Source organism: Microbacterium yannicii PS01, assembly GCF_000304335.1.
Classification (GTDB): domain Bacteria; phylum Actinomycetota; class Actinomycetes; order Actinomycetales; family Microbacteriaceae; genus Microbacterium; species Microbacterium yannicii_A.
In genome coordinates this window covers 1-56,220 of the sequence record NZ_CAJF01000029.1, presented here as the reverse complement: position 1 = coordinate 56,220, position 56,220 = coordinate 1, and the positions used below count along the sequence as shown (strand labels likewise).

Here is a 56,220-nt window from a genome sequence, read left to right as displayed (position 1 = left end):
AGCTGCCCCTCGGCAACGAGCCGCTGACGATCGGCCGATCGAGCGAGTCCGGACTCGTGGTCCGCGACGACTACACCTCGAGCCACCACGCGCGACTCGTGCTGTGGGGCGAGCAGTGGATGATCCAGGACCTCGACTCGACCAACGGCACGTGGCACGACGGCGCGCGGGTGACCGCTCCGGTCCCGGTCAAGGTGGGTGCTCCGATCAAGGTCGGGGCGACCACCTTCGAGCTGCGGAAGTAGCGGGCGGACCCTTCTCACATGGTCTTCCAGGGCTCGAGCGCCGCCATTTCGCACACCGGCAAGGTGCGCTCCAACAATCAGGACTCCGGTTTCGCCGGGTCGAACCTCTTCGTCGTCGCCGACGGCATGGGCGGGCACGCCGGCGGCGATGTCGCGTCCAGCATGGCGATCATGCGGCTCGAACGACTCGACGAGCCCTACGAGTCGCCCGGCGAGGCGGAGAAGGCGCTCCGCGACGCGATCTCCGACACCGCGGTCGAGCTCATCGACACCGTGCACGTGCGCCCGGAGCTGGCGGGCATGGGCACGACCGTGAGCGCGCTCATCATGGTCGACGACTACGCGGTCATCGCGCACATCGGCGACTCGCGCATCTACCTGTACCGAGACGGCGCGCTCACCCAGATCACCACCGACCACACGTTCGTGCAGCGGCTCGTCGACTCGGGCCGCATCACCCCGGAGGAGGCGCGGTACCACCCGCGCCGCTCGGTGCTCATGCGCGTGCTCGGCGACATGGATCCCGATCCCGAGCTCGACACCTTCATCATGCCCACGCAGCCCGGCGACCGCTGGCTGCTGTGCTCGGACGGCCTCTCGGGCGTGGTCGACGACGCCCACACGGCCAAAGCGCTCTCGCTCGGGCTCGCGCCCGGCCGCACCGCCGACAGCCTGCTGAAGCAGGCGCTCGACGGCGGCGCCCCCGACAACGTCACCATCGTGCTCGTCGACGTCGGAGGACAGCATCCGCTCTTCTCGGGCACCCCGACGATCGTCGGCTCGGCGTCGAATCCGGTCGGCGTCGACGTGCCCGCCGCCCGCCCCGGACGCACGAGCTGGCTGCACCCGAACCGGCAGGCGGCGAACGAGCCCACCCACTTCGAGCCGGCCGCGGAGTTCCTCGAGGAGCTCATCGAAGAGGACCGCCGCCGCGCGCGTCGCCGTTCCCTCGGCTGGATCGCCGGCGTCGTCCTCGTGCTGGCGCTGCTGGCAGGCGGACTGTGGATCGGCTACCAGTGGACGCAGACGCGCTACTTCGTCGGCGCGGACGAGGACACCGTCGTCATCTACCGGGGCGTCCAGCAGAACATCGGGCCGATCTCACTCTCGACGCCGTACGAAGACACCGACATCCCGCTCGAGACGCTCTCGGACTTCGCCCGCGCCACGGTCACGCAGACCATCTCGGCGAGCTCCCTCTCAGATGCGCGGCGTATCGTCACGAGCATCAGCGACACGGCGGAGGGAGGCGGATGAGCGGCGCACCGACCGGGCAGGCGACCGCCCCCGTCTCCACCGACACCGCCGTGGTGCGGGCGCTCCGGCGCATCCGGGTGCCGCAGACGCAGCGCAACCGCGAACTGGGACTGCTGATCTTCGCATTCCTGATCAACGGCTCGGCCGTCGCCCTCGTGCAGCTGGGCGCGATCGGCGCGATCGACTGGACGTTCCTGGTCTACTGCGGCGGTCTGACCGCCCTGGTCATCGCGCTGCACATCGTGCTGCGGCTGCGCGTGCGCGCCGCCGATCCGTTCGTGGTGCCGATCGCGACCCTCCTGACCGGCGTCGGACTGGCGATGATCTACCGCCTCGATCTCGCGGCGGATCGCCACGGCTGGAACGCGTTCTCGACGCGGCAGCTGGCCTGGGCGGCGATCGCCCTCATCGCCGCGATCGCGGTGGTGCTGTTCCTCAAGAACTACCGCGTGCTGTTCCGCTACACGTACATCTTCGGGTTCGTCGGCATCGCGCTGCTGGTCCTGCCGATCATCCCGGGTCTCAGCGGCGGCGGTAACGCCGACGTCTGGGTCGACGTGGGCTTCTTCACCTTCCAGCCGGGCGAGCTGGCGAAGATATCGCTCGCGATCTTCTTCGCCGGGTACCTGGTTCGCACCCGCGAGAGCCTGACCTCGACCGGCACCCGCTTCCTCGGCATCACGTGGCCGCGAGGACGCGAGCTCGGCCCGCTGCTGGTGATCTGGCTGGTCTCCCTCGGCATCATCGTGCTGCAGCGCGACCTGGGCACCGGTGTGCTGATCTTCGGGATGTTCGTCGCGATGCTCTACGTCGCCACCGGAAAGACGAGCTGGGTGCTGATCGGCGTGGTGCTCGCCGTCTCGGGCGCCTTCCTCGCATCGCGCGTGCTCCCCTACGTCGGCGCCCGGTTCACCAACTGGCTCGACGCGTTCAACCCGGCGCGCATGGACAACGAGAGCTTCCAGCTCGTCAACGGCCTCTTCGGCATGGCCCACGGCGGGCTGATCGGCACCGGCCTCGGGCAGGGCCGGCCCTACCTCACCCCGGTCTCGGAGAGCGACTACATCCTCCCCGCCCTCGGTGAGGAGCTCGGTCTCGTGGGCGTGTTCGCGATCCTCGCCCTGTATATGGTCTTCACCAGCCGTGGCATCCGCATCGGCCTCGCCGGGCAGGACGACTTCGGCAAGCTGCTCGCGACCGGCCTGTCGTTCACGATCGCCCTGCAGGTGTTCATCATGGTCGGCGGCGTGACGCGCATCATCCCGCTCACCGGCCTCACCACCCCGTTCCTCGCCGCCGGCGGCTCGTCGCTCGTCGCCAACTGGATCATCGTCGCGCTGCTGCTGCGCATCTCGGATGCCGTGCGCAGCCGTCCTCGGGTGGTGATCGGCTGACATGGCCCTTCGACAGGCTCAGGGACCGGCGCTGGAGGCTCAGGGACCGGCGCGCAGCGGACTCCTCACGCGAGGAGGTACGGCGTGACCAAAGAACTCAGGCGTCTCAGCATCCTGATGCTGATCATGTTCCTCGCGCTGTTCGCGTCGACGAGCTGGATCCAGATCCTGCAGGCCGACGCGCTCGGCGCCAACCCGGCCAACAAGCGCACCCTGTACGACTCGTACGAGGTGCAGCGCGGGTCGATCATCGCGAGCGGGTCGGCCATCGCCACGTCCGTGCCGTCCAACGACGTCTACAGCTGGCAGCGGGTGTACACGGATGCCGCGATGTGGGCTCCCGTGACCGGTTACATCAATCCCGCTCTCGGGTCGACCTCGCCCGGCATCGAGCGGGCGATGAACGGCGCGCTCAGCGGCACGGCGGGCTCGCAGTTCCTCTCTCGCGTCGAGCGGATCTTCACGGGACAGCCGCCGCGCGGGTCGAACGTCGTGCTGTCGCTCGACGCCGAGGTGCAGCGGGCGGCCTTCGAGGCCCTCGGCGGGCTGCAGGGCGGCGTGCTCGCGATCGAGCCGTCGACCGGCCGCGTGCTGGCGATGGTGACGAGCCCGAGCTACGACACCAACACGCTGGCGTCGCATGTCAGCAGCGAGGTGAACGCCGCCTTCGACGCGCTGGAAGCCGATCCGGGCAAGCCGCTGTCGAACCGAGCGATCGCGGGCGACCTCAATCCGCCGGGCTCGACCTTCAAGCTGGTGGTCGCCTCGGCCGCTCTCGCGTCGGGCGAGTTCACGCCGCAGTCGACGCTTCCCAACCCGGCGGCGTACCAGCTGCCGCAGTCGAGCAGCCTGGTCTACAACGCCAGCGGCGGCACGTGCGGACCGGGTGAGACGGTGACGATCGCCGATGCCCTGCGGCTCAGCTGCAACATCCCCTTCGCCGAGCTGGCGGTCGAGCTGGGTGACCAGGCGATCCGCGACGAGGCTGCGAAGTACGGCTTCGACCGGTCCTTCGACCTGCCGCTGACCTCGACCGCGTCGAGCTACCCGCGCACCATCATGGACGACGCGCAGACGGCGCTCAGCGGCTTCGGGCAGGGCCAGGTCACGGCGACACCGCTGCAGATGGCGATGGTGTCTGCCGGGATCGCGAACGAAGGAGTCGTGATGAACCCGCGCATGGTGGACCGCGTGATCGGACCCGATCTGTCGGTGCAGCAGGCGTTCGAAGACACCGAGTTCGGCCGTGCGCTGGACGAGGACGTCGCGAACGAGCTGGTGTCGATGATGGTCGCCAATGTCAGTGACGGCGCGGCGTCGGGTGCAAGAATAGACGGGGTCGACGTGGCCGGGAAGACCGGTACCGCGGAGAACGGCGCCGGTGATCCGTACACACTGTGGTTCACCGGGTTCGCGCCCGCGGAGAGCCCGCAGGTCGCCGTGGCCGTCGTCGTCGAAGACGGTGGCGGTCAAGGACAGTCGGGCAGCGGCAACACCATCGCCGCACCCATCGCGAAGAAGGTCATGGAGGCGGTGCTGGGCAGATGAGACCGACGCAAGGTGTGACCTTCGGCGGCCGTTACGAACTCGATTCGCGCATAGCGATCGGCGGCATGGGCGAAGTGTGGGAGGCGACCGACCACGTCATCGGACGCACGGTCGCCATCAAGATCCTCAAAGACGAATACATGGGCGACCCGGGATTCCTCGAGCGCTTCCGCGCCGAGGCCCGCCACGCCGCGCTCGTCAATCACGAGGGCATCGCCAGCGTGTTCGACTACGGCGAGGAGAACGGCAGCGCCTTCCTCGTGATGGAGCTCGTCCCGGGCGAGGCCCTGTCGACGATCCTCGAGCGCGACGGCTCGCTGTCGACCGACAAGACGCTCGACATCGTCGCGCAGACCTCGCTCGCACTCCAGGCCGCGCATGCGGCGGGGCTCGTGCACCGCGACATCAAGCCCGGAAACCTGCTGATCACGCCCGACGGCCGCGTCAAGATCACCGACTTCGGCATCGCCCGCATCGCCGACCAGGTGCCGTTGACGGCGACCGGCCAGGTGATGGGCACGGTTCAGTACCTCTCGCCCGAGCAGGCGTCGGGGCACCCGGCATCGCCCGCCACCGACATCTACTCGCTCGGCATCGTGGCGTACGAGTCGCTGGCCGGCAAGCGCCCCTTCACCGGCGAGTCGCAGGTCGCGATCGCGATGGCGCAGATCAACGAGCAGCCACCCCCGCTGCCTGCGACCGTCGCCACCCCGGTGCAGAACCTCGTCATGGCGATGATCGCCAAGAAGCCCGAGGATCGCCCGGCGTCCGCCGCCGCCGTCGCGCGTGCCGCCACGGCGCTGCGGCGTGGTGACGTCGCAGGCGCCGCTGCGGCAGTGCCGGCGATCGCGGGAGCCGTCGTCGGAGCGGATGCCGCCACCCAGCTGCTCACGGCCGGTGGTGACACCCAGGCCGCGACCCGCATCCTTCCCGCCCCGGATGAGCCCGGAGCGGAGGAGGAGCCGGTCGAGACGAAGAAGCGCAGCCCGTGGACGTGGCCGCTCATCGCGCTCATCGCCCTGCTGCTGCTCGTGCTCGCCGGAACGATCTGGGCTGTCGTCTCGAGCCAGAACAACACCCCCGATCCCGGACCCTCGACGCCGTCGAGCAGTGCCAGCCGCACGCCGTCGAACACGCCGACGCCGGAGCCCACCGAGGAGCGGGTAGACGTGGGCTCGCTCGGACTCGTGGGCCTGAACTGCGACGACGCGGGCGCGATCCTGACCGAGAACGATCTGGTGGCCGACTGCCAGACGGGCAACGCCGCGCCGACCGAAGCCGAGCAGGGCATCGTGTACGCGGTGAACCCCACGGGTCGCGTCGAGCCCGGGACCACCATCTCGCTCACCGCCTACGGCTCGCAGGTCGCCATGCCGGCGCCGGGCAACCCGACGCTGGACGCGGCGACGGTCGCACCGGGTGGCTCCGTGGGAGTCAGCTGGCCCGGCTACACCTGCCCTCCCGGGGAGGGATCCCCGAGCGCGTACAACTTCACGACGTCGGTGGGCACGTTCCCGAACGGCCAGTCGACCTCGGCCTTCGGCGGCTCGGACCGGAACTCGCAGATCACGGTGCCCGCGAACGTCACCAGTGGCACCGTCATCGTCACGTACACCGTCACCTGCACGGGCGGCCCTTCGGGTGACCGCACGTCCGGCGCGTCGGGCGAGGCGACGGCGACGATCCAGCCCGCAGCGACGCCGACGCCGCAGGCCGACGCCGACGACGACGAGGGTTGAGCGGTCGAGCGGGCCGCACTGACATGCGGCCCGCTCGCGCTCGGATAGTCTGGCTGAAGTTCCACGCAGGGGGTGACCGTGACAGCTGAGCCGCGCGTGCTCTCAGGGCGCTACCGCGTCGACGAGCCCATCGGCCGCGGCGGCATGGCCAGCGTCTATCGCGGCTACGACCTCACCCTCGGCCGCGAGGTCGCGATCAAGATCCTCGATCGCGAGCTGGCCGACGACAACGCGTTCCGCACCCGGTTCCGGCTCGAGGCGCAGGCCGCCTCGCGCATGGCGCACCCGACGATCGTGCGGGTCTACGACGCGGGCGAAGATTCCCTCACGGGCCCCGACGGCGTCGTTCGCCCGGTGCCCTTCATCGTGATGGAGCTCGTCAAGGGGCGGCTGCTGAAGGACATCATCGCCGAGGGTCCGGTCCCGGTGACGGATGCCGTCCGCTACGTCGACGGCATCCTCGAGGCGCTCGAGTACTCGCACCGCGCCGGCGTGGTGCACCGCGACATCAAGCCCGGCAACGTCATGGTGACCGACGCCGGGCAGGTGAAGGTCATGGACTTCGGCATCGCGCGCGCCGTCTCCGACAGCTCGTCGACGGTAGCCGAGACGACGCACATCCTCGGGACCGCCGCGTACTTCTCGCCGGAGCAGGCCAAGGGCGAGCCCGTCGATGCGCGGGCCGACCTGTACTCGGCGGGCGTGGTTCTCTACGAGCTGCTCACCGGGCGCCAGCCCTTCCGCGGCGAGTCGCCGGTGGCGGTGGCCTACCAGCACGTCAGCGAGGCTCCGATCCCGCCGTCCGAGGTCAACGAGACGGTGCCGCGCGGCCTCGACACCGTGGCCCTGCGCGCCCTGGCCAAAGACCCGTTCCAGCGCTACCAGGACGCCGCCGGCTTCCGGCAGGCCCTCGACGCCACCGTCGACGGCCGGCAGCCGACCAAGCGTCAGGTCGGGGCCCTCACCAGCGAGCTCTACGGACCGAACCCGCGCCAGGCGGCCGAGACCGCCCGGTCGCTGCGCCAGCTCAGCACCGACACCACCATGAAGCGCACGCAGGCCGGCCCGCCCGTCGCGTGGATCTGGGCGGGCGTCGCACTGCTCGCCGTGCTCCTCATCTCGCTGCTGTTCTGGGTGCTCTCGATCCAGCCGCGCGACGACCTGCCCGCGGGTGTCCGGCTGGTGCCCGACGTGAGCGGCATGACCTACGACCGCGCGAACGAGACCCTCGCCGAAACCGATCTGCTCGCCAGCCGCGCGGAGGAGGAGAGCACCGAGGTCGCCGAGGGCAATGTCATCCGGACCGATCCCGAGGCCGGAACCTCGGTCGCTCCCGACCAGGTCGTCACCGTCTACGTGTCGACAGGTCAGGAGATGTCGACCGTGCCCACCCTGACAGGGCTGGGGCAGGATGCGGCGACGGCCGCCCTTGCCGAGGCCGGACTCGCGCTCGGCACCATCACGCAGCGCAACGATCCCGGTCTCGCTGCGGGCACGGTGATCTCGACCGATCAGACCGAGGGAGCCGAGGTGCCGTCGGGAACGACCGTCAACCTCGTCGTCGCCTCGGGGCGCGTGACGATCTCGGACGTGCGCGGCTACACCGTCGAGGCGGCGACCCGCGATCTCGAGGAGGTCGGGCTGACGGTCCTCACGCAGGAGGACCCGAACTGTCCGGCGGCCTCCCCGCCGACTGTGTCGTCGCAGTCGCTCGCCCCCGGCGACGTGCCCGTCAACTCCGAGATCACACTCGCCTTCTGCTCCGGCGCCTGACCCCCCGGTCCCTGAGCCTGTCGAAGGGCCGACCCCGCGGTCCCTGAGCCTGTCGAAGGGCCGACCCCGCGGTCCCTGAGCCTGTCGAAGGGCCGACCCGGTCGACCGACCGCGCTCAGCGCCTCGGGCTCAGCATCGCGCCGCGGGCCGCGGCATCCGTGATTCCGAGGGATTCCAGCCAGTTGCCCAGCAGGCGGTGACCGCCTTCGGTGAGCACGCTCTCGGGGTGGAACTGCACTCCCTGGATCGGCGCGGACCGATGGGCGACTCCCATGATCACGCCGCTCGCGGTGCGGCTGGTGACGACGAGCTCAAGGGGCAGCGTGCTGGGAACGATCGCCAGCGAGTGGTACCGGGTCGCGGTGAAGGGATCGGGCAGGCCGCCGTAGAGCGCGCCGCCGTCGTGATGGACGAGAGAGGTCATGCCGTGCATCAGCTCGGGGGCGTGGTCGACCGTCGCGCCGAAAGCCTCGCCGATCGCCTGATGCCCGAGGCAGACTCCCAGCAGCGGGACGCCGGACCGCGCGGCCGCACGTACGACCTCGATGGAGGCCCCGGCATGGGCCGGCGTACCGGGCCCGGGTGATACCAGCACCCCCGGGCGCCCATCGATCTCGGCAGCCGCGTCGGTGATGGCGTCGGCTTCGACCATCTCGGTCTCGGCGCCCAGCTCATGCAGGTACCCGACCAGCGTGTGCACGAAGCTGTCGTGATTGTCGACGACGAGGATCGGCGCCGCTCTATTCAACGGTCACTTCCTGCGGGTTGACGAACTGACTCACCCACGGGAACGCGTAGAACACGAGCCCGTACAGCACCGCGGCGACGAGCACGAGCAGGATCACCACGCGCACCCACCAGGGGCCGGGAAGGATGCGCCACAGGGCCGCGTACATCAGACCACCGCCTCGAGGGATGCCGGGGGTCCGGCGTCGATCGGAGTGAACGACTCGAAGACCCCGTACGCCACGATGCGCTCGGCCAGCGAGAACATCGGGCTGCAGCTGGTCATGGTGATGTACGGAGTGCCGGCCGGAACGTCCATCGCCGCCGGTACCGGCAGGAGCACTTCGGTCTGCGTCGGGGTGACGTAGTCGAGTGTGCGGAACCGATAGGTGTACCAGCCGGCCGGTGTCTCGACGACGATGGCGTCGCCCACACGCAGCTCGGCGATGCGGTTGAACGGGGCTCCGTAGGTTGTGCGATGCGCCGCGACGGCGAAGTTGCCGGACTGGCCGGGCATGCTGGTGCCGGGGTAGTGACCGATATAGGTCCTGTCGAGCGTTCGCGCGCGCGAGGTGCCTCCGGCCATCTGGAACGCGTAGTCGCTGCCCAGGCGGGGGATGCGCATGATCCCGAAGACCTCGGCGTCTGCCGGCTCAGGGAGAAGGACGGGCTCGACCCCTGCCTCCGCGGGTTCGGGCTCGCCGGTGGGCTCCGGTGCGGGCGGCTCGTACTCCTGCGCCCACTGCTGCGACAGCTGCTCGCTCTCGGCCTTCGCCTCGGCGCCGTAGATGAGGTCGCCCACCCACAGCTGCCACACGACGTAGAGGAGGACGATCACACCGGCGGTGATGAGCAGCTCGCCCAGCACGCCGATGACCGACGTGCGTCGGCGCGGGCGCGCTCGAGTCCGGGAGCGGAAAGCCGCACCCCCGGCGGTCCCCACGGCTTCATCCACAGGGGGAGTCTAGTCAGGGCATGCTGTGGCGCGGCTGGCAGTTAGACTCTTCCCATGGCACGACCCGGCAAAGACGACGACTCGCTCGTCGAGCGCGCAGAAGGCGAGGCCGCACCCAACCCGGTGTGGTTCAAGCCGATCATGATCGGCCTCATGCTGATCGGTCTCGTGTGGATTCTCGTCTTCTACCTGAGCGGCATGCAATTCCCGATTCCCGACATCGGGGCCTGGAATCTCGTCATCGGGTTCGGCATCGCATTCCTCGGGTTCCTCATGACGACACGCTGGCGATAGCGAGCACCCTTCGACGAAAGCCCCGGTCCACAGGACCGGGGCTTTTTCGTGCCAGGGGAGTTGTTAACAACTCTGTTAACAGGTGTGAATTACACGGCTGTCATTCTCCCCAGGCTGTGGATGGGCCTGTGGATAACTCACCCGAGAATCAGTGACGGAAGGACCACCGGCACGAAGAGCAACGCGATCAGCACGGCGCCCACAGCGCTTAGAAGCACGATCTGCAGCGTCCGCTGACGAGCCGCGCGCGTGCGCGTGAAGATGAACGCAACTACCAGGCCGACGACGAGGCCGCCGACGTGCGCCTGCCACGAGACGTTGAAGCCCGGGATGAAGCCGATCACCAGGTTGATCCCGAGCACGATCGCGATCCCGGCGATGTTCGCCCCGAGATGCCGGCCGATCACGAACAGGGCGCCGAAGAGTCCGAAGATCGCACCGGAGGCTCCGACGACAGGGGTGGAGAACGACAGCAGCGTGACCGCCACCGATCCGCCCAGGGTGCTGAGCAGATAGAGCGTCACGAAGCGCCAGCGTCCGAGCAGCGGCTCGAGGCTGCGCCCGATCATCCAGAGCGCCAGCATGTTCAGACCCAGGTGCCAGAAGCTCGAGTGGACCAGTGCGCCGGTGAACAGGCGCCAGGGCTGGAAGGTGCCGCTGAGCTGCGGATACAGCGCCGGCGCCCAGAAGATCAGTGACTGCTCGACCGCCGCGCCCACACCGGGGATGAGTCCGATCAGGAAGACGAAGGCGGTCAGACCGATGATCACGTACGTGACGATCGGCCGGCTGTCGCTCACCGTCACGGCGCGCGGTCCTCGTGACCACCGACGTTCCGCCTTCTTCTGCGCCGGAGACTGCGACTGCTGCTGCTCGCGCAGGCACTCCGGGCAGATGACGCCGACCGCTCCCTGTGTCTGGCACTCGGGGCAGATCGTGCGCAGGCACCGCTGGCACAGCACGAAGCTCTGCCGGTCGGGATGCCGGTAGCAGAAGTTCTCTCGGTTGCGGCGGAACTCGTCGGTGGTCACGCGCAGAAGCTCAGACGGCGACGATGTCGATCGACTCGATGACGACCGGCTCGACCGGGCGGTCGCCGGCTGCCGTCGGCACCTCGCTGATCGTGTCGACGACGGCACGCGAGGCATCGTCGGCGACCTCGCCGAAGATGGTGTGCTTGCCTTGCAGCCACTCGGGTCCGCGGCCACCCTGGCCGGGAACGGTGATGAAGAACTGCGAGCCGTTGGTGCCCTCGGCCTGACCAGTGATGGCGTTACGGCGAAGGCCCGCGTTGGCCATGGCCAGCTTGTACGGCTCGGTGAAGGTCAGCTCGGGGCTGATCTCGTCGTTGAAGGTGTAGCCCGGGCCGCCGACACCCTGACCGAGCGGGTCGCCGCCCTGGATCATGAAGCCGGAGATGATGCGGTGGAAGATGACGCCGTTGTAGAGCGCGCCTTCGCCCGGCTTTCCGGTGGCGGGGTCGGTCCAGGAGGCCGTGCCGTCCGAGAGCCCGACGAAGTTCTGCACGGTGCGCGGGGCATGATCGCCGAACAGGTTGACGACGATGTCGCCGTGGTTGGTGTGGATCGTTGCGACTGCGGTATGAAGCGGCATTGTCACATTGTCTCAGAGTTCCGTGCAACCCCTCCCTCCGGATCGGTGGTCTGGCAAGATGGGGAGACCGACATCCCCACGACAGGGAGGGCATCGTGAGCCTCAGCCGCAAGCGCAAGAAGGAACTCCACAAGCTCCAGAAGCAGGCGAACAGCCTGTGGGAGACGCAGCAGGTGCTGGTGGGTGAAGCCGCGAACGTCGCGCGCGAAGCCGGTCGCCAGCTCGGACACTACGGACGAGAGCAGGTCGGCCCCCAAGTGCAGGCCGGCTATGACAAGTACGCCGCGCCCTACGTCTCGCGGGGGGTCGAGGCCGGACGCCGCGTTGTCGGCGACACCGTGATCCCGGCCGCCGGGGCGGTGGTCGGTTCCGCGCTGTCCGTCTGGGATGCCGCCAACGACACCCGCACCCGTCTTGCCAAGGGCCAGGGTCTCGCCCTGCCCGACAGCAAGAAGTACGCGAAGAAGGCCGACAAGTACTCGCGCGACGCGAGCCGCTTCCTCTCGGCGAAGCTCGACCGCGTCGCCCCGCAGAAGAAGGGCATGGGCGTCGGTGGGGTCATCGCCATCATCCTCGGCGTCGCTGCTGCGGCCGGCGTGCTCTACGCCGCGTGGCAGACGCTGCGCGCCGACGATGAGCTCTGGGTCGCCGACGACCCGCTGCGCGCGCCCGACGCGTGATGACACCTCCGGACCCTTCGCAGGATCCGAAGACGCCGCCGCCTGAGCCCGGATCGCGGGTCCCTGACCCCGAATCGCGGGTCCCTGACCCCGAATCGCGGGTCCCTGACCCCGAATCGCGGGTCCCTGAGCTTGTCGAAGGGACCGCACGGGTGCGGGCGGCGGCTTCTGCACGTGGTCTCACGATCGAGATCAAGGAGCGGCCGGCCGCGAAAAGCCTGCCGGAGGCGGCCGAGGTGCTCGGCATTCGTCCCGCTGACATCGTGAAGACGCTGGTGGTCAAGCGCTCCTCGGCCGGCGCAGGGGCCGCGGGGGAGTACCTGTTCGCACTGATCCCCGGGGACCGGGCGATCTCGTGGAGCAAGCTGCGAGCGGTGGTGGGCGTCAACAAGCTCCAGCTTCCCGACGCCGATCGGGCCCTCGCGGCGACCGGGTACGAACGGGGAACCATCACGCCCCTGGGCAGCGCGCATGACTGGCCGGTCTACGCCGACGCCGAGATCGTGGGACGCCGCATCGCGATGGGCGCCGGCGCTCACGGGTACAGCCTGTTCGTCGAGTCCGACGACCTCATCGCCGCCTATGGCGCGACGGTCGCCGACATCTCGCAGCCGCTCGGCTAGCGGCATCCGCCCGCGTCAGCCCAGGCCGGCCATCTCGAGCGCGATGTCGACGAGCTTCACACGCTGCAGAGCGGCCACCTCTGCGAGCGGGAACCACTCGGCCCGGTCGGTCGTGCCGTCGACCTCGTTGCGCAGGCGCCCGCCGGTGATGTGCGCGCGGTAGAGGATGCGCAGCGTGTGCAGCGGCTCGGTCACGCCGGCGGTCAGCCGGCGCCCAGCCGGGATGACACGCGAGTGGATGCCGAGCAGCTGGTCGATCGTGACCTTGTAGCCGGTCTCTTCCCGGACCTCCCGACGCGCGGCGCGCTCGGGGTCTTCGCCGGGCTCGAGTCCACCGCCGGGCATCGTCCACGCGGAGCGGCGACCTTCGTTCCAGTGGGCCAGCAGCAGCCGCTGGTCGGGATCGAGGATGACGGCGTAGGCAGCCACGCGCAGATCCATGCTTCACCCTATCTCGCACGCGAGAAGCCGGTCACGAGGACCGGCTTCCGGGGAGACCCTACTTGTGGAGCCTAGGAGATTCGAACTCCTGACATCCTGCTTGCAAAGCAGGCGCTCTACCAACTGAGCTAAGGCCCCGGGGCTTTTCGGTGGGGCTACCAGGACTTGAACCTGGGACCTCTTCATTATCAGTGAAGCGCTCTAACCGCCTGAGCTATAGCCCCGTTTCGCTGCGGCGCTTGCGCTTCGCAACCTCCAAGACTTTACCCGATGAACGTGGAATCCACGAATCGGGAGGGTCAGTTGGAGGTGAAGCCGACGAGCAGTCCGCCCGTCACCTTGACCGCGAGGTTGTAGATGCCGGCGATCACGGCGCCGAGCACCGTGACGACGACGAGGTTGAGGATGGCGACCACGGCCGAGAAGGCCAGCACCTGCGGGAAGCTGACGAAGTCCGAGAGCAGGATGCTGCCGTCCGAGAAGCTGCCGAAGAACTCATCCGCCTTGCCGATCAGGCCCGTCGTCTGGACGACGAGGAAGATCACCATGAACGCCACCACCGTGACGACGGCGATCGCGATCGCCGCCAGGAACGACAGCTTCACGGCGGACCAGAAGTCGATGTAGACCAGCCGCAGGCGCACCTGCTTGGCGTTGGTCTTGCTGCTGGACTTCTTGGCGAGCTTGTCGGCTACGGTGCTCATGCGTCAGTGCTCTCTTCGGGGGTCTCGGGCGAGGCGTCCGACCCGGCCGGAGTCTCCGGTGTCGGCTCTTCGTCTGGGGCCTCTGCGGCTTCGGCGGCCTCGGCTTGTGCGGCCAGGCTGCGCTCACCGTTGCGGGCGATGGCGAGGATGCGATCCTCGTCGTCCGGACGTGCGAAGACGACTCCCATCGTGTCGCGTCCCTTGGCAGGCACCTCGGCCACGGCAGAGCGTACCACCTTGCCGCTGGCAAGAACCACCAAGACCTCGTCGTCATCCGAGACGATGAGACCGCCCGCCAGAACGCCGCGATCGTCGTTCAGCTTGGCCACCTTGATGCCCAGTCCACCACGGTTCTGGACCCGGTACTGGTCGACCGCGGTGCGCTTCGCGTACCCGCCGTCGGTGACGACGAAGACGTACTCGTCGTCTTCGGCGACCGATGCCGAGAGCAGGCTGTCGCCCGAGCGGAAGTCCATGCCCTTCACACCAGAGGTCGAACGGCCCATCGGGCGCAGCGCGTCGTCGGTGGCCGAGAACCGCAGCGACATGCCGCGTCGGCTGATGAGCAGGATGTCGTCGCCCTCGTCGACGAGGAGCGCACTGACGACCTCGTCGTCCGACTCCGCATCGCCGGCCTCGCCGTCCTCGGAGGCCTGACCGCGAAGCTTGATCGCGATGATGCCGCCCTGGCGGTTCGTGTCGTACTCGGTCAGGCGCGTCTTCTTCACCAGCCCGCTGCGGGTGGCGAGCACCAGGTACGTCGCCACCGTGTAGTCGCGGATGTCGAGGATCTGCGCGATCTCTTCATCCGGCTGCAGCGCGAGGAGGTTCGCGACGTGCTGGCCCTTCGCGTCACGGCCGGCCTCCGGCACCTCGTACGCCTTCGAGCGGTAGACCCGGCCCTTGTTCGTGAAGAACAGCAGCCAGTGGTGGGTCGTCGTGACGAAGAAGTGCTCGACGACGTCGTCCGCGCGCAGCTGCGCGCCCTTGACGCCCTTGCCGCCGCGATGCTGCGACCGGTAGTTGTCGCTGCGCGTGCGCTTGATGTAGCCCTCGCGCGTGACGGTGACGACCATCTCCTCTTCGGGGATGAGGTCTTCGACCGACATGTCGCCGTCGAATCCGTGCAGGATCTGCGTGCGACGGTCGTCGCCGAACTTGTCGACGATCTCGGTGAGCTCTTCGCGGATGATCGTGCGCTGGCGGGCCGGGGTGGCCAGGATGTCTTTGTAGTCCGCGATCTGCAGCTCGAGCTCGTTGGCCTCGTCGATGATCTTCTGGCGCTCGAGGGCGGCCAGGCGACGCAGCTGCATGTCGAGGATGGCCTGGGCCTGGTCGTCGTCGATCTCGAGCAGCGACTTCAGGCCTTCGCGCGCCTCTTCGACCGTCGGCGACCGGCGGATGAGGGCGATGACCTCGTCGAGCGCGTCGAGCGCCTTGAGGTAGCCGCGGAGGATGTGCATGCGCCGCTCGGCCTTGGCCAGACGGAAGCGGGTGCGGCGGACGATCACCTCGATCTGGTGGTCGATCCAGTGCGAGATGAACCCGTCGAGCGGCAGCGTGCGCGGCACGCCGTCGACGATCGCGAGCATGTTCGCGCCGAAGTTCTCCTGCAGCTGGGTGTGCTTGTACAGGTTGTTCAGCACGACCTTGGCGACGGCATCCCGCTTCAAGACGACCACGAGACGCTGACCGGTGCGACCCGACGACTCGTCTCGGATGTCGGCGATACCGGTGATCTTGCCCTCGCGGGCCAGGTCGCTGATCTTGACCGCGACGTTGTCGGGATTGACCTGGTACGGCAGCTCGGTGATCACCAGGCACGTGCGGCCCTGGATCTCTTCGACGTTGACGACGGCGCGCATGGTGATCGAGCCGCGGCCGGTGCGGTAGGCCTCTTTGATCCCGCGCGTGCCGAGGATCTGCGCCGCCGTCGGGAAGTCGGGGCCGGGAATGCGCTCCATGAGCGCCTCGAGCACCTCTTCGCGCGAGGCCTCCGGGTTCTCGAGCGCCCACAGGGCACCCGCCGCCACCTCGCGGAGATTGTGCGGCGGGATGTTCGTGGCCATGCCGACGGCGATGCCGACCGAGCCGTTGACCAGCAGGTTGGGGAACCGCGCCGGCAGGACGACGGGCTCCTGCGTCTGGCCGTCGTAGTTGTCCTGGAAGTCGACGGTGTCTTCTTCGATGTCGCGCACCATCTCGAGCGCGAGCTGGGCCATCTTCGTCTCGGTGTACCGGGGGGCCGCGGCGCCCTGGTTGCCGGGGGACCCGAAGTTGCCCTGGCCCTGCGCGAGCGGATAGCGCAGCGACCACGGCTGGACGAGGCGCACGAGGGCGTCGTAGATCGGCGCGTCACCGTGCGGGTGGTAGTGGCCCATCACCTCGCCGACGACACGAGCGCACTTGGAGAACGACTTGTCGGGACGGAAGCCGCCGTCGTACATGCCGTAGATCACGCGGCGGTGCACGGGCTTCAGGCCGTCCTCGACGCGCGGCAGCGCGCGACCGACGATGACGCTCATCGCGTAGTCGAGGTAGCTCCGCTGCATCTCGAACTGCAGGTCGACCTGGTCGATCTGGCCGTGATTGTGGGCCGGCGTGGCGTCCGGGCGCTCGGCGCCTGAACCTGTCGAAGGGTCAGTCATGTTCTCTCAGTTCCGCGTCGTGCTCGAGCGTGTCAGATGTCGAGGAAGCGCACGTCTTTGGCGTTGCGCTGGATGAAGCTGCGGCGAGACTCGACGTCTTCGCCCATCAGCGTGGAGAAGATCTCGTCGGCGGCCGCCGCATCGTCGATCGTCACCTGCAGGAGCGTGCGCGTCTCGGGATCCATCGTGGTCTCCCAGAGCTCTTTGTCGTTCATCTCGCCGAGGCCCTTGTAGCGCTGGATGCCGTTGTCTTTCGGGATCCGCTTGCCGGCGGCCGCGCCGTCGATGAGCAGCGCGTCGCGCTCGCGATCGCTGTAGACGTATTCGTGCGCAGAGTTCGACCACTTGAGGCGGTACAGCGGCGGCTGTGCGAGATACACGAAGCCGGCCTCGATGAGGCCGCGCATGTACCGGAACAGGAGCGTCAGCAGCAGCGTGGTGATGTGCTGGCCATCGACATCTGCATCGGCCATCAGCACGATCTTGTGGTACCGGGCCTTGTCGATGTCGAAGTCCTCGCCGATGCCCGTGCCGAAGGCCTGGATCATCGCCTGGACCTCTTTGTTGCCCAGCGCGCGGTCGAGGCGAGCGCGCTCGACGTTGAGGATCTTTCCGCGCAGGGCGAGGATCGCCTGCGTGTGCGGGTCGCGGCCCTGCACCGCCGAACCGCCGGCGGAGTCACCCTCGACGAGGAAGATCTCGCTGATCGACGGATCCTTGCTGGTGCAGTCCTTGAGCTTGTCGGGCATCGCGGCTGACTCGAAGACGCTCTTGCGACGCGCGGTCTCGCGCGCCTTTCGCGCGGCCAGCCGCGCGCTCGCGGCGTCGATGGCCTTGCGGATGACGTTCTTCGCCTGCGCCGGGTTGCGGTCGAACCAATCGCCCAGCTGGTCGCCGACGACCTTCTGCACGAACGCCTTCGCCTCGGTGTTGCCGAGCTTCGTCTTGGTCTGCCCCTCGAACTGCGGTTCGGACAGCTTGACGGAGATCACGGCGGTGAGGCCCTCGCGGATGTCTTCACCCGTGAGGTTCTCGTCCTTCTCCTTGAGGAGGTTGTTGCTGCGCGCGTAGCGGTTCACCAGCGTGGTGAGTGCCGCGCGGAAGCCCTCCTCGTGCGTGCCGCCCTCGTGCGTGTTGATCGTGTTCGCGTAGGTGAAGACGTTCTCGGTGTAGCTCGTGGTCCACTGCATCGCGAGCTCGAGGGCGATCTTGCGATCGGTGTCCTCGGATTCGAAGTCGATGATCTCGTCGTTCACGACATCGGCATGACGCACCTTGTTGAGGTGCTCGACGTAGTCGACGAGGCCGCGCTCGTACAGGAAGCTGTCGTGCCGCGGCTTCAGCTGGTTGCCCTCGGCCGCCGTCTCGTCCACCTCGACCAGGCCCTCGGGCCGCTCGTCGCGCAGGCTGATGCGCAGTCCCTTGTTCAGGAACGCCATCTGCTGAAACCGGGTGCGCAACGTGTCGTAGTCGAAGTCGACGGTGTCGAAGATGGTGGCGTCCGGCCAGAACGTGATGGTCGTCCCGGTCTCGCTGCTCTCCTCGCCCTGAGCGAGCGGCGCGAGCGGCTGGCCGCCGTCGCGATACGACTGACGCCAGACAGATCCCTGACGCTTCACCTCGACTTCGAGGCGCGTCGACAGCGCGTTCACCACCGACGAACCCACGCCGTGGAGTCCGCCCGAGACCGCGTATCCGCCGCCGCCGAACTTGCCGCCGGCGTGGAGCACGGTCAGTACGACCTCGACGGTCGACTTCCCCTCGGTGCGGTGCATGTCCACGGGGATGCCGCGACCGTTGTCGATGACGCGCACGGCGCCGTCGTGCAGGATCGTGACATCGATCGTGTCGCAGTAGCCGGCGAGGGCCTCGTCGACGGAGTTGTCGACGATCTCCTGCACCAGGTGGTGGAGACCGCGGGCACCGGTCGAGCCGATGTACATGCCGGGGCGCTTGCGCACCGCCTCCAGGCCTTCGAGCACCTGGATGTCGTCGGCCCCGTACTGGTTCGGAACGGTCTCAGCGGATACTGCTTCGGGTTCCTCAGGAACGCTGTCGGGGTTCACGGACGTCATAAGTCAGGGCGCTCCAGATCGTTCGGCGGGGGCCCTGACAGTCTACCAAGTATTGCCCCTCCGCCGGGGCTTATACGGCTCTGTGGCGAACGGAAATCGTTCCGAACGATATCTGACGTGCCTCAGCCGTAGGTATCGCGCGGGCCACGCCCTGGAATCGTTCTGGGACCCCATTTCCAAGAGGGGACGTCCGGCCCGATGAAGCGGACTGCGCCGACGCCGGCTTCGGGGAAGCGCCGGACGATCTCCGAGAGGATGTGCGCGCGCATCAGCTGCAGCTGCTTCGCCCACGCCGTGGAATCGGCCTGCACGGTCAGCGATCCCTCCGAGAAGGCCACCGGGCGGGTGTGCCGAGCGGTGTCCTCGCCCGCGACCTCGGCCCAGGCCAGCACGACATCCTCGCGCGCGAGCTGCGTGTCCCATCCGGCTTCCCGAGTCAGATCGGCGAGCACATCGCCCACGCCGCGCGGGTCGCGCCCCGGTGTGAACGGGGCGTTCTCATCGTCGACGACCCGCCTTTTCTTCTTGCGGAACGATCGCGCCGAGGGCTCGAGGCCGCGAAGACGCATGTAAGTCGCGATCGTCTCGGGAATGCGAGAGACGTCGGGATCGAGGGCGGGGGCAGCGGATGCCTCGGCTCGGCGCGGCTCCTCGGGCTCAGGCATCCGTCACCCCTGCATTTCGCACCGGCAAGCCTTTCGGGCTGTTCGTTTCGGCAGGCTCCGCCTCGAGGATCCGGCCGGCCTCCACCCGCACGGTGTGCGCGCGCAGGTTCTCGGGGACGTCGCCCTCGACGGCCGCCGTCACGACGACCTGCTCGTAGTCGCCGGCCAGCCCCGCCAGTCGCGCACGGCGATCGGCGTCGAGCTCGGCGAAGACGTCGTCGAGGATCAGCACCGGGTCACCGAGCCGTGACTCGGCCCGCAGCAGCTCGGCCGAGGCGAGGCGCAGCGACAGCGCCACCGACCACGACTCCCCGTGCGACGCGTAGCCCTTCACCGGCAGGTTGCGGATGCGCAGCATCAGATCGTCACGGTGCGGCCCGACCACGGTGAGCCCGCGCTCGAGTTCGGCGGAGCGCCGCGAGGCGAGGGCCTCACGGAACTGGGTCGCGATGTCGGGAGCGCCTGCCGCAGAGCTCGCCGCCTCGGCGCCCTCCTCAGGGTCGCCGCCGCGGATCGAGAGCGCCCATTCGATCTCGAGATCGTGGTCGGCGCCGGCGATCGCGGCATACGCCGAGGCCAGCGGAGCGCCCAGATCCGCGGCGAGCCCGAGGCGCGCCTCGATCAGCTGCGTACCGAGCGAGACGAGCTTGTCGTCCCACACCTCGAGCGTCGACAATGCATCACCCCGGATGCCGCGCGCCCGCGCCGACTTGAGCAAGGCGTTGCGCTGCTTGAGCACCCGGTCGTAGTCGGCGAGGACCCCTGACATGCGCGGAGCGCGCTGCACCAGCAGCTGATCGGCGAAGCGGCGCCGCGCGGAAGGATCGCCCCGCACGATCTGCAGATCCTCCGGAGCGAAGAGAACCACCTGCGCATACCGCGGCAGCTCGGCCGGCTTCACCGACGCACCGTTCACGCGCGCCTTGTTCGAACCCTGTCTGTTGACCTGCGCCTCGAGCAGCACATGCCGCTCGCCATGGGTCAGACGCGCGCGGATGATCGCTGCATCCGCCCCGTCACGCACCATCGGCGCGTCGTTCGACACACGATGCGAACCCAGCGTCGCGAAGAACCCGATCGCCTCGGCCAGATTCGTCTTGCCCTGGCCGTTGCGGCCCACGAAGACGTTCGGCCCGGGAACCAGCGCGACATCGGCGGCCGCATAGTTGCGGAAGTCGACGAGATTGAGCTGCTCCACGATCACGGATCAACCCTAGTTCGGTGCTCTGACGCTCTCGCTGCTATCGCTGCGCGGGATGATGCTCCGGCGTGCGTCCCACTCCGACGATCTGCCGGCGTCGACTTCGTCGGCGGCGGCACCTCGGCGGTGCCGCCAGTCCCGAGCCCGCACGCCTTCCGCATCATCCCGCTCCGCTCAGTTCCGGAACTGTCGAGGTTTGCGAGTGGGTGCGAGGGAGCGGTCGTCGAAGAGAGAGAGGAAAGAGAGAAGGAAAGAAAAGAGGAGTGGTGTGAGGAGGGGATCAGCGCAGGAGGAGGTTGGGCTGCAGCAGGTAGCGGAAGGACTCCTCGCCCTTGTCGACCGACGTCTGCGGCGTCACCAGCACGGGGCTGAGCTTGTTGGCGTTCTCGCTCGACGTGAACGTGATCCGCGCGAACTCGCTGCGCACGGCGCCGAGCGACTCGAGCAGGTACTGGGGGTTCAGGCCGAGCGTGACGTCCTCGCCGACGAGATTGGCGTCGACCGACTCGGTGGCGCGCGCCTGCTCGGTGCCCGAGGCATCCATCGACACGCTGTCGGTCGTGAACGTGAACCGCAGCGGCGCGGAACGGTCGAGCACGAGCGACACCCGACGCACGGCCTCAGCGAGATCGGCGGTGTTGACGACGGCGTGGTGCTCGGTCTGCTCGGGGAACAGCCGGCGCACGGGCGGGAAGTTGCCCTTGATCAGCAGCGACGTCACCGTCTTGTTGCCGGCGGTGAAGGCGATGATCTCGCGGTCACCCGTTCCCGAGAACGCGATCGAGATGTCGCCGCCGTGCGCGAACGTCTTGCCGACCTCGGTGAGCGTGCGGGCCGGGACGAGCGCCGTGGTCGGCTCGTCGGCGGCGGCGCGGCCGCCGTCCCAGGGGATCTCTCGGAGTGCCACGCGATAGCGGTCGGTCGCCACGAGAGTGAGCTTGTTTCCCGACACCTCGAGCTGGACGCCGGTGAGGACCGGAGTCACATCGTCGCGCGACGCGGCGAAGGCCACCTGGGCGATCGCCGTGGCGAAGTCCTCGCCGGGAACCAGACCCGAATCGCCGGTGACCTCGGGGATCGCCGGATACTCCTGCACCGGCATGGACGCCAGGGTGAATCGCGCGGAGCCGCACGTCAGCAGAATGCCGCCGTCCTCGTCGACCGTGATCTCGATCGGCGCGTTGGGCAGGCGGCTGGCGATGTCGGAGAGCAGACGACCGTGCACGAGGATCGTGCCCGGGTCGTCGACCGTCGCCTCGATGGTGGTGCGAGCCGATGCCTCGTAGTCGAAGGCTGCCAGCGACAGCCCTTCCTCAGATGCCTCGATCAGCACGCCGGCGAGGATCGGCTGCGGATTGCGCTGAGGCAGGAGCTTGACGACGAACGACACGGCTTCGCTGAACACATCGCGATTGACGTGGAACTTCACGAACGCTCCCTCTGCAGCGGCCCTTCGAACTGCGGGCTCGGGGTTCTCATGCTAGTGGCAGGCCCGGCGAATGCCAGTCCCGCTCGCCTGCGGCGCCGCGATCCGCTCACCTCTCCACCGCAAAGGTGATCGAACGGTTTCATCATGAAGAACTCTTGTCATGGTGTTAACGGCTGTGGAAACTGTGGACAACTGTGCCGATGCCAGTCGAGACACCGAAACCACACGCGTGTGAGTTGTGGAGCGGCTGCGGACGAGCTTAAGAATCACGGATGCCGCTGACCGCGGCATCCGCAATCCATCCACAGGCATCCGACCGGTCTGCACAGCAGTTTCCGCAGGGTCGCGGAGTTATCCACAGGTTTTCCACACTGTGAAGAACGGAAATAATGGCCCTGCCGAGGGCGGGTGTCAAGCACTTCTTGCGGCATATGCCGCACGGCGGGTCAGCGGCCGTTACGACCGAGCTGAGCGGTGATCTCAGAGACCTGGTTGTAGATCGAGCGGCGTTCCTTCATGAGGTCGCTGATCTTCTTGTAGGCGTACATCACGGTGGTGTGATCGCGGTTGCCGAAGAGCTGGCCGATCTTGGGCAGCGACAGGCTCGTGCGCTCCCGACACAGGTACATGGCGATCTGCCGGGCGGTGGCGACGGACTGCGAACGGCTCGATCCGTACAGGTCGTCGACGGTGAGCTTGAAGTACGCCGCGGTCGCCGTGATGATGTCGGTCGGCGAGATGACGTTGGCGTCGTCCTGATCGACGATGTCGCGCAGCACCGTCTGCGCCAGAGACATGTCGAGCGTCGAGCGGTTGAGGCTCGCGAATGCCGAGACGCGGATGAGTGCGCCTTCCAGCTCGCGGATGTTGCTCGAGACGACGGTCGCGATGTACTCGAGCACCTCGTCGGGGATGTGCAGCCGCTCGGACTGCGCCTTCTTGCGCAGGATCGCGATGCGGGTCTCGAGGTCGGGCGCCTGCACGTCGGTGATGAGGCCCCACTCGAAGCGGCTGCGCATGCGGTCCTCGAAGCCGGTGAGGTGCTTCGGAGGCACGTCGCTCGTGATCACGACCTGCTTGTCGTGGTCGTGCAGCTGATTGAAGGTGTGGAAGAACGCCTCTTGCGTCTCGGCGCGACCCTGCAGGAACTGGATATCGTCGATCAGCAGGATGTCGACATCCCGATACCGTGCCTGGAATGCAGACCCGCGGTTGTTGGCGATCGAGTTGATGAAGTCGTTCGTGAACTCCTCGCTCGACACGTAACGCACCTTGATGCCGGCGTACAGGCTGATGGCGTAGTCGCCGATGGCGTGCAGGAGGTGCGTCTTGCCGAGACCAGAGTCGCCGTAGATGAAGAGCGGGTTGTATGCCTTGGCGGGTGCTTCGGCGACCGCGACCGCCGCGGCATGGGCGAAGCGGTTGGACTGCCCGATGACGAAGTTGTCGAACGTGTACTTCGGGTTGAGCCGGGTGTCGCTGCGCGAGACGGATGCCGTCTCCACCGGCTCATCCAGCGGAGGGCGTCCCATCGGCGCGGGGCTCGAGGCCTGGCTGCTGCTCCCGCCGAGGGATCCGGACTGGATCGGGATCGGCACCGTGAGATGCGCGTCGGCGAGATCCGGATTGACGACGACACGGAAGGTCGACGCGGGATTGTGCCCGTCCTGCTCGACGCGTGACAGGGCCTCCATGATGGGTGCCCGCATGCGCTTGGTGAACTGCGCGGCCGTGAGGTCGTTGGGCACGTCGAGGTAGAGGGTGCCGCCCATGACGCCCTGCGGAACGGCGAGGCTGATGAACCCGTGGAGCTGAGGTGTGATCCGCTCATCTCTCACGAGTTCTTCGAGCACGGCCGACCAGACCGGGACATCTGGTACTTCGTGCGGTGACATGGCCCCCCCGGGTTGTTGATGACTCCACCGGATGCCGCGGAATCGCCGTGCCGGACCTGTGGATAACTGCCGGAGCCACGCTAGTCAGCGGGCGACGCGTGAGCAAACTCCACTGTAGATCGGGCCCGCGTGTCCCTGCCAGGATGAGAATGATGTCGAGGGGATAATGCCCGCCGACGATCTCGGTTTGAGTTATCGGGCTAATCGACGTAGCCTTAATCGGTTGACTTGTGCCTTCATGGCCGTCCCCCTTGTACGAACGTCCCCGGTCTCGAGCGTCCCGGTGACACCTGATCGGAAGAAATCCTCATGAGCAAGCGCACCTTCCAGCCCAACAACCGTCGCCGCGCCAAGAAGCACGGCTTCCGCGCCCGCATGCGCACCCGCGCCGGCCGCGCCATCCTCGCGGCTCGTCGCTCCAAGGGGCGCACCGAGCTCTCGGCCTGACCCGAGCGGTGCTCGCGAGGCCGAACCGACTCACCCGCGGGACGGAGTACAAGGCCGTCGTCCGCCGGGGGCGTCGTTGTGCCGGAGCGCACACCGTCACCTACGTCAACCGCGCTGTGACCGATGGTCCGGCGCGGTTCGGCTTCATCGTGAACCGCCAGGTGGGCGGCGCTGTCGTGCGCAACACGGTCCGCCGGCGGCTGAAGGCTGTGTGCGCCGAGGCGCTGCCGGCTCTCGCGGAAGGCAGCGACATCGTGATCCGCGCTCACCCCAGCGCCGCGTCCGCCACTTTCGCCGACCTGCGCGCCGACGTCACACGATGCCTGGAACGGAACGCGGCATGAGCGTGCTCCCTGCCTACTCCCTCGGCGATGCGCGGTTCGAGGCATCCGATCTTCTGCGCAGCATTCCGCTTCTTCCTCGCAATGCGGCTCTCGCGCTTCTGCATGGCTACCGCGCCACGATCTCGCACACGTACGGGGATGTCTGCAAGTACTACCCGTCGTGCTCGGCTTACGCCGTCGGGGCCGTGCAGCAGCACGGCGCCCTCGTCGGCTCGGCGATGACGGCACGCCGGATCGCGCGCTGCCACCCGTGGGCTAGCGGGGGCGTCGATGACGTGCCCGCCCACAAGAACTTCCGGCATGGACTGACCCCGCACGGGTTCGTCGTGCCCGCCCCCACCGGAAAGGACTGATCCTCCGCATGGATCTCTTGCTGGCTTCCACGCCGTCACCCTCGCCTGCGCCGGCGGGAGGATTCGATCTCATCGGGACCATCCTGTGGCCGCTGAAGTGGCTCGTCGAGGCGGTCCTCGTCTTCTGGCACTGGCTCTTCACCGCGATCGGCCTGCCGCCGGCAGACGGCATCACCTGGGTGCTGGCCATCGTCGGCCTGGTCATCGTGGTGCGCTCGGCGATGATTCCGCTCTTCGTGAGGCAGATCAAGAGCCAGCGCAAGATGATGGAAATCGCTCCTGAACTGCGAAAAGTTCAGGAGAAGTACCGCGGCAAGAAGGATCAGCTCTCGCGTGAGGCGATGAGCCGCGAGACCATGGCGCTGTACAAGAAGCACGGCACGACTCCGGTGTCGAGCTGCCTTCCGCTGCTGGTGCAGATGCCGGTGTTCTTCGCCCTCTTCAGCGTGCTGAACGACGTCACACGGCACGCCGTGGCCGGAATCGGCGGCGTCGGACTCCTCAATGCGGAGCTCACCGAGGAGTTCTACAACGCCAAGCTGTTCGGCGTGGCGTCACTCCACGAGACGCTCATCCAGGCTTTCGAGACCAGCAACACCGCGGCGATCGTCATCCTGCTGTCGCTGGTCGTGCTCATGATCGCGTCGCAGTTCTTCACCCAGCTGCAGATCATCTCGAAGAACCTCTCCCCCGAGGCCAAGACCGGCCAGGCGTACCAGATGCAGAAGATCATGCTCTACGTCCTGCCGTTCGCCTTCGTCTTCTCCGGCGTCTTCTTCCCGCTCGGCGTGGTCATCTACTGGTTCGTGTCGAACCTCTGGACCATGGGACAGCAGTTCCTCGTCATCCGCGAGATGCCGACGCCGGGCTCGGACGCCGCCAAGGCTCGTGAAGAGCGCCTGGCTCGCAAGGGCAAGGCGATCGACGCGCAGGGCAAGGTCGTGCCGATGGAGAAGTACCAGGCCGAGCAGCAGCGTCTTTTCGAAGAGGCCGAGCGCGCACGGCTCGCAACTCCCAAGCGCCAGCAGCCCGTCGGCAAGCAGCGTGCCAAGAAGCAGGCGCAGAAGCAGACGCCGAAGCAGGCGGGATCGAGCGATACCGGCTCGGGTTCTGCTGGTGCGCCCGGCTCGACATCCTGAACCTGCTCTCTTTCGTCTCTGACACACCGAGGATGACTTCATGACCACGTCGCCCGATTACTCCTCCGTCGACACTTCGATCGATCGAGCGCCGGCCACTGCCGAGCAGCTCGAAGAGGAAGGCGACATCGCCGCGGACTTCATCGAGGGCCTGCTCGACATCGCCGACATCGACGGTGACCTCAACCTCGATGTGCGCAGCGGCCGCGCGTACGTCTCGGTCGAGGCGCCCGAGGGCGGCTCGGTGGCGCTGATCGCAGATCCCGACACTGTGCAGGCGCTTCAGGAACTCACTCGCATCGCGGTGCAGAACCGCACCGGGCGCTTCTCTCGTCTGATCCTCGATGTCGGCGGATCTCGCGACACGCGGCAGCGCGAACTCGAGAACCTCGTCGGCCGGGCGATCGCACGACTCGAGGACGGCGCCTCGCAGGCCTCGCTGCCGGCGATGTCGAGCTATGAGCGCAAGGTCGTGCATGACATCGTGGCCGACCGCGGCTTCGTCTCGGAGTCGTACGGCGAGGGCGCCGACCGTCACACGGTGATCCGTCGCGCGTGATGGACGTTTCACGTGAAACGTCGCCGGACGAGATCGAGCCGGAACCAGCGGCAGCGGCGCTGATCTTCGGTGAGCGCATCGAGTTGGCGCGGTCCTTCGCCGATGCGCTCGGGCGCCACGGCGAGGAGCGCGGCTTGATCGGTCCGCTCGAGCCGCCGCGGCTCTGGTCACGCCACATTCTCAACAGCGCCGTCATCGCTCCCCTCTTCTCAGGTCGGGTGGGTGATGTCGGCTCGGGCGCGGGTCTGCCCGGCCTGGTCCTCGCGATCGCCCGGCCCGATGTGGAGTGGGTTCTCATCGAGCCGATGGAGCGCCGGGTCGCCTGGCTCTCCGAGCAGGTCGAAGAGCTGGGCCTGGACAACGTGGAGGTGCTGCGCGCGCGCGCAGAGGACTGGAAGCGCGGTCCCTCGCTCGACGCGGTGACGGCACGTGCGGTCAGTGCGCTGCGGACCCTCGTTCCGATCACCGCTCCCCTGGTTGGCGACGGAGGCGAGCTGATTCTCTTAAAGGGCAGTGCGGCCGCGAACGAGATCGAGGCGGCAGAGAAGCAGATCCGCAAGTTCAAACTCACGAACGCGCGCGTCGAGGTCGTCGGCGAAGGACTGCTGGAAGAGCCGTCGCGCGTCATCCGCGCCACCGTGCGCTAGACGCGGCTCGGCCCGTTCAGCGCATGTCGGTGCCTCGGGTGACCGCGTAGAAAGCCGCGGCGATCGAGTGCCGGCGCATCTCGCGTCGCGGCACTGACGCGCGCTTCCAGGATGGTCTCCCCCGTGGGGTGATCCGATGCAGCGCGGCGTTGATCGAATGTCGACTGTCGTCGGGCATCCGTCCTCGTCGTGCGGAGATTCCTGCCGTGTGTGGGTGATCGGCCCGCACTTGGCACGTCCGATCACGGCGAGGCGAGGAGCTCGCCTCGGGGTGGGGTCTTGGATGACAGGCTCGACGGACGTCTCGGCAGGTTTACTCTCTTCCCGGCTGAGTCCCGGGTCGTGGGCGCTGGCGGGAACCTCCAGGCCGGTCGAGTCGATGACCGGCTTCGATCGGGAGGGTACCCACCGCAACGGATGCGTGAGGGTCGGACTGGCTGCGGACAGGGTCCTCCCTCGCGACGGACCACGATCAGTTGGTTCGGATTGGCAGCAGAGTCGTGGACGGAACTGGCACTCTCGCTTCTCTGGCGGCACTATCTCGCCCGCGTTCTGTTCAGCGCTGCCCGGATCGAGCGGGGACGATTGGAGGCGCCGTCGCACTTGGTGGGCCTCGGTCGGCTGGCCAGGCGACTGGAGCTGCTGCCATCTCTCCTCTGGAGCTCTCCTCTTGCGGGGCTCCGTGGGCACGTACGCCGCCACTCCGTCGATTGCGGCCACTCCGCCGGGGAATGGCACTATTGGGCTGCACAGCTCGCTGCGCATTGCTATGTTTCACGTGAAACACCGTTAGAACCCCAACTCGGACTGCCCATCCCTCATCACCGTGACCTCGATCTTCAGCGGCGGAGCCGCCGCATTCCGCCACTAGTCGTCGACGGCAGCAGGATGGATTGCCAGGGCACGTAGCATGCGTCTCCGAGCCCGATTTCAGAACGCCGCGCTGACGTGACTCTCCCGCTTGTGCCAGGTTTGCGTGACGCGATGAGCGATCACCGCGAGCCTTCACCACCCCTATTGATCCTCATGCCGTCGGATGTTTCACGTGGAACGCCCGCTATCGCGATCTCCGACTACGGTCGACGGCGGAACCGCATTGTTATGAGCACGGTCAGGCGAGCCTCTATTGCCATGGCCTCGGGCCTTCGGGTCCACGAGGCACAACGGCGGGCCTGTCAGGTAAGTCGTGAGTTCGGGGCCACGGGACCGCAGTTCCACTTGGAGCGGCCGACAACTTCCGCCAGCACGGCGCGAACCCACGGCACGGCATTCGGCACCCGCGCCCGTGCGCGTTTCGTACGTTCCACGTGAAACGGTCTGCTCCGATGTTCCGTGGGCTGTTGCCTGATCTGGCCGGTAGTTGATGCGCGTTCCTAGGTCGGCACCGGACGCCACCGTGGCATGGGTGGCGCGGCATATTGAGATTGTGTGCCGAGATGGCCGACGGGTGGCGCCCCGCCTGATCCCAATACTCGATTCCGGAGTGACTTGTGGGCCGAGCCGGTCCTTGGGCAACGAAACTTTCCCGCCATCTCCTGGTGAGGCACGCCCCCACCTTCGTCGGGGACTATGCCAGCGTTGCGGTCTCGGCGCCGTGTGAGCTCGCCGTGTTTCACGTGAAACGCGGAGTGACCTGGGCCGAGTTGCCGCTCGTGTCGACTAGTTCGGTTGCCACCCGTTCGGCGTCGTGCACCGCGGGACCCGGCTTCATGAGCAGCGCCGCGCTATTGCGGGCGCCGAAAACCTTCGCGCGGCGAACCATCCATGTTTCACGTGAAACGCAGGATTCACATCGAAGGCTCGGCGGGCTCAGCGCGCTCAGCTCCCTTCCGCTCACGACGCGATGTTCAGCCGGCTCATCTCGAGCAATTTCCTGCATCGTCTGTCGATCGCGATTCCGAGCGCTCTAGAGGTTTGTCTCCTCAACAGCGCGATCGCTGTCGGTCTCGGGCACATGGCAGACGTATCGGGCCGTACCGTTCACGAAGCGCGGAGCCGGTCAGCTGCCCTGTGCGCCTGGGCGACGGACTGCCGCCGCTCGAGATCGTCAATCGCGATGTCTGCGTCGTACGGCAAGCGAGCTTCCTTGCGGGCGGCGCGCTTCCCTCGCCGGCAAATGGTGGCTCGAAGAGAGCAGGACGCTCAGCTCGCGATCGCCGTTTCAACGATCAGCTCCTGACGCAAGCGACCACGGAAGCCGCGCCGGGGCGGCGCTGACCTCTCGAGAGCTGCCGAGAGACTTGCGTATCGCGAATTGATGCTGAACCATCCGATTTCGGTGCGCAGCGTTCGGGCCTTCACGTTGCAAACACCTCTGTTTCACGTGAAACATCGCCGCCCGGTAAGGAACCTGCTACGGCTACGGCGCCAGGGCGGCCGACATACGGTCCACTCCGGCCGCGAACTGGCGGGCATACAAGCACTTCTCGACTCTGAGCTGTCGCGTGGCTGGGCGTTGAGCGGCAGCTATCGGAGCGGACTGGTATAGCAAGAGCACACCCTCTCGTGATCGTCCTCAGGTGGTCCTGCAGAGATCGCGAGACGGCGACCGTGACGTTCACGAAACTGATGACACGGGCCGCAGGCGCCGGCCCGCCACACGTATGCTCGTGCCCGTTCGTCCTGGTCGTCGGAAGCGAGGAGCGGTAGCACCCAGCGATGGTGGGTGAACGCAATGCCCTCGAGGAGACTGCTCGGCGCCCCTCCGCGGTCCTCAACTCACCGCGCCAGGCCTCGCATCCGGGACAACGCAGAGCGAAAGGCGCTCCGATTCAGTCGGCGCCGCTCGTGTCATCTGCCTCGCGACGCGGACGAGCCGCGCGGCAGGAGCCGCGGCTGCCGACAACCGATGAATCAACGGCGTCCTAGCATCGCAGTGAGAGACGCGTGCCGCGGGGTCTGTTCGCCACTCGGCGGAGCGCCGCGCCACATCCCGTCGCCTCCTGCCGGACCAGTGTCGCGCCCGTACCCGTTTCACGTGAAACGCCCACCGGATGGGTGACTGCCGAGTCGAGGGGACTCCCGCGGGAGCGTCTGGCGAGCGACATCCCTCGGCGCGCTGCGCAGCACGAACCTAGGACGCCGATCGTCGACGACTGTTGCGGCCGACCTGGGTGTGCGTCATGACATCGTCGGTCTCTCGATGCGAAGGAGCGAGGCAGGGCACGGGCCGGGCATCGTTCTGGACGCCCCACGTCGTCTATCCCCCTGCGTGAGCCGTGAATACCAAACGGGACCCGACGCCACCACCGCTGCACCCGATCCAATGAGCCCCGTTTCACGTGAAACATCCATTGCACCGGTGGAGCCGACGAAAGAGGCTGGCCGGGACCGTGTCCGACGCGGCGCCGTCGATGCGTACGAGTCGGCCCCACACGCGCGCCGTCGAGCGGCGCGGAAAGGGATGTGGGTAGGGCCGGGATAGAGTGGGAGACGTTGTTCATCGGCTCGCGAAAGAGAGAGTGTTTCACGTGAAACAGCCCGACGAGACCGAGGCTTCGGCATCCTTCTCGTTCGATGACACCCCCCTCGCGCGCGAACTCGCGGATCTCTCCGCCCGCCGACGGGCGCTGGACACAACGAACGTCGAACTCTCCGGCCGTACGCGGATCCTCACGGTCTCGAACCAGAAGGGCGGCGTCGGCAAGACGACGACGGCCGTGAACATCGCTGCGGCGCTGGTCGACCGCGGCGCCCGAGTCCTTGTGATCGACCTCGACCCGCAGGGCAACGCCTCGACTGCCCTCGGGGTTCCGCACACCGCCGAGACGCCCAGCGTCTACGACGTGCTCATCGACGAGTTCCCGCTCGCCGACATCGTGCAGGTGAGCCCGGAATCTCCCAAGCTCCTGTGCGCGCCCAGCACAATCCATCTCGCCGGTGCCGAGATCGAGCTCGTCTCGCAGGTGGCCCGAGAGCATCGGCTGCGTACGGCGCTCGAAGAGTACCTGCCGAACGCCGAAGCGCACATCGACTTCGTCCTGATCGACTGCCCTCCGTCGCTCGGACTGCTCACGATCAATGCCTTCACCGCCGCGAACGAACTGCTCATCCCCATCCAGTGCGAGTACTACGCGCTCGAGGGTCTGAGCCAGCTGCTGGGCACAGTGCGCATGATCCAGAAGCACCTGAATCCTCGCCTGCACCTTTCGACGATCATCCTGACGATGTACGACGGGCGCACTCGCCTCGCACAGCAGGTCGCCGAAGAAGTGCGTCAGCACTTCCCGAAGGAGGTGCTCTCCACCGTGATTCCGCGGTCGGTGCGCGTCTCCGAGGCACCGAGTTTCGGGCAGACCGTCATCGCTTACGATGGTCAGTCCGCCGGCGCAGTCGCATACCGCGAAGCCGCCGTTGAAATCATCCGGCGCGACAGCGCATCGAACGAAGGGGGCGCCTGATGGCCAAGCGCACAGGGCTCGGACGCGGCATCGGGGCACTCATCCCCACGAACGAGGCGGTCGATGAGCGGCCCTCCGACGTCTTCTTCCCCCGGCCGGTCGCGGTCGAAGACACCGACGCTGGTCGTGTCGATGAGGCCACCGTGAATGATGCCGCAATCGAAGACGACACCGCCGACGCGGACGCACCCCAGGCAGACCTCATCGAGGTTCCGGGCGCGCACCTCGCTCACATCGATCCGCACTCGATCGTCCCCAATCCGCGGCAGCCGCGCACGCACTTCGACCAGGAGCACTTCGCGGAGCTCGTCCACAGTGTCCGCGAGTTCGGCGTGCTGCAGCCCGTCGTCGTTCGCAAGAACGAAGACGACAAGTACGAGCTCATCATGGGTGAGCGCCGTACCCGCGCCGCCCGCGAGGCGGGACTGACCTCCATTCCGGCCATCGTCCGCGACACCGCCGACGAGCACCTCCTCCGCGACGCGCTGCTCGAGAACCTGCACCGCTCGGAGCTCAACCCGCTAGAAGAGGCCTCGGCGTATCAGCAGCTGCTCGAAGACTTCGGCATCACCCAGGAAGAGCTCGCCACGCGGATCGGTCGATCCCGACCTCAGATCAGCAACACGATCCGGCTGCTGAAGCTGCCGATGCCGGTGCAGCAGCGCGTCGCGGCGGGCGTGCTCACGGCCGGCCATGCGCGCGCCATCCTCTCGCTCGAAGAGCCGACGGCGATGCAGCGCCTGGCCGACAAGATCGTGAACGAGGACCTCTCGGTGCGCGCCGCCGAAGCTGCTGCGAAGATGCCGGATGCCGGGGGCACCCGTTCCTCGAAGCCGCAGGCCGGCTCGCGCCGCGCTCACCTCGATGACGTGGCCGGCAGGCTCGGCGATCGGCTCAATACGCGTGTTCGCATCTCGCTCACCGCTAAAAAAGGCCAGATCAGCATTGACTTCGCTACGATTCAGGACCTCAACCGGATCCTCGACGAACTCGGCGAAAGCGGCTACGCGTCCGCCTGAGTCACCGCCAGCGCGGCGGCTCGCTGTCGCAGGAGGGCCGCTTCGGCGTCGTTGCCAGGATGCTCGGCGGCGATGAGGAACTCGGCCGCCGCGGCATCCGCCTTTCCGAGCCGCTCCAGCAGATCGGCGCGCACCGCGTGCCATGGGCGGAACCCCGACAGTTCGTCCGCGAGGCCGTCCACCAGAGAGAGCGCCGCTTCCGGGCCTTGCACCATCGACACCGCCACGGCCCGATTGAGTCGGACGACAGCCGAGGGCGCCAAGGACTCCAGCGCGTCGTACAGCGCGAGGATCCGTTCCCAATCGGTGTCGTCGAACGTCGGCGCAAGGGCATGGCATTCGGCGATGGCCGCCTGCAGCCCGTAGTAACCCAGACCGAGCCCCGCGGCATCCGCTGTTCGCAACGCGCTGCTGCCCCTCGCGATGGCGGAGCGGTCCCACCCCAGTCGGTCCTGGGCCTCGAGGGTGACGGGGAGGCCGGCAGCGTCGATGCGGGCGGCGAAGCGTGAGGACTGGAACTCCATGAGCGCCAGCAGCGACGGCACCTCCGGCTCGCCGGGCATCAGTTGGGCAAGCTGCCGCGCGAGCCGCACGGCCTCACGCGCCACGTCGGGGCGCACCGGCTGCTGCCCCTCGCCGGCCGAGTACCCCTCGGTGAAGAGAAGGTAGATCACCTGCAGCACGCTCGCCAGCCGCGCAGGCCGCTCCGACCGGTCCGGGACTTCGAAGCGGACTCCGGCCGCCGCGAGCGAGCTCTTCGCGCGGACGATGCGCTGCTGCACCGTCGGGACGGTCATCAGCAGCACCCGGGCGATCTGCTCGGTGGTCAGACCCGCGACCGTGCGAAGCGTGAGAGCGAGACGCGCCTGTGCGGGAAGCACGGGGTGACACGCGACGAACACGAGCCGCAGGATGTCGTCCCTGATGTCGTCCGGGTCGGCGAGCGCGGGCACGGTGTCTTCCGCTTCGATGTCGCGGATCTCGGTGACGAAGAGCGGCTCGCGCCGCGACATCCTCTCCCGTCGCCGCCACCCATCGATCGCGCGTCGCTTGCCGACCGACAGGAGCCACGCGCCGGGATTCTTCGGGATGCCGCCGCTCGGCCATGAAGCGAGGGCTTCGACCAGCGCCTCCTGAGCGAGGTCCTCTCCCCACGAGAAGTCCCTGGTGTAGCGGGTGAGGGCCGCGACGATGCGCGCCGACTCTTCGCGCCAGACTGCCTCGACGGCACGGCGGGAGAGTTCGTCACTCATGATCTTCAGCGTAGGCGCGCGATGACCCGGACCGTCGGAACGGCGACGTACCCTGGAATGGTGGCACACGATGAGCAGACACCGCGCCGGCGCGCGAGCCTCGAACTGCTGCGCGCGGAGGCCGCAGATGAATTGTCGGTGCTCGTGGACGAGCGCCTTCGCGCGGGCGAGGATCCGTGGGACTTCATGGAGGATCTGCCGAGCGTCGACGAGCTCGTCGTGTTCATGCTCCGTGCCGAGAACATCAGCGCCGACGGCGGCGTGCGGCCCAACGCCTCTCGCCACTACCGGGTGCTGCGGCAGATCGCGCTGGACTATCCCGCGCTGACCCGCGCGGTGTGGAAGCTGCTGGGCGACGCGAACACGCACCGCCGGTGGGATGCGACAATCCGCGCAGACGCCTCATAGGGGCGACCCCGCAAGCCCGGAGTGCGCAACGGCGAGACGAATGCCTCGACCGGCATGTACCGGAAAACCCCGGCGATCACGGGGTTCTCCGAAGAGAATCCCGCGATCACCGGGGTGAGATCGCGAGGCTCAGCCGGTGCGGGCCGGTGAGCTCAGCCGATGTATGCTGCGAGGTCCTGCTCGAGAGCGAACTTCGGCTTGGCGCCGATGATCGTCGTCTCGACCTGGCCCTTGTTGAAGACCTTCATCGCCGGGATCGACGTGATCTGGTACTTCATCGCGAGGTCGGGGTTCTCGTCGACGTTGAGCTTCAGGACGGTGATCTTGTCGGGGTGCTCGGACTGGATCTGGTCGAGGACCGGCGAGACCATGCGACAGGGTCCGCACCACTCGGCCCAGAAGTCCACCAGCACGGGGCCCTCGGCCTGGATGACGTCCTGCTCGAACGTGGCGGAAGTGGTCGCCTTTGCGGTCATGTGTTCGTCTCCTTCGGTGGAAAGTCTGTCTCGTAACGGAACACCGGGTCGCACCCGATTGTTCCGAGACCCGTCAGGCCGCGTCGGCCTCGGGGAGTCCGGAGATCTGGTCGCCCACGACATCAGGCGCGCCGGCTTCGCCCAGACCCGCCAGGTAGTGCTCAAGGTCGAGGGCCGCGACGGTGCCGCTGCCCGCGGCCGTGACAGCCTGACGGTAGGTCGGGTCGATGACGTCGCCGGCGGCGAAGACGCCGGGGATCGAGGTGCGCGAGGAGCGACCGTCCACCCACACGGTGCCGTCGGGGGTGATGTCGAGCTTCTGGTGCACGAGGTGGGTGCGCGGGTCGTAGCCGATCGCGACGAAGACGCCGTCGAGCGCGAGCTCGCGGGTCGATCCGTCGACGGTGTCCTTCAGGACGATGCCCGAGACGGCATCCTCGCCGAGGATGTCGACGATCTCGCTGTTCCAGACGAACTCGATCTTCTCGTTCTTGAACGCGCGCTCCTGCATGATCTTCGACGCGCGCAGCTCGTCACGGCGGTGGATGACGTACACCTTCGACGCGAACTTGGTGAGGAAGGTGGCCTCCTCCATCGCGGAGTCGCCACCGCCGACGACGGCGATCACACGCTCGCGGAAGAAGAACCCGTCACAGGTCGCGCAGTACGAGACGCCGCGGCCCGACAGGCGGGATTCGCCTTCGATGCCGATCTTGCGGGGGGCCGACCCGGTCGCGAAGACCAGGGCGTCCGCCTCGTAGCTCGCGCCGCTGCCGAGCACGACCTTCTTGACAGGTCCGTCGACATCGAGCGAGACGACGTCGTCGTAGAGCACCTCGGCGCCGAAGCGCTCGGCCTGCTCCTGCATCTTGGTCATGAGGTCGGGGCCCATGATGCCCTCGGGGAAGCCCGGGAAGTTCTCGACCTCGGTCGTGTTCATGAGCTCTCCGCCCGCCTCGACCGAGCTGGCGACGACCAGCGGGTTCAGGTTGGCGCGCGCCGCATAGATCGCCGCGGTGTACCCGGCCGGACCCGACCCGATGATGATGACCTGACGCACGAGCGCCCCTTTCGCATGGTTCGAGTGCTTCAACACATCGTAACGGCGCGTCATTCCTTGCCGTGAGGGCTTGCGCCTCAGCGTGTGCCGGGAAGCAGCCGGCGGACCAGCTGGCTCGCCACCGAGAGTTCGGGTGCCCGCAGCAGAGCCAGGAACGCGACGTACACGATGAGGGCGACCACGCCGATGATCGCCGCCCCGACGGCGCCGAGGAGTTTGTCGGACACCGTCCACCCGTCGACTCCGCCGAGCCAGAGGAAGACCAGCCAGCCCGCACCGGCGGCCGGAAGCGCGGCGAGCACGAATCGGCCGAGAGAGAGCATCCACGACCCGATCCCGATGTCACCCAGCTTGCGGCGCAGCAGCCAGGTCGCGACGATCACCTGGACGACCGTCGCGAGCGACTGGCCCAGCGCGACCGCGGCGGCGAGGTAGGTCGGGGTCAGCACGTCGGCTCCGAAGGCCCACTGCGCACCCCACGCCGTCAGGACGACGAGCACGCACTGCAGCACAGTGAAGAAGAAGGGCGTTCGCGTGTCGTCGTAGACGTAGAACGTCCGCTGCACCACGAACAGCACGGCCAGAGGCACGAGGCTGATCAGGTAGCAGAGGAGCACCGCCGAGGCGATCTCCGCCTCTGCGGCGCTACCCGTGAAGATGCGCGATGCGGGGACCGCCGCCACCGCGAGAGCGGCCGTGGCGCCGACGACGAAGACGCCGAGGGTGCGGATGCTGCGGCCGATGTCGCTGCGGACCTCTTCGTGTCGCCCTGCCGCCGCATGCTCGCTGAGCCGCGTGAAGTAGGGGGTGCCGATGGACAGCACGATGATCGAGTACGGCAGCATGAACAGCAGCCACGCATTCTGCGAGGCGAAGAAGCCGGGATCGTCGTCGGGGATCAGCGACAGCACGCGCGACTGCACGAGTCCGGCGAGCTGGCCGGCGACGACCATGAGGAACGTCCACCCCGCGAGCTGACCGATCTGCCCGAGGCCGACGCCGCGCCACCGGAAGTCGGGGCGCACGTGGAGCCCCGTCTTCCGCCAGAACGCGAACAGGATCACGGTCTGGACGACGATGCCGACGGTCGCGGTGCCGGCCAGGAGGGCGATCATGTCGGGCGTCCACGCGGTGTCGGCCGTCCCCGAGCCGAACATCCAGATGAACATCAGGAAACCGGCGATCGAGACGAGGTTGTTGACGATCGGCGCCCAGGTGTAGGGCCCGTAGACCCGACGGGCATTGAGCGATTCGCCGACCAGCGCGAACAGGCCGTAGAAGAGGATCTGCGGAAGGCACCAATAGGCGAAGGCCGTCGCGAGTGCCTGCTGCTCGGGCGGATACTCCGGCGCGTAGAGCGCGACCAGCCAGGGAGCGGCGAGCGTCGCGACCACCGTCGTCACCAGCAGCACGACAGCACCGAGGGTGAACAGCTTCGACACGAACGCGCGCCCGCCGTCGTCGTGCGCGGCCGCCTTCACGATCTGCGGAACGACGATCGCGCTCAGCAGTCCGGTGGAGATGATGGCGTAGATGTTGTTCGGCAGCTGATTCGCGATGGCGAAGGCGTTGCCCGCGCTCGAGAACGCGCCGACCGCCGACACCAGCACCACGGCGCGAAGGAACCCGGTCAGCCGCGAGACGATCGTCCCGGCGCCGATCAGCACACTGGCGCGCCCGATACCGCTCATCGCTCCTGCCCGTCGACCGCGTCCGAATGGCCCTCTGCACCGGCCGGAGCGGAAACACCGTCGGCTTCCGACCCTTCATCACGCGGGTCTCCGGCATCCGTCCCTCGTCGCCGTCGCCGTAGGCGCAGGACCGTCCGCACGACGCCGACCACGAGAAGGCCGCCGACGATCACAGCGAGCGCTGCGATGCCGACGCCCTCCCAATCGGCCCAGACGTTCACCTCGACCATCTCGGTGGGCCCGACGGCGACGAACGCCGGACTGCGCAGCTGCAGGCTGAGCGTGACCTCTCCGCGTCCGACGCGCGCCTGCACCGGCACCTCGACCCGCGTGTTGCTCTGCGGGGTCGCGACGACGGGCGTCTCTCCCTGCACATCGAGGCGCAGGTTGTCAGGCGTCGTGTAGAGCACCAGGTTGACGGGGTAGTCGAGGTCGTTGCGCACCCAGAACCGCAGCGCGGCATTCGAGCCGTAGAGGTCTCCCGAGCTCGTGGGCAGGAGCGCCACCGAGCCGAGCGTCTCGGTGGTGGCCGCCTGGTGGTCGGACAGGGCGGTCGGCCACAGGGCGTCCTCGATCCACGCGACGCCGAGCAGCTGGAGCAGCTCGGCGCGCTCGGGTCCTGTGAGGAGCGACGGGTCGTCGAGGATCGTCGCGAACCGTCCGAGCTCACCCTCTTCCGCTAGAAGAGCGGATGCCGCGGCCGCGCGCTCGGGCGAAGGCTCGACGTCGCGGATCTCGACCCCGGCGGCATCGCCCTGCGTCAGCGCGCCGAGCGTTCGCGGCGCCATGCCGGGCGCCGCACTGGCGGCCGCGATCGCCGTACCCAGGCCGACCCGCTGCCGCTCGGCGCTGCGGCCGACCGAGACCAGGAGCGGGCCATCGGTCTCGGCCCTGGCGAACGCGAGGTAGGCCGTCGCCGCGGTGAGCGACGCCCCCCGCAGCCAGGACTTCTCTCGCAGTGAGGCCTCCTGCAGCTGCGCCGAGACCTCGGCGTCGTAGACGAGCACCTCGGCGTCGCCGGCACGGCCGTAGGCGGGAACGGTGCTGCCGTCCGCACCCTGTGCCGTGCCCGTCGACGGCACGACCGTGAGCGAGGCACGGTCGTCGGCGACGATGCCCCCGAGCTGCGCGACCACGTCGGGCGTCGCCGTTCCGTCTGCGGGCCAGTACACGCCGGCGCGCGTGCCGGTGCCGACCGACAGCAGCTCGGCGTTGTCGGGGACCGCAGAATCGGGGGCTGCCGCGCCACCGTCCGCGCCGGGGGCGGAGCTCGCGGTAGGCGACGGGGTCGGGGTCGGAGTGGGGTCGGGCGTCGTGAAGTCCGCGGGATCGAGGTACGCGGTGAACGACGAGGGGCTGAGTGGGCGGGGCAGACCGGCCTGCAGCTGCGCGGTGACGTCGGCGTCGCCGTACTGCAGCGCGAACCGCGAGTTGGGCAGCGCCTCGAGCCGCGCGAGCCAGTCGACCGCAGCGGAGGGTGCCGTCGACCCGAGCACGCGGATCGCGGCCGGGATGGCGGGGTCGACGGCGAGGATCGCCATCGTCCCGTCCACTGCGTCGAGCTGGCTGGTGAGGTCGCCGCCGGGCTCGGTCAGCACCTCCAGCTCATCGGCGCTGAGCAGCCCGTCGGCGCGGGGGCCGGCGGTGATGGGCACGATGACGCCGATGCCCACCTCGCGCCCGTCGTCGCCCGGCACCACCATGACGCTCGTCGAGGTGACCACGCCCGCCTCTGTCGCGTACGACGCCGCGAGCGGATAGACGCCGGGAGCACGTCCGGCGAGGGCGGGTGCGTCCGGTGCGAGCCCCACCGGCGCGACCTCCTCCGCATCGGGAGCGACCGGCTCGATCACCGCGGTGGCGACCGGGTCGACCGCGACGCCGGCGGTGTCGCCGCCGAGCCAGGCGGTGAGGGCCTGCCGATCGGGCAGCGGCGACGGTCCGAGCGAGAGGGTCACCTCCGCGGCCGGGGTCGCGACATCCGTCCCGTTCTGGAGGGTGATCGACGCGGTGAGCGACTCGCCGGAGCGCACGATCCCGTTCGCGACGGGCGCGAGTGTGAACTGTGTCGTGCCCGGCGGAACCGAAGGGGTCGAGGTCGGAGACGGGGTGGGATCGGGGGTCGGCGCCGCCGACGCGGAAGGCACGGCGAGCGGCGCGAGAAGGGCCCACAGCGCGACCACTCCCGCGGCGAGGCGAGGGGTGCGGTGCCGGGCACGGCGCCGGGCGGGGCTTCCCGGTGTGGTCACGGTCATCCTGTCGGGGGTTCGCTCTGTGCGATGTCCTGACCGCACGAATCGTCTGCGATTCTACGGTCCGACCCTCCGAGGGCCCCGAACCCGCGACGGCGCGGGGGCTACCCCGCGCCCCGGAACATGTTGAATGGTGCCGTGCTCCCCGAACCCGAACCGTCCCTCTGCCGCGCTCTGGCCGCCGACTTCCGCGACGTGGGCTACACGGCCGAGGCGGTGCGCGCCGCCTGGGGCGATGCCGCGGACGACGCCATCGCGCGGGGCCTGAGGTCGCCGGCCGATCGCGCGCTCGGCGTCCGCGACGACGCGCTCGCCGTGCTGGGCAGGCTTCTCGTGCTCGGGATGCCGCAGGCCGCGGCATCCGTCGACCGCGCCCTCGCGCGCACCGGCGCCGACGGCCTCGTCCGCCTCGGACTGGCCTCCGTCTCGGGCGGCGAGGTGGCACCGCTCGCGGTGGTGCGACCACAGTCCTTCACGGCCCCCTTCGAATCGGGTCAGTGGTGGATCGCGAGCGACCTCGACGAAGCGGCGCTCGGCGGGCCGCTGCCCGAGGACCACGTGCTCGGAGTGGGCGGTGCCTCGCTGACGCTGGCCGGGCTGCAGCTGTCGACACCCGCGGCGCGCGGTCTCGACATCGGCGCGGGCTGCGGCATCCAGGCGCTGCGCGCGCGGGCGCACGTCGATCACGTCGTCGCGACCGACATCTCAGAGCGCGCGCTCGGCTTCACGCGGCTGAACGCGCTGCTCAACGGCGTCGACGGCATCGACGTGCGCCTGGGCAGCCTCTTCGAACCTGTCGCCGGCGAGCAGTTCGATCGGATCGTGTCGAATCCGCCCTTCGTCATCACGCCCCGGGTGGCCGACGTGCCCGCCTACGAGTACCGCGACGGCGGCATGGTCGGCGACGACGTCGTCGCCGCGTTCGTGCAAGGCGTCGGCGAGCATCTCGCGCCCGGCGGCATCGCGCAGCTGCTCGGCAACTGGGAGACGCGCGACGGCGAGCCGGGCCTGGACCGCGTGCGGGCGTGGGTCGAGACGTCCCCGGTCGCCCTGGACGCCTGGGTCGTCGAGCGCGAGAGCCTCGATCCGCTCTCGTACGCCGAGCTGTGGGTGCGCGACGGCGGAACGCAGGCGGGCATGCGCGGGTTCTCGGGGCTGGTCGACGCCTGGATCGACGACTTCGCGTCCCGGAACGTGACCGAGGTCGGTTTCGGGTACCTGCTCCTGCGGCGTCCGCTCGCGGGCGCGCCGACCCTGGCGCGGTACGAGCGGCTGGCGGGCTCGACGGCGGGGGGGGAGCCTGGGCGCGCACCTCGCCGACGCCCTCGATGCCCATGATCGACTGGCGCAGCTCGACGATGCGGGGGTCGCGGCATCCGTCCTCGCCGTCGTCCCCGATGTCACCGAGGCGCGCCATCACCTGCCCGGCGCGGCGGACCCGACCGTCATCGAGCTGCGTCAGGGCGGAGGATTCGGCCGCGCGCTGGCGGTTGATCCCGGGCTCGCGGCCCTCGTCGGCGCGTGCGACGGCGACCTGCCCGTCGGCGCGCTGCTCGATGCGATCGCGCAGCTGCTCGAGGTCGACGCCACCGCCCTGCGGGAAGACCTCCTCCCGCGCGTGCGCGAGCTGCTCTTCACCGGCTTCCTGCGCTTCGCCTGACCCCTGTTCGCACGTGTGCGCGCGAGGGCGCTCGGTAGGCTGGAGCCCATGCTCAACATGGCCGAGGGCATCGTGCGCCTCGGCGCACTTGCCGAGTCCCCCATCGTCGACACGCTGGCTCGCGCGTTCGCGGACGCGGGCTTCGATCTCGCGATCGTCGGCGGTCCGGTGCGCGATGCGCTGCTGGGCCGGCAGACGAACGATCTCGATTTCACCACCGACGCGCGACCCGACGACATCCTGCGCATCGTCAAGCCGATCTCGTCCGCCCAATGGGACATCGGCCGGGCATTCGGCACGATCGGCGCGCGCATCCGCGGCGAGCAGGTCGAGATCACGACCTACCGCGCCGACAGCTACGACGGCGTGACGCGCAAGCCCACCGTCGAGTTCGGCGACACGATCGAGGGCGACCTGGTGCGGCGGGACTTCACCGTCAATGCGATGGCCCTGCGCGTCCCGGCTCGTACGCTCGTCGATCCGACCGGCGGCGTGGAGGACCTCGTGGGCGTCACCCTGCGCACGCCCGCCGACCCGCGGGTCAGCTTCGGCGACGACCCGCTGCGCATGCTGCGCGCGGCCCGCTTCGCGTCGCAGCTGGGCTTCGACGTGGATCCCGGCACCGTCGAGGCGATGGCCGAGCTGCGCGAGACGCTCGAGATCGTGAGCCCCGAGCGCATCCAGGCCGAGCTGGTCAAGCTTCTCGCCACCGACGACCCGGTGCGCGGCATCCGTCTTCTCGTCGCGACAGGGCTGATGGGGGAGTTCCTCCCCGAGGTTCCCGCGCTGCAGCTCGAAGTCGACGAGCACCACCACCACAAAGACGTCTACGAGCACTCCCTGACGGTGGTGCGGCAGGCGATCGACCTCGAGAAGGCCCGCACTCCGCAGTCGGCACCGGACGTCGCGCTGCGGCTCGCCGCGCTGCTGCACGACATCGGCAAGCCCGCGACCCGGCGCCTCGAGCCCGGCGGCGGGGTGACGTTCTATCACCACGACATCAAGGGCGCGCGGATGGCCCGCAAGCGCTTGCAGGCGCTGCGCTTCGACTCCGACACGATCGGGACGGTCGCCCGCCTGATCGAGCTGCATCTGCGGTTCTTCGGCTACTCAGAAGGCGCGTGGACCGATTCGGCCGTCCGGCGCTACGTCCGGGATGCGGGCGCCGAACTGGACCGCCTGCACATCCTCACGCGAGCGGATGTCACCACCCGCAATGCGAAGAAGGCCGGCCGGCTGGCCCGTGCCTACGACGACATCGAGCGGCGCATAGCCGAACTCGCCGCGCAGGAAGAGCTCGAGGCCATGCGGCCCGAGCTGGACGGCAACCGGATCCAGGAGGTGCTCGGCATCGGTCCGGGCCGCGAGGTCGGCGAGGCCTACCGATTCCTTCTCGACCTGCGTCTGGACGAGGGTGTGATCGGGTCGGATGCCGCGGAGCAGCGCCTGCGCGAGTGGTGGGCCGCGCGCGGCTGATCGCCTACAGGCCCGGCCATGGGGAACTGTCCCCATGGTCGCCGGACTCGGCCAGCCTTTAGCCTGGGTGATCGACAGGTCCATCGGGGAGGACAGCGATATGGACGTACTTCTTGACCGGGAGCGACTGCGGGACGCCCTCGAGACGCTGAAGAGCGCGGCGACGGCTTTCGAGGATGCGGCCGAGATCAACGACGACCTCGAATCGGCGATCAGCAATCCGCACGGCAAGGACAAGCTGCGCGATCGAGTGGGCTGGTTCGAGGCGAACTGGTCGGGCAACCGCAAGGAGCTCATGGAGAAGGTCGACGGGGTCCGTGAGGGACTCACCTCGATCGTGGACGGCTGGGACCAGTGGGAAGCCGATGCCACCGCGCAGTGCGAGCAGATGACCGGATGCGAGGTCTCCTGACATGTCGCTCCTCCACCGCTCCCCCGACGGGCACGAGCTGCGTCAGTTCGCCGGCGAGCCCGACGTCATCGCCACCACGGCGGCCGACTACCAGAACCTCGGCGCGTCGATGGACACGACGGCCGACACGCTGCGCGACATCGGCGACTCGCAGATCAGTCTCGGCACCGACCGTCTGAAGGAGGATGCCGAAGCGCTGGTGGGCGACCTCCGGAAGGCCGCGGTGCGCTACGAGCAGACCGGCCTGGCGCTGGCGCCGTACGCGACAGCCCTCGAGGAGGCTCGGAACGCCTACCTGCAGCATGAACCGGCCATCCGCGCGGCCATGACGACCTACCAGTCGGCGTTCGACGACGCGCTGACACCCGTGCTGGCCGACGAGGAGCAGGACGGCCCTACTCCGGCTGAGACCCTCGACTCCGCCGAGCAGGACCTGCGGGATGCCTGGCGGCCGTTCGACACGGCGTTCGGCCTCTGGGAGGAGGCTTTCGAGCGCGCGGCCGATGGCGTCGCCGAGGCGATGGACGCCGCCGACAACGACGACGGCAAGTGGGACTGGATCAGCGACGCGCTGAAGTACATCGGCTACGCGATCATCGTGCTCGCCGTCGTCGCTCTCTTCGTGGTCTCGAGCCCGTGGTCGAGCATCCTCCTCGCCGCGACGATCGCCCTGTCGGCGATCCATCTCGCAGGCACCGTGTATCTCTACGCGAACGGCAAGGCGAGTCTGTCCGACGTGCTCTGGAGCACGTTCGGCCTGGTGACTGCCGGTGCCGGCGGTCTGCTGGCGAAGAGCATCAAGGCGGCCGGCGCCACCGGTGACGACATCCTCCGGGCGTCGACCATCGCCCAGGATCTGCCGATCTTCACGCGAGGTGCGCGGGGGTTCTCGATGCCGCGCCTTCCCGCCGGCATCACCGTGAACCCGTTCTCGACGCTCATGCGCGGGCAGAACTGGGCGATCCTCAACAAGTGGGGCGGCAGCCTGGGCCAGTGGGCCTCGACACCCGCCCGCAGCGGCACGATCGCAGCCGCGTGGGGCGACGCGGTCCTCGATGCGGTGCCGACCATCGGTGCGAAGGGCTGGGCGAGCCTGGCCAGCTGGGCCGGGGGGATCGGCGGCGGCATCTTCACGAGCACGCCGTTCTACACACCGACGGGTCGCCCGTGAGCGGCCGGCGCGGCGTCGGCTTCACCGACATCTCTCCGCTGCGGCTCAATCGCGGGCGGATGCCTCGCGTGGCCGGCATCCTCCGACTCGTCTTCATCATCGCGGCGATCCTCGGCGCGGCACAGTGGATCGTCCCGGCGGGCGCTCGCCTGATCCTCAACGCCGGTCAGCTGTATCCCACCGATGAGGCCTCCTCGGTGAGGGGCGCGCTGGTGCCCTTCCCCGCGATGAGTGTGCCGGCCTGGCTCACCATCGCGACCGGGCTCATCGGCATGGCGGCCGCGGTGGCCTACCTCTTGGTGCGCGGCACCGCCGCCGGCGACGACGCGCCGTACGTCACCGTGGTCTCGGTGCTCATCTTCGGACTGTTCCCGTGGGCGATCGCCGCGTTCGACGTCGATCCGACGGGCATCATCTCCACCCCGGGGCCGGACGGATATCCCATCGGCTGGCACTGGCTCGCATCGCCGCTCGTCCTGGTCGTCCTCGTGGTCGGGATCGTGACGGCGGTCCGGGCGAGCAGGGCTCGCCGGAGCGAACGTCAGGCTCGCCGCGCGGCCCGAGGGGAGGCGCAGCAGTGAGCTCCCTCCGGGAGCAGCTCTCGGGTCCTCCGATCCCCGCCGGTTACACGCTGCTGACCCCGCCGGACTGGGGTCGGTTCCCGGCCACGCCCGATGGTCGGGCCGAGCTGATCCGGCTGGTCTCGGCACGATTCCGCGAGGTCGGGCGCCCGGATCTGTACGCCGAGACACGCACCATGGTCAGCCGGCAGTGGGCTCGCATGGAGCGGACGAACGTGATGGAGATCTTCATGCCCATCGAGCCGCCTCAGGAGGGCGGCACTCCGATGAGCATCGCGGCATCGCCGTGGGTCGCCACGAGAAACTTCGAGACCGACCTCCGTGGGCGCGCGGGGGCGGAGCGCGCGGTCGAGCGGCTCGACGTGCCCGATCTCGGCACGCTGTACCGGTGGACCGCGGAGCGCGCCGGCCCCGACGAGATGGAGGGGGCTCAAGGCGCGCGAGCTCTCCTACGTCGCGCCGTTCCCCGGACCGTCGCCCCAGCGCGGCCTGCTGCTGATGTGCTCGATCGTGCACCTCGGGGTCGAAGAGTCAGGGCCTGCTCTCGAGGCCTTCACCGACCTCGCCGACTCCATTGTGTCGACCCTGCGCTGGCGGTTCGCGTGAGCGGGATCCCCGACGGCTGGGTGCCGATCCCCTTCGCCGTCGCGCCCGAGATCGCCCGCGACATGGCCGCGGAGCTTCTCGCGGCCTCCCACGCCGTACCCGACGCCGACGCCGATGTGGGTGCCGCCGTCGACAACGCCGCCGCGGCGCTGTCGCGGCTCCCGGTCACGTCCGGCACGGCCGCACGTCTGTGGCACGCGTTCGGCACGAACCCGACCGGCCTCGTCGCCGACCTCAGCGTCGAGCACCGCGCAGCCGATACGCTCGCCAGCGCTGCCGGAGCCGGCTTCGCCCACGTCGACGTGCAGCGGACGCAGGAACTCGCAAGCGGCGGGCGGGTCACGCTGTCGGTGGTCGCCCCCGAACCGGACGCCGCTGTCGCATTCCTGCTGCGCGTGCAGGTGCCCGAGGACGGCGCGGTGCGCATCGTCGATGTGCTGGACCGCGATCTTGTGGCCATCGGCGCCGTCTGGGACGACGCCGTCGCCATCGCCGAGGGCTGATCCGCCGCGCCTCGACTGTCGGACCTAGGGAACGACGACCGCGCGTCCCTGCACCTCTCCGTGGTGCAGTCTCTCGTAGGCCTCGACGGCGCCATCGATGCCGTATCGCTCCACGTGCACGCCGACGGCACCGACGCGTGCCAGATCGAGCACCTCGATGAGCTCGCTGCGCGAGCCCCAGTACGGCGCCCGCACGGCGGCGCCCATGGGCGTCTGGAAGAAGCCCGCCGACATGACGCCTCCGCCGATGCCGACGATGTGCACGAACCCGTCGATGGCCACCACGGCCTTCGAGAGATCGACGGTGGGCTGCACGCCGGCGAAGTCGAACACGGTCTGCGCGCCGAGGCCGCCGGTGAGCTCGCGGATCCGATCCGCGGCATCCGGACCCGAGACGACGGTGTGGTGCGCGCCGACGTCCGTGGCGAGAGCGAGCTTGTCCTCGCTGATGTCGACGGCGATCACGGTGGCGGCGCTGATCGCCCGGATGATCTGGATGCCGACGTGCCCGAGTCCGCCGACCCCGATGACCACGGCGGTCGAGCCGGGATAGAGCTTGTGCTGTGCCGAGGTGATGGCGTGATAGGGCGTGAGCCCCGCGTCGGTGAGCGACACGACCTCGACCGGATCGAGACCGCCGAGCGGCACGAGGTGCCGGCGATCGTCGACGATCACGTACTCCGCCATCGCGCCGGGCGCGCCCAGCCCCGGCGGGGTGATGCCGAGATCGGCGGCGTAGGGGCAGTAGTTCTCGCGCCCCTGCGAGCAGGCGTGGCACTGGCCGCAGCCCCACGGCCCGTATATCGCGTACGCCTCGCCGACCTCGATGCCCTCGACACCTTCGCCGAGCTTGTCGACGACACCGGCACCCTCGTGGCCGAGGGTGAGCGGCAGTCCGTAGGTGTACTGGTCCTCGGGAAGATCCATCACGAACCAGTCCGAATGGCAGAGTCCGGCGGCCGTCACCTTGAGCCTGATCTGCCCCGGCCCCGGCTGGGGAACGTCGATCTCGACGACCTCCGGACCTTTTCCGATCTCGCGGTACTGGACGGCCTTCATCGTCTGGGAGCTCATGGCCCCAGCGTGCACGGCGGCTCGGACCGACGCTCCCCCCTTGCGTCGGCCCGCCGCGCGTGCAACAGACGTGCTCTTCGCGACCGTCGTCAGCGGCTGTCGTCAGCGGCTGTCGCGGATGTCGCGCCCGAAGCCCTCGGCGTGCGCACGCAGCGCTTCGATGCGTCGCTGTCGTGCCGCCTCGACGTCGAACCCGAGGTACGCCGGCGGCATCGGGCGCCGCACGTTCGCCGAGCACTCGAACCGCTCGCAGAGGAGCGTGCCGACCGTGTCGCCGTTGCGCCCGGCCTGACCGGCGCGCCGCGCGCTGAAGAACACCACGTCGTTCGGGAGGGTGACGTCCTCGCACCACGCGCACTGGGCGCGCGATCGCACGCGATGCTCGGTCTGGCGCAGCAGGATGCCGACGGGGAGGTCGTCGACCGGGACGACGATGAACCCGGCGAGCGGCTGCTTTGGGTCCCGCCAGCCGAGGTAGTCCAGGTTCTCCCAGCCGATCTCGGCGAGATCCGGCAGGACGATGGCGTTGCGCTCGCGCAGCGAGGTGTTGACGAACGACGCGCGGATGTCCTTCTCTGTGAATGCGTGCATGATTCCTTGCTTCGTGTCTTCTCGTCCACGAGGACGGGTGAGGGGATGCCGCGGACCGCCGGTCCGCGAAGGTGCGGGTACGTCGCTGCGGTCGAGCCGGCCGACGCCTGCGGCTACCTCCGCTCGGCGCGGGAAGCGCCGGCGACCCCCTTACGCCCTGCGGGCGTCACGGAAGATGTCGAATGCACCCCGCAAGCCTACGCGCGGCGCATGCGGGTCGGCCCGATCGAGCGCCAACCGAGCGGCGACCGAGCGCCGACGCGTCAGCCGCCGAAGAACATGCCGATCACTCCTGTCTGCGACAGGATCCAGAACAGCACCACCGCACCCATGGCGATGAAGGTGACCCACGGCACCCCCCGCTGCAGCCGGCGTCCCTGCGGCGCGACGCCGGGGGGAGGCCGCAGTGTGTCGAGCGGCGGAGTGAAGGGGACCGCGGTCGCCGCGACCCCCGGGCTCACGGCGCCCGACGTCTCGAGGCTTGCGTGTGCCGAGGCATCCGGAGTGGAGCGCGCTGCGGCGCGAAGGCGGTCGTCGCGCCAGCGGGCCCACTGAGCGAACTTGTCGAGAAGCGCGCCGACCACCGAGAACAGCCACGCCCAGGTCGCCGGATCGAGTGTCGAGAAGTCCCGCTTGGCGTAGAGGAAGAGCCAGTCGTCGACGATCTCGACGTCGAGTGCGGCGGCGTTGTCGATGAAGCGGGCCATGATGTCGGGCGTGAAGAGGTAGAGCGCGTCGGTCTCGTAGCCCGCGGGACACGACAGCGAGAAGTACCGGTCGAAGTCGCCTTCGAGGCTCAGGCGCTGGTCCTTGTCGAAGGTCGCCGGCAGGTTCGAGCCGAAGAGCCCGTTGTTGCCGGTCGCGTCCAGCACGATGTGCGGCAGCGGCACGTCGAGCTTGACGGCGACATACCCCCACGTGTGCGTGCTGCGATTCTTTCCCGACCCGGTGGTGTAGCGGTAGTTCGCGAACTCCACGAATCGCGGGCGCTCGCCGCGGACGAGGTCGGACGCCTGCCGTGAGCTGCCGAGCGAGAAGATCATGCCCGGCAGGGCGGGGGCCGCCATCCGGGGGAGGTAGCTCATGCCGTTCGCCCTCGCGAAGCGGTCGAGCCGGAACATGCGGGCGTTGCCGGACCGGCGAGCCGCGACGACGACCCAGACCGCGATGGCGACGATTCCGCCGATGATCACGAAGGGCACGACGGCGAACAGCACGCCGAAGCCGCCCTCGCCCGCGAACGACGAGGCTATTCCCGCCGCGATGGTGGTCATGACGGTGAGGATCGTCGAGGCGAACACGATCGCGACGATGGACAGGATGATGACCATCGCGATGCCGCTGTCCGAAAGGGCCGAGGGCAGCCGTCCCGTGCGCCGAAGCTCCTGCGCGAACGCGCGTGCGGCCGCCGGATCGACGGGCTCGACCAGTGGTCGGGCGTCGAACGGGTACGAGCGCGGGTCAGCGGGCGCGGCCATGCCGCCACGTTAGCCGCCTCTGCCCGCGGGGAACGGCAGCCGGGCAGAATCGAACCCGAACGCGAGGAGGCGATCATGACCGATGCCCGCAGAGACCCGGACGACATCGAGGCGCTGCGCGCGGCATCCGACGTCCTCGGCATCGATGCGCTGCTGAGCGAGGACGAGCGGGCGACGCGCGACGGGGTCCGGGCGTTCGTCGACGACGAAATCCGTCCGCACATCGCCGAGTGGTTCGACACGGCGCATTTCCCCGTCGAGCTGGCGCCCGCCCTCGGCCGGCTCGGACTGCTGGGCATGACCCTCGATGGGTACGGATGCGCCGGCGCCAGCGCCGTCGACTACGGCCTCGCGGCGCTGGAGCTGGAAGCCGGCGACTCGGGGCTTCGCACCTTCGTCTCGGTGCAGGGCTCCCTGGCGATGGGTTCGATCCACCGATTCGGCAGCGCGGAGCAGAAGGAGGAGTGGCTGCCGCGGATGGCCTCGGGCGAGGTCATCGCCTGCTTCGCCCTGACCGAGCCCGGCGCGGGCTCCGACCCGTCCGCCATGTCGACGTACGCCCGCCGTGACGGCGGCGACTGGGTGCTCACCGGCACCAAGCGCTGGATCGGCCTCGCCTCGATCGCTGCGCTCGCGGTCGTCTGGGCGCAGACCGACGACGGCGTCCGAGGGTTCCTGGTGCCGACCGGCCTGCCCGGATTCGAGGCGACGGTCCTCGAGCCGAAGGGGTCGATGCGCGCGTCGGTGCAGACGCAGATCCGGCTCGACGGAGTGCGGGTCGCGGCATCCGCTCTCCTCCCCGGCGCCCGCGGACTGCGCGGGCCGTTCTCGGCGCTGAACGAGGCGCGGTACGGCATCGTGTGGGGCGCCCTCGGCGCGGCGCGCGACAGCTACGAGGCCGCCCTGCGCCACGCGCTGCGACGTGAGCAGTTCGGGCGGCCGATCGCCGGCTTCCAGCTCACTCAGCGCAAGCTCGTCGACATGGTCATCGAGCTGCAGAAGGGCGCGCTGCTCGCGCTGCAGATCGGACGCGCGAAGGACGCCGGCACGCTCACCCCGACCCAGATCTCACTGGGCAAGCTGAGCAATGTCCGCGAGGCGATCGAGATCGCCCGCGAGGCGCGCACGATCCTCGGCGGCGACGGCGTGCTGCTGGAGAACTCGCCGATCCGGCACGCCGCCAACCTGGAGTCGGTGCGCACCTACGAGGGCACCGACGAGGTCCACACGCTGGTGCTCGGCCAGCACCTCACGGGCCTCAGCGCGTTCCGCTGATCGGGTTCAGGCGCCGAGTTCGGCAAGGACGGCCGAACGCAGCCAGGTCACGTATCGCTCGGGGGTCCAACGCGACTGCGCCACGAGCTGCTGGTAGCCCTCGGGCGACAGCAGGAACGACAGCGCTGCGGCAGTCGCACCGGCGTCGACGACCGACGGCGCATACCTGCGCGCGAGAAGCTCGTCGACCAGACCTGCATAGTCGGCGGCTCGGCGGCGGAGGATCTCCTGCAGCGCGCCGTCGACGACCGGATCGGATGCCGCTGCCCCCACCAGCACCGTCCACAGGGCGTGGGCCCGCGCGTTCGCCGCGGCGATCCGATCGAGAAGGACATCGAGGAACACATCATCGGCGAGCTCCAGCACGTCCTGCGCCACGGGGGTCTCGGTGATCGACTCTGCCGCCTCGGTGCCGGCGAACGTCACCTCGAACGCGGCGATGAGCAGCTCGGCCTTGGGAGCGGCCGTCTTCACCGTCTCAGTGGAGACTCCGGCCTCGCGGGCGATGGAAGCCAGTGTCGTCGCCTGGTATCCCCTGGTGGCGAACAGGCGCGCGGCAGCCTCGACGATTCGCCGCCGGGTCTGGAGAGCCTGCTGCTCTCGCAACGCCGATCGGTAGGCGCGCGGACTCTGCTCCGGCCGACGCGCGCTCGATTCCGGCATTGACCTTCCTCTCGGTGTGGTGAATACTTCTTCGGTACATCCAATCCTAACCGAAGGCATCCACATGTCCAGTTACCTCCTCACCTGCACGCCGGCCCACGGTCACGTCATGCCGCTGCTCCAGATCGCCCGCCACCTGCTCTCCCGCGGCGATGACGTGCGCTTCCTGACCAGCCGGCGGTATGCGGAAGCCGTCCGCGACGCCGGTGCACAGTTCCTCCCTCTGCCCGAGGCGGCCGATGTGGACCTCGACGACGCCGACGGGGCATTCCCCGACCGAGTCGGCCTGCGGGGACCCGCGGCCATCCGCTTCGACATGACGAACCTCTTCCTGCGGCCCGCCCCCGCGCAGCTCGCCGCCGTCCGGGCCGAACTCGCCGTCGCAGACGTCGACGCGATCCTCACCGAACCGCTGTTCCTCGGCGCGGCTCTGCTCACCAGGCTCCCCCGCGAGGAGCGACCGCCGGTGATCAGCCTCGGGATCTTCCCGCTCGGCGCCCAGAGCCGCGATACCGCTCCCTTCGGTCTGGGCATCCCGCCGCTGCGCGGTCCCGTCGGCCGCCTCCGCAACGCCATCCTCGCCACCGTCGCCGAGCGGGGCGTCTTCGGCGCGGTCCAGCGGGAGGCCGAGGCCATGAGCGTGCGCGAGGTCGGTCGTCCGCTCGGCGGCTTCGTGCTCGACTGGCCTTCGCGGGCCGACGCGCTCGTGCAGTTCACGGCGCCCGAGTTCGAGTACCCCCGGAGCGACCTGAGCGACTCGGTCTCCTTCGCCGGACCGCTTCCTGGTCCCGCGTCCACCGCGCCGCTGCCGCAGTGGTGGTCCGACCTCGACGGCCGGCCTGTCGTCCACGTGACGCAGGGCACCATCGCGAACTCCGACTTCTCTCAGCTGGTGCTGCCGACGATCGACGGGCTCGCCGGGTCGGATGCACTCGTCGTCGTCTCCACGGGCGGCCGGCCGCGCACGGCACTTCCCGAGGAACTGCCCGACAACGTGCGAGTCGCTCAATACCTTCCGTACGACCGTCTGCTCCCACGCGTGGACGTCCTGGTCACCAACGGGGGTTACGGCGGGGTGCAGCAGGCGCTTGCGCACGGGGTCCCGCTGGTGGTCGCGGGGCAGACCGAAGACAAGATCGAGGTCTCGGCGCGTGTGGGGTGGTCGGGCGCCGGCATCAACCTGAAGACGAACCGGCCGACGGCGGCGCAGGTCGCCCGTGCCGTCGGACGAGTCCGATCCGATGCCGCCTACCGCACCCGCGCTCAAGCGCTGGCCACTGCGCTCCGCGCGCGGTCCGGTCTGGATGGCTTGGATCGTGCGCTGGAGGCTGTCGCGCAGAAGGAGATTCCTGCGCCCCGATGAGTCGCAGGATGGACGCCATCCGGGTCCCGCTCGGTACACTCCTCGCGTGACCACCCGTCCGCTCGCACCGATGGCCTGGCCATGGCGCGATTCCGCGCTCGTGCGGGTGGTCGGCGCGTTCGTCTCGTGGGCGGGCTTCATCACGTGCTTCACGCTTCTCTATCTCGTCTCGTACACGCTGACGACGCTGGGAGGCTCGTGCGCCAGCGGCGGTCCGTACGTCATCGAGGTCGAGTGTCCCGGCAATGTGGCGCTCTTCGCGCCGCTGAGCATCCTGGGCGGGTTCCTCTTCGCCGGAATCGCCCTGCTCTTCGCGCAGGGTTTCGGCACCCCGCTCGTGATCTGGGCGTGGCCGATCCTCTTCGTCGGTCTCAGCGTGACGTTCTTCGCGTCGGCCGCCTCAGGTGACGTGGTGGGCGGCATCATCGGCGGGATGTTCCTGCTGATGGGCATCGCGCCCCTGCTGCTCCTCCTGCGCGGCACCGACCGGTGGCTGCTGTTCCTCGGCTCACGAAGCGCCGCGGGCAGGCAGTTCGTCACCGCCGGCGATCGCCCCGTGTTCCGGCTGATCAATCGGCGCCCGGGTGCCGTGACCGACCTCATCCCTCCGACGGCACGCGACTGGGCGCTGTCGATCGGCGTCGTCGTGCTCGCCGTGACGGCCGGCATCGTCGGCGCCCGGCTCTTGTGGGCGGCGACGGCCTGATTCGGCAGCGGGCGGGGCATCCGGTACCATAGGAGGGTTGTCCGCATGCGCTTCGGATCTCACCGATGGGATCCAGGAGCGCCGGAAGCCGGACGACGTGCACACACCCTCCTGCTACCGGGAAATGCCCGGCAGCCGTTCTAGTCCGAAGGAGGTGGGTAAGTGACGCACCAGTACGAACTCATGGTCATCCTGAACCCGGAGATCGACGAGCGCCAGGTCGGCCCGAACCTCGACAAGTTCCTGAAGGTCATCACCAACGATGGTGGCTCGATCGACAACGTCGACATCTGGGGCAAGCGCCGTCTCGCTTACGAGATCCAGAAGAAGACCGAAGGCATCTACGCCGTCGTCAACTTCACCGCGTCGAGCGCAGCCACTCAGGAGCTCGACCGCCAGCTGAAGCTCAGCGAGCAGATCATGCGCACCAAGGTGCTCCGCGCCGAGGAAGCGATCGCGATGATCGCGTCTGAGAAGCAGCGCGCCGACGAACGCGCCGCCCGCAAGACCGCCAAGGCTGCGAAGGCCTAAGGGTCATGGCCGGCGAGACGATCATCACCGTCGTGGGCAACCTCACGGCTGATCCCGAACTGCGCTACACGCAGAACGGCCTCCCCGTCGCGAACTTCACGATCGCGTCGACGCCGCGCAACTTCGACCGTCAGGCCAACGAGTGGAAGGACGGCGAAGCGCTGTTCCTCCGCGCGAGCGTGTGGCGCGAGTTCGCCGAGCATGTGGCCGGCTCGCTGACGAAGGGCATGCGGGTCATCGCGACCGGCCGCCTCAAGCAGCGCAGCTACCAGGATCGCGAGGGCAACAACCGCACCGCGATCGAGCTCGAGGTCGACGAGATCGGCCCGTCGCTGCGCTACGCGACCGCTCAGGTCACCCGCGCAGCGGGTGGCGGCGGCGGTGGCGCTGGTGGCGGCGGACAGTCGCGTCCGGCGCAGGTCGCCGACGAGCCGTGGTCGACCCCCGGGTCGGCGAACGCCGGTGGCGGGAACGACGCCTGGGCAGCGCCCGGCGCCTACGGCGACGACACGCCGTTCTGATCTCAGAAGCAGATTCCGGATGCCTCGGCTGAGGCATCCGATCAAGCAAACGTAAAGGAAAGACCATGGCTGGAAAGGCAACCGGCGACCGCCGGAAGCCGCGGAAGGGCGCGAAGAACGCTGCCCCCGCGAAGGCGATCCGCGTCGGCGTCATCGACTACAAGGACGTCTCCACTCTTCGCAAGTTCATCTCGGAGCGCGGGAAGATCCGCGCCCGTCGTATCACCGGTGTCTCGGTGCAGGAGCAGCGCCTCATCGCTCGCGCGATCAAGAACGCGCGCGAGATGGCACTCCTGCCTTACGCCGGCGCTGGCCGCTAAGGAGTACCGATATGGCAAAGCTCATTCTCACGAACGAGGTCGCCGGGCTCGGTAGCGCCGGTGACGTGGTCGAGGTCAAGAGCGGCTACGCCCGCAACTACCTCATCCCCCAGGGCTTCGCGGTCGCATGGACCCGCGGTGGCGAGAAGCAGGTGGCGTCGATCCGCGCCGCTCGCGAGTCGCGCGCGATCCACGACCACGAAGAGGCTGTCGCCCTCAAGGGCGCCCTCGAGTCCAACAAGGTCAAGCTCGCCGTCAAGGCGGGTGCAGAGGGTCGCCTCTTCGGTTCGGTGAAGACCGTCGACGTGGCCGACGCCGTCAAGGCCGCCGGCCTGGGCGACCTCGACAAGCGCAAGATCCACATCACCTCGCCGATCAAGTCCGTCGGCGAGCACGAGGCGACGGTTCGTCTTCGCGACGACCTCACCGCCGTGATCACCCTTCAGGTGGTCGCCGCCAAGTAAGGCGCGCACGAACGGATGCCGCGGACCTCAGGGTCCGCGGCATCCGTCTTTTCCCCCAAGGAACGGATGCCGCGAGCCCCCTGGTTCGCGGCATCCGTCGTCTTCTTGCAAGGGCGGATGCTGCGAGCCCCCAGTTCGCAGCATCCGCCCGTCTGATACCCCGATCACGACGGTGCGGTCCCAGGCAGAACCGCAGCCGCCGTGATCGGGGGGTCGAAGGGCGGGGAGGCCGTCTCGGGAACGACCTCCCCGCTTGCTCACGCGCAGGCGGGGCGAGGCGTTGTGGGGAACGCGAGGCGCCCCGCACCGGTTACGCGGAGCGTCGCCGCGACACGCGGGCGGCTGCCCCCGCCACCAGGAGCGTGAGCCCCATCAGCAGCGCGGGGAGCGCACCCGCTCCTCCTGTCTGGGCGAGTTCTGCGGTCGTGCCGGCCGAGGCCGTCGCGCCCGTGATGCTGTCGTCGCCGTCACCCGAGTCCGCCGGGCCGGCCGGGTCGGTCGGGTCCGTGGGATCGGTCGGGTCGGTGGGGTCCGTGGGGTCCGACGGGTCGGTGGGGTCCGTCGGGTCGGTGGGATCGGTCGGGTCGGTCGGGTCCGTCGGGTCCGTGGGGTTGGTCGGGTCCGTGGGGTCCGTGGGGTCCGTCGGGACGACCGGGCCCCGCGTGGTGCTGTCGCCGATCACCGAGATGGCGTTGCCGCCGATCGTCACCGGCAGCGAGATCGGCGCCAGGATCTGCGTCCCGCCGAGGATCGAGTCGGTTCCGTCGGTGGTGCCGGCGGTCCCGCCAGACCCGGATCCCGTGCCGGGAGACGCCACAGCACCCGTCGACGAGCTGTCGCCGAGGACCGAGATGGCGTTTCCGACGGCGGT

The 56,220-nt window shown here is 68.7% G+C and carries 53 protein-coding genes, 2 tRNA genes and 1 pseudogene; 31 read left to right on the top strand and 25 right to left on the bottom strand.

Features of this window, described 5'->3' with window-relative positions:
• The 6 genes from WYM_RS15195 to pknB form a co-directional block, all read left to right on the top strand.
• Nucleotides 1-245: FHA domain-containing protein (locus WYM_RS15195; RefSeq protein ID WP_019181703.1), on the top strand; the 245-nt coding region annotated here is incomplete at its 5' end.
• An 18-nt stretch (nucleotides 246-263) separates the two neighbouring features.
• Nucleotides 264-1,502, top strand: coding sequence for a PP2C family protein-serine/threonine phosphatase (locus WYM_RS15190; protein WP_019181702.1), 1,239 nt, complete (start codon nucleotides 264-266; stop codon nucleotides 1,500-1,502).
• Nucleotides 1,499-2,896 (top strand): FtsW/RodA/SpoVE family cell cycle protein, encoded by a 1,398-nt coding sequence (locus WYM_RS15185; RefSeq protein ID WP_019181701.1) that lies wholly within the window; start codon nucleotides 1,499-1,501, stop codon nucleotides 2,894-2,896. The genes WYM_RS15190 and WYM_RS15185 overlap by 4 nt, the downstream gene beginning before the upstream one ends.
• Before the next feature lie 84 nt (nucleotides 2,897-2,980).
• Entirely contained in the window at nucleotides 2,981-4,444 is a 1,464-nt protein-coding gene (locus WYM_RS15180; protein WP_019181700.1) for a peptidoglycan D,D-transpeptidase FtsI family protein, read from the top strand.
• Nucleotides 4,441-6,183, top strand: a complete 1,743-nt coding sequence (locus tag WYM_RS15175) for a serine/threonine-protein kinase (RefSeq protein WP_040569408.1) — start codon at nucleotides 4,441-4,443, stop codon at nucleotides 6,181-6,183. Before WYM_RS15180 ends, WYM_RS15175 begins: the two co-directional genes overlap by 4 nt.
• A gap of 78 nt (nucleotides 6,184-6,261) precedes the next feature.
• The gene (gene pknB / locus WYM_RS15170) at nucleotides 6,262-7,956 is read left to right on the top strand and encodes a Stk1 family PASTA domain-containing Ser/Thr kinase (protein WP_026059850.1); all 1,695 of its coding nucleotides are present in this window, start codon (nucleotides 6,262-6,264) and stop codon (nucleotides 7,954-7,956) included.
• Between the two features lie 115 nt (nucleotides 7,957-8,071).
• Here pknB and WYM_RS15165 read toward each other — a convergent pair whose 3' ends face one another.
• Genes WYM_RS15165 through WYM_RS15155 form a run of 3 tightly spaced genes read right to left on the bottom strand, consistent with a single transcriptional unit; the run spans nucleotide 8,072 to nucleotide 9,637 of the window.
• Nucleotides 8,072-8,704 (bottom strand): anthranilate synthase component II, encoded by a 633-nt coding sequence (locus WYM_RS15165; protein WP_019181696.1) that lies wholly within the window; start codon nucleotides 8,702-8,704, stop codon nucleotides 8,072-8,074.
• Nucleotides 8,697-8,852: a hypothetical protein gene (locus WYM_RS22005; protein WP_019181695.1), complete on the bottom strand. Its 156-nt coding sequence runs from the start codon at nucleotides 8,850-8,852 to the stop codon at nucleotides 8,697-8,699. The genes WYM_RS15165 and WYM_RS22005 overlap by 8 nt, the downstream gene beginning before the upstream one ends.
• Nucleotides 8,852-9,637, bottom strand: a complete 786-nt coding sequence (locus WYM_RS15155; protein ID WP_237739431.1) for a class E sortase — start codon at nucleotides 9,635-9,637, stop codon at nucleotides 8,852-8,854. The genes WYM_RS22005 and WYM_RS15155 overlap by 1 nt, the downstream gene beginning before the upstream one ends.
• A gap of 54 nt (nucleotides 9,638-9,691) precedes the next feature.
• On the opposite strand from WYM_RS15155, the gene WYM_RS15150 reads away from it, so the two are divergent.
• Entirely contained in the window at nucleotides 9,692-9,931 is a 240-nt protein-coding gene (locus WYM_RS15150) for a cell division protein CrgA (RefSeq protein WP_019181693.1), read from the top strand.
• Between the two features lie 137 nt (nucleotides 9,932-10,068).
• Here WYM_RS15150 and WYM_RS15145 read toward each other — a convergent pair whose 3' ends face one another.
• Together WYM_RS15145 and WYM_RS15140 are read right to left on the bottom strand one after the other, a co-directional pair.
• Complete coding sequence (locus WYM_RS15145; protein WP_019181692.1) at nucleotides 10,069-10,962, bottom strand: rhomboid family intramembrane serine protease; 894 nt, start codon at nucleotides 10,960-10,962, stop codon at nucleotides 10,069-10,071.
• Between the two features lie 10 nt (nucleotides 10,963-10,972).
• Nucleotides 10,973-11,545: a peptidylprolyl isomerase gene (locus WYM_RS15140; RefSeq protein WP_019181691.1), complete on the bottom strand. Its 573-nt coding sequence runs from the start codon at nucleotides 11,543-11,545 to the stop codon at nucleotides 10,973-10,975.
• 95 nt (nucleotides 11,546-11,640) lie between these two features.
• Between WYM_RS15140 and WYM_RS15135 the strand changes: the two genes are divergently transcribed.
• Nucleotides 11,641-12,225: a hypothetical protein gene (locus WYM_RS15135; RefSeq protein ID WP_019181690.1), complete on the top strand. Its 585-nt coding sequence runs from the start codon at nucleotides 11,641-11,643 to the stop codon at nucleotides 12,223-12,225.
• A 152-nt stretch (nucleotides 12,226-12,377) separates the two neighbouring features.
• Nucleotides 12,378-12,848 carry an aminoacyl-tRNA deacylase gene (locus WYM_RS15130; RefSeq protein WP_019181689.1) on the top strand — a complete coding sequence of 157 codons (471 nt, stop codon included), beginning with the start codon at nucleotides 12,378-12,380 and terminating at the stop codon, nucleotides 12,846-12,848.
• 15 nt (nucleotides 12,849-12,863) lie between these two features.
• Here the strand turns inward: WYM_RS15130 and WYM_RS15125 are convergent, their stop codons facing one another.
• The 10 genes from WYM_RS15125 to dnaA all read right to left on the bottom strand — a co-directional run bounded on the left by WYM_RS15125 (nucleotide 12,864) and on the right by dnaA (nucleotide 23,906).
• On the bottom strand, nucleotides 12,864-13,289 hold the full coding sequence (locus tag WYM_RS15125) for an NUDIX hydrolase (RefSeq protein ID WP_026059849.1): 426 nt from the start codon (nucleotides 13,287-13,289) through the stop codon (nucleotides 12,864-12,866).
• A gap of 65 nt (nucleotides 13,290-13,354) precedes the next feature.
• Nucleotides 13,355-13,427: transfer RNA gene (locus WYM_RS15120), tRNA-Ala, on the bottom strand.
• A 12-nt stretch (nucleotides 13,428-13,439) separates the two neighbouring features.
• A tRNA-Ile gene (locus tag WYM_RS15115) sits at nucleotides 13,440-13,513 on the bottom strand.
• 75 nt (nucleotides 13,514-13,588) lie between these two features.
• Nucleotides 13,589-13,993, bottom strand: a complete 405-nt coding sequence (locus WYM_RS15110) for a DUF3566 domain-containing protein (RefSeq protein ID WP_019181687.1) — start codon at nucleotides 13,991-13,993, stop codon at nucleotides 13,589-13,591.
• Entirely contained in the window at nucleotides 13,990-16,641 is a 2,652-nt protein-coding gene (gyrA, locus tag WYM_RS15105) for a DNA gyrase subunit A (RefSeq protein WP_019181686.1), read from the bottom strand. Before gyrA ends, WYM_RS15110 begins: the two co-directional genes overlap by 4 nt.
• Before the next feature lie 32 nt (nucleotides 16,642-16,673).
• Complete coding sequence (gyrB, locus tag WYM_RS15100; protein WP_019181685.1) at nucleotides 16,674-18,716, bottom strand: DNA topoisomerase (ATP-hydrolyzing) subunit B; 2,043 nt, start codon at nucleotides 18,714-18,716, stop codon at nucleotides 16,674-16,676.
• A gap of 122 nt (nucleotides 18,717-18,838) precedes the next feature.
• Complete coding sequence (locus WYM_RS15095) at nucleotides 18,839-19,381, bottom strand: DciA family protein (protein ID WP_019181684.1); 543 nt, start codon at nucleotides 19,379-19,381, stop codon at nucleotides 18,839-18,841.
• On the bottom strand, nucleotides 19,374-20,585 hold the full coding sequence (gene recF, locus WYM_RS15090; protein ID WP_019181683.1) for a DNA replication/repair protein RecF: 1,212 nt from the start codon (nucleotides 20,583-20,585) through the stop codon (nucleotides 19,374-19,376). Before recF ends, WYM_RS15095 begins: the two co-directional genes overlap by 8 nt.
• A gap of 277 nt (nucleotides 20,586-20,862) precedes the next feature.
• Entirely contained in the window at nucleotides 20,863-22,011 is a 1,149-nt protein-coding gene (dnaN, locus tag WYM_RS15085) for a DNA polymerase III subunit beta (RefSeq protein WP_019181682.1), read from the bottom strand.
• A gap of 446 nt (nucleotides 22,012-22,457) precedes the next feature.
• Nucleotides 22,458-23,906: a chromosomal replication initiator protein DnaA gene (dnaA, locus tag WYM_RS15080; RefSeq protein ID WP_026059847.1), complete on the bottom strand. Its 1,449-nt coding sequence runs from the start codon at nucleotides 23,904-23,906 to the stop codon at nucleotides 22,458-22,460.
• A 309-nt stretch (nucleotides 23,907-24,215) separates the two neighbouring features.
• On the opposite strand from dnaA, the gene rpmH reads away from it, so the two are divergent.
• From rpmH to WYM_RS15025, 8 genes are all read left to right on the top strand, one after another.
• Nucleotides 24,216-24,353, top strand: a complete 138-nt coding sequence (gene rpmH, locus WYM_RS15075) for a 50S ribosomal protein L34 (RefSeq protein WP_019181680.1) — start codon at nucleotides 24,216-24,218, stop codon at nucleotides 24,351-24,353.
• An 8-nt stretch (nucleotides 24,354-24,361) separates the two neighbouring features.
• The gene (gene rnpA / locus WYM_RS15070) at nucleotides 24,362-24,697 is read left to right on the top strand and encodes a ribonuclease P protein component (RefSeq protein ID WP_019181679.1); all 336 of its coding nucleotides are present in this window, start codon (nucleotides 24,362-24,364) and stop codon (nucleotides 24,695-24,697) included.
• Complete coding sequence (gene yidD, locus WYM_RS15065; protein ID WP_019181678.1) at nucleotides 24,694-25,050, top strand: membrane protein insertion efficiency factor YidD; 357 nt, start codon at nucleotides 24,694-24,696, stop codon at nucleotides 25,048-25,050. The genes rnpA and yidD overlap by 4 nt, the downstream gene beginning before the upstream one ends.
• An 8-nt stretch (nucleotides 25,051-25,058) precedes the next feature.
• Nucleotides 25,059-26,189 (top strand): membrane protein insertase YidC, encoded by a 1,131-nt coding sequence (gene yidC / locus WYM_RS15060; RefSeq protein ID WP_019181677.1) that lies wholly within the window; start codon nucleotides 25,059-25,061, stop codon nucleotides 26,187-26,189.
• A gap of 40 nt (nucleotides 26,190-26,229) precedes the next feature.
• Nucleotides 26,230-26,748 carry a protein jag gene (locus WYM_RS15055; protein WP_019181676.1) on the top strand — a complete coding sequence of 173 codons (519 nt, stop codon included), beginning with the start codon at nucleotides 26,230-26,232 and terminating at the stop codon, nucleotides 26,746-26,748.
• Complete coding sequence (rsmG, locus tag WYM_RS15050) at nucleotides 26,748-27,395, top strand: 16S rRNA (guanine(527)-N(7))-methyltransferase RsmG (RefSeq protein ID WP_019181675.1); 648 nt, start codon at nucleotides 26,748-26,750, stop codon at nucleotides 27,393-27,395. Before WYM_RS15055 ends, rsmG begins: the two co-directional genes overlap by 1 nt.
• Before the next feature lie 3,470 nt (nucleotides 27,396-30,865).
• Nucleotides 30,866-31,795: a ParA family protein gene (locus WYM_RS15030; protein ID WP_040569411.1), complete on the top strand. Its 930-nt coding sequence runs from the start codon at nucleotides 30,866-30,868 to the stop codon at nucleotides 31,793-31,795.
• Nucleotides 31,795-32,814 (top strand): ParB/RepB/Spo0J family partition protein, encoded by a 1,020-nt coding sequence (locus tag WYM_RS15025; protein ID WP_019181670.1) that lies wholly within the window; start codon nucleotides 31,795-31,797, stop codon nucleotides 32,812-32,814. Before WYM_RS15030 ends, WYM_RS15025 begins: the two co-directional genes overlap by 1 nt.
• Here the strand turns inward: WYM_RS15025 and WYM_RS15020 are convergent.
• A complete protein-coding gene (locus WYM_RS15020; protein ID WP_019181669.1) occupies nucleotides 32,799-34,067 on the bottom strand; it encodes an RNA polymerase sigma factor in 1,269 nt (422 codons plus the stop codon). The genes WYM_RS15025 and WYM_RS15020 overlap by 16 nt on opposite strands.
• 57 nt (nucleotides 34,068-34,124) lie before the next feature.
• Here WYM_RS15020 and WYM_RS15015 point away from each other — a divergent pair, with 57 nt between their 5' ends.
• Nucleotides 34,125-34,475 (top strand): hypothetical protein, encoded by a 351-nt coding sequence (locus WYM_RS15015; RefSeq protein ID WP_019181668.1) that lies wholly within the window; start codon nucleotides 34,125-34,127, stop codon nucleotides 34,473-34,475.
• Between the two features lie 152 nt (nucleotides 34,476-34,627).
• On the opposite strand, the gene trxA is transcribed toward WYM_RS15015, so the two are convergent.
• The 4 genes from trxA to WYM_RS20440 all read right to left on the bottom strand — a co-directional run bounded on the left by trxA (nucleotide 34,628) and on the right by WYM_RS20440 (nucleotide 39,951).
• Nucleotides 34,628-34,951 (bottom strand): thioredoxin, encoded by a 324-nt coding sequence (gene trxA, locus WYM_RS15010; protein ID WP_019181667.1) that lies wholly within the window; start codon nucleotides 34,949-34,951, stop codon nucleotides 34,628-34,630.
• 73 nt (nucleotides 34,952-35,024) lie between these two features.
• Complete coding sequence (trxB, locus tag WYM_RS15005) at nucleotides 35,025-36,011, bottom strand: thioredoxin-disulfide reductase (protein ID WP_026059844.1); 987 nt, start codon at nucleotides 36,009-36,011, stop codon at nucleotides 35,025-35,027.
• A 77-nt stretch (nucleotides 36,012-36,088) separates the two neighbouring features.
• Nucleotides 36,089-37,702, bottom strand: coding sequence for a murein biosynthesis integral membrane protein MurJ (gene murJ, locus WYM_RS15000; protein WP_019181665.1), 1,614 nt, complete (start codon nucleotides 37,700-37,702; stop codon nucleotides 36,089-36,091).
• On the bottom strand, nucleotides 37,699-39,951 hold the full coding sequence (locus WYM_RS20440; RefSeq protein ID WP_157525238.1) for a DUF6049 family protein: 2,253 nt from the start codon (nucleotides 39,949-39,951) through the stop codon (nucleotides 37,699-37,701). Before WYM_RS20440 ends, murJ begins: the two co-directional genes overlap by 4 nt.
• Nucleotides 39,952-40,077: 126 nt before the next feature.
• On the opposite strand from WYM_RS20440, the pseudogene WYM_RS20435 reads away from it, so the two are divergent.
• From WYM_RS20435 to WYM_RS14965, 6 genes and pseudogenes are all read left to right on the top strand, one after another.
• Nucleotides 40,078-41,614 (top strand): annotated as a pseudogene (locus WYM_RS20435) (DUF7059 domain-containing protein).
• A gap of 48 nt (nucleotides 41,615-41,662) precedes the next feature.
• Nucleotides 41,663-43,090: a CCA tRNA nucleotidyltransferase gene (locus tag WYM_RS14985; protein ID WP_019181663.1), complete on the top strand. Its 1,428-nt coding sequence runs from the start codon at nucleotides 41,663-41,665 to the stop codon at nucleotides 43,088-43,090.
• A gap of 100 nt (nucleotides 43,091-43,190) precedes the next feature.
• Nucleotides 43,191-43,502: a hypothetical protein gene (locus tag WYM_RS20430; RefSeq protein WP_019181662.1), complete on the top strand. Its 312-nt coding sequence runs from the start codon at nucleotides 43,191-43,193 to the stop codon at nucleotides 43,500-43,502.
• A 1-nt stretch (nucleotide 43,503) separates the two neighbouring features.
• A complete protein-coding gene (locus tag WYM_RS14975) occupies nucleotides 43,504-44,673 on the top strand; it encodes a hypothetical protein (RefSeq protein ID WP_019181661.1) in 1,170 nt (389 codons plus the stop codon).
• Complete coding sequence (locus tag WYM_RS14970) at nucleotides 44,670-45,254, top strand: hypothetical protein (RefSeq protein ID WP_019181660.1); 585 nt, start codon at nucleotides 44,670-44,672, stop codon at nucleotides 45,252-45,254. Before WYM_RS14975 ends, WYM_RS14970 begins: the two co-directional genes overlap by 4 nt.
• The gene (locus tag WYM_RS14965) at nucleotides 45,251-46,363 is read left to right on the top strand and encodes a hypothetical protein (protein ID WP_019181659.1); all 1,113 of its coding nucleotides are present in this window, start codon (nucleotides 45,251-45,253) and stop codon (nucleotides 46,361-46,363) included. The genes WYM_RS14970 and WYM_RS14965 overlap by 4 nt, the downstream gene beginning before the upstream one ends.
• Before the next feature lie 24 nt (nucleotides 46,364-46,387).
• Here the strand turns inward: WYM_RS14965 and WYM_RS14960 are convergent, their stop codons facing one another.
• The 3 genes from WYM_RS14960 to WYM_RS14950 all read right to left on the bottom strand — a co-directional run bounded on the left by WYM_RS14960 (nucleotide 46,388) and on the right by WYM_RS14950 (nucleotide 49,506).
• On the bottom strand, nucleotides 46,388-47,422 hold the full coding sequence (locus tag WYM_RS14960) for an NAD(P)-dependent alcohol dehydrogenase (RefSeq protein ID WP_026059843.1): 1,035 nt from the start codon (nucleotides 47,420-47,422) through the stop codon (nucleotides 46,388-46,390).
• A gap of 117 nt (nucleotides 47,423-47,539) precedes the next feature.
• Nucleotides 47,540-48,028 carry an FBP domain-containing protein gene (locus WYM_RS14955; protein WP_019181657.1) on the bottom strand — a complete coding sequence of 163 codons (489 nt, stop codon included), beginning with the start codon at nucleotides 48,026-48,028 and terminating at the stop codon, nucleotides 47,540-47,542.
• Nucleotides 48,029-48,291: 263 nt separating this feature from the next.
• Entirely contained in the window at nucleotides 48,292-49,506 is a 1,215-nt protein-coding gene (locus WYM_RS14950) for a hypothetical protein (protein ID WP_019181656.1), read from the bottom strand.
• 75 nt (nucleotides 49,507-49,581) lie between these two features.
• Between WYM_RS14950 and WYM_RS14945 the strand changes: the two genes are divergently transcribed.
• Nucleotides 49,582-50,781, top strand: a complete 1,200-nt coding sequence (locus tag WYM_RS14945) for an acyl-CoA dehydrogenase family protein (protein ID WP_019181655.1) — start codon at nucleotides 49,582-49,584, stop codon at nucleotides 50,779-50,781.
• A 6-nt stretch (nucleotides 50,782-50,787) separates the two neighbouring features.
• Here the strand turns inward: WYM_RS14945 and WYM_RS14940 are convergent, their stop codons facing one another.
• Nucleotides 50,788-51,444 (bottom strand): TetR/AcrR family transcriptional regulator, encoded by a 657-nt coding sequence (locus WYM_RS14940; RefSeq protein WP_019181654.1) that lies wholly within the window; start codon nucleotides 51,442-51,444, stop codon nucleotides 50,788-50,790.
• A 64-nt stretch (nucleotides 51,445-51,508) separates the two neighbouring features.
• Here WYM_RS14940 and WYM_RS14935 point away from each other — a divergent pair, with 64 nt between their 5' ends.
• The 6 genes from WYM_RS14935 (at nucleotide 51,509) to rplI (ending at nucleotide 55,349) form a co-directional block, all read left to right on the top strand.
• Nucleotides 51,509-52,807 carry a glycosyltransferase gene (locus WYM_RS14935; RefSeq protein WP_019181653.1) on the top strand — a complete coding sequence of 433 codons (1,299 nt, stop codon included), beginning with the start codon at nucleotides 51,509-51,511 and terminating at the stop codon, nucleotides 52,805-52,807.
• A gap of 46 nt (nucleotides 52,808-52,853) precedes the next feature.
• Nucleotides 52,854-53,513, top strand: a complete 660-nt coding sequence (locus tag WYM_RS14930; RefSeq protein ID WP_019181652.1) for a hypothetical protein — start codon at nucleotides 52,854-52,856, stop codon at nucleotides 53,511-53,513.
• Nucleotides 53,514-53,675: 162 nt separating this feature from the next.
• Nucleotides 53,676-54,044 carry a 30S ribosomal protein S6 gene (rpsF, locus tag WYM_RS14925; protein ID WP_019181651.1) on the top strand — a complete coding sequence of 123 codons (369 nt, stop codon included), beginning with the start codon at nucleotides 53,676-53,678 and terminating at the stop codon, nucleotides 54,042-54,044.
• A gap of 5 nt (nucleotides 54,045-54,049) precedes the next feature.
• Nucleotides 54,050-54,565: a single-stranded DNA-binding protein gene (locus WYM_RS14920; RefSeq protein ID WP_019181650.1), complete on the top strand. Its 516-nt coding sequence runs from the start codon at nucleotides 54,050-54,052 to the stop codon at nucleotides 54,563-54,565.
• 65 nt (nucleotides 54,566-54,630) lie between these two features.
• Nucleotides 54,631-54,885, top strand: coding sequence for a 30S ribosomal protein S18 (gene rpsR, locus WYM_RS14915; RefSeq protein WP_019181649.1), 255 nt, complete (start codon nucleotides 54,631-54,633; stop codon nucleotides 54,883-54,885).
• 11 nt (nucleotides 54,886-54,896) lie between these two features.
• Nucleotides 54,897-55,349 carry a 50S ribosomal protein L9 gene (gene rplI, locus WYM_RS14910; RefSeq protein WP_019181648.1) on the top strand — a complete coding sequence of 151 codons (453 nt, stop codon included), beginning with the start codon at nucleotides 54,897-54,899 and terminating at the stop codon, nucleotides 55,347-55,349.
• Nucleotides 55,350-55,659: 310 nt separating this feature from the next.
• Here the strand turns inward: rplI and WYM_RS22410 are convergent.
• A partial coding sequence (locus WYM_RS22410; protein WP_019181647.1) for an LPXTG cell wall anchor domain-containing protein occupies nucleotides 55,660-56,220 on the bottom strand: 561 nt, incomplete at its 5' end.

Coding starts and splice junctions, on each gene's coding strand:
- WYM_RS15190 (WP_019181702.1), top strand. CDS start 264: ATGGTCTTCCAGGGCTCGAGCGCCGCCATTTCGCACACCGGCAAGGTG.
- WYM_RS15185 (WP_019181701.1), top strand. CDS start 1,499: ATGAGCGGCGCACCGACCGGGCAGGCGACCGCCCCCGTCTCCACCGAC.
- WYM_RS15175 (WP_040569408.1), top strand. CDS start 4,441: ATGAGACCGACGCAAGGTGTGACCTTCGGCGGCCGTTACGAACTCGAT.
- WYM_RS22005 (WP_019181695.1), bottom strand. CDS start 8,852: ATGTACGCGGCCCTGTGGCGCATCCTTCCCGGCCCCTGGTGGGTGCGC.
- WYM_RS15150 (WP_019181693.1), top strand. CDS start 9,692: ATGGCACGACCCGGCAAAGACGACGACTCGCTCGTCGAGCGCGCAGAA.
- WYM_RS15140 (WP_019181691.1), bottom strand. CDS start 11,545: ATGCCGCTTCATACCGCAGTCGCAACGATCCACACCAACCACGGCGAC.
- WYM_RS15125 (WP_026059849.1), bottom strand. CDS start 13,289: ATGGATCTGCGCGTGGCTGCCTACGCCGTCATCCTCGATCCCGACCAG.
- WYM_RS15110 (WP_019181687.1), bottom strand. CDS start 13,993: ATGAGCACCGTAGCCGACAAGCTCGCCAAGAAGTCCAGCAGCAAGACC.
- gyrA (WP_019181686.1), bottom strand. CDS start 16,641: ATGACTGACCCTTCGACAGGTTCAGGCGCCGAGCGCCCGGACGCCACG.
- gyrB (WP_019181685.1), bottom strand. CDS start 18,716: ATGACGTCCGTGAACCCCGACAGCGTTCCTGAGGAACCCGAAGCAGTA.
- WYM_RS15095 (WP_019181684.1), bottom strand. CDS start 19,381: ATGCCTGAGCCCGAGGAGCCGCGCCGAGCCGAGGCATCCGCTGCCCCC.
- dnaA (WP_026059847.1), bottom strand. CDS start 23,906: ATGTCACCGCACGAAGTACCAGATGTCCCGGTCTGGTCGGCCGTGCTC.
- rpmH (WP_019181680.1), top strand. CDS start 24,216: ATGAGCAAGCGCACCTTCCAGCCCAACAACCGTCGCCGCGCCAAGAAG.
- yidD (WP_019181678.1), top strand. CDS start 24,694: ATGAGCGTGCTCCCTGCCTACTCCCTCGGCGATGCGCGGTTCGAGGCA.
- yidC (WP_019181677.1), top strand. CDS start 25,059: ATGGATCTCTTGCTGGCTTCCACGCCGTCACCCTCGCCTGCGCCGGCG.
- WYM_RS15055 (WP_019181676.1), top strand. CDS start 26,230: ATGACCACGTCGCCCGATTACTCCTCCGTCGACACTTCGATCGATCGA.
- rsmG (WP_019181675.1), top strand. CDS start 26,748: ATGGACGTTTCACGTGAAACGTCGCCGGACGAGATCGAGCCGGAACCA.
- WYM_RS15025 (WP_019181670.1), top strand. CDS start 31,795: ATGGCCAAGCGCACAGGGCTCGGACGCGGCATCGGGGCACTCATCCCC.
- WYM_RS15020 (WP_019181669.1), bottom strand. CDS start 34,067: ATGAGTGACGAACTCTCCCGCCGTGCCGTCGAGGCAGTCTGGCGCGAA.
- WYM_RS15015 (WP_019181668.1), top strand. CDS start 34,125: ATGGTGGCACACGATGAGCAGACACCGCGCCGGCGCGCGAGCCTCGAA.
- trxA (WP_019181667.1), bottom strand. CDS start 34,951: ATGACCGCAAAGGCGACCACTTCCGCCACGTTCGAGCAGGACGTCATC.
- murJ (WP_019181665.1), bottom strand. CDS start 37,702: ATGAGCGGTATCGGGCGCGCCAGTGTGCTGATCGGCGCCGGGACGATC.
- WYM_RS14985 (WP_019181663.1), top strand. CDS start 41,663: ATGCTCAACATGGCCGAGGGCATCGTGCGCCTCGGCGCACTTGCCGAG.
- WYM_RS20430 (WP_019181662.1), top strand. CDS start 43,191: ATGGACGTACTTCTTGACCGGGAGCGACTGCGGGACGCCCTCGAGACG.
- WYM_RS14975 (WP_019181661.1), top strand. CDS start 43,504: ATGTCGCTCCTCCACCGCTCCCCCGACGGGCACGAGCTGCGTCAGTTC.
- WYM_RS14960 (WP_026059843.1), bottom strand. CDS start 47,422: ATGAAGGCCGTCCAGTACCGCGAGATCGGAAAAGGTCCGGAGGTCGTC.
- WYM_RS14955 (WP_019181657.1), bottom strand. CDS start 48,028: ATGCACGCATTCACAGAGAAGGACATCCGCGCGTCGTTCGTCAACACC.
- WYM_RS14950 (WP_019181656.1), bottom strand. CDS start 49,506: ATGGCCGCGCCCGCTGACCCGCGCTCGTACCCGTTCGACGCCCGACCA.
- WYM_RS14945 (WP_019181655.1), top strand. CDS start 49,582: ATGACCGATGCCCGCAGAGACCCGGACGACATCGAGGCGCTGCGCGCG.
- WYM_RS14940 (WP_019181654.1), bottom strand. CDS start 51,444: ATGCCGGAATCGAGCGCGCGTCGGCCGGAGCAGAGTCCGCGCGCCTAC.
- WYM_RS14935 (WP_019181653.1), top strand. CDS start 51,509: ATGTCCAGTTACCTCCTCACCTGCACGCCGGCCCACGGTCACGTCATG.
- WYM_RS14920 (WP_019181650.1), top strand. CDS start 54,050: ATGGCCGGCGAGACGATCATCACCGTCGTGGGCAACCTCACGGCTGAT.
- rpsR (WP_019181649.1), top strand. CDS start 54,631: ATGGCTGGAAAGGCAACCGGCGACCGCCGGAAGCCGCGGAAGGGCGCG.
- rplI (WP_019181648.1), top strand. CDS start 54,897: ATGGCAAAGCTCATTCTCACGAACGAGGTCGCCGGGCTCGGTAGCGCC.